The 56,668-nt window shown below is 41.2% G+C and carries 33 protein-coding genes and 1 other annotated feature (1 of these 34 cut by a window edge); of the genes, 29 read left to right on the top strand and 4 right to left on the bottom strand.

Features of this window, described 5'->3' with window-relative positions; translation table 11 throughout:
- The first annotated feature begins 369 nt into the window (after nt 1-369).
- The 3 genes from BMW94_RS16755 to tyrS all read left to right on the top strand — a co-directional run bounded on the left by BMW94_RS16755 (nt 370) and on the right by tyrS (nt 5,260).
- Nucleotides 370-1,686 (top strand): nucleobase:cation symporter-2 family protein, encoded by a 1,317-nt coding sequence (locus tag BMW94_RS16755; protein WP_091000157.1) that lies wholly within the window; start codon nt 370-372, stop codon nt 1,684-1,686.
- A 317-nt stretch (nt 1,687-2,003) separates the two neighbouring features.
- Nucleotides 2,004-3,473, top strand: a complete 1,470-nt coding sequence (locus BMW94_RS16750) for a protein adenylyltransferase SelO (protein ID WP_091000154.1) — start codon at nt 2,004-2,006, stop codon at nt 3,471-3,473.
- Between the two features lie 186 nt (nt 3,474-3,659).
- Nucleotides 3,660-3,881 (top strand) — a binding site (T-box leader).
- Between the two features lie 119 nt (nt 3,882-4,000).
- Nucleotides 4,001-5,260 (top strand): tyrosine--tRNA ligase, encoded by a 1,260-nt coding sequence (tyrS, locus tag BMW94_RS16745; RefSeq protein WP_063563092.1) that lies wholly within the window; start codon nt 4,001-4,003, stop codon nt 5,258-5,260.
- 171 nt (nt 5,261-5,431) lie between these two features.
- Here tyrS and BMW94_RS16740 read toward each other — a convergent pair whose 3' ends face one another.
- The 4 genes from BMW94_RS16740 to BMW94_RS16725 form a co-directional block, all read right to left on the bottom strand.
- The gene (locus BMW94_RS16740; RefSeq protein ID WP_024630486.1) at nt 5,432-5,710 is read right to left on the bottom strand and encodes a YxcD family protein; all 279 of its coding nucleotides are present in this window, start codon (nt 5,708-5,710) and stop codon (nt 5,432-5,434) included.
- Nucleotides 5,711-5,715: 5 nt separating this feature from the next.
- Entirely contained in the window at nt 5,716-6,219 is a 504-nt protein-coding gene (locus tag BMW94_RS16735) for a hypothetical protein (RefSeq protein ID WP_063563091.1), read from the bottom strand.
- A 99-nt stretch (nt 6,220-6,318) separates the two neighbouring features.
- Nucleotides 6,319-6,885, bottom strand: coding sequence for a PadR family transcriptional regulator (locus BMW94_RS16730; RefSeq protein WP_091000152.1), 567 nt, complete (start codon nt 6,883-6,885; stop codon nt 6,319-6,321).
- Between the two features lie 174 nt (nt 6,886-7,059).
- Entirely contained in the window at nt 7,060-7,635 is a 576-nt protein-coding gene (locus BMW94_RS16725; RefSeq protein WP_091000151.1) for a beta-class carbonic anhydrase, read from the bottom strand.
- A gap of 225 nt (nt 7,636-7,860) precedes the next feature.
- Between BMW94_RS16725 and BMW94_RS16720 the strand changes: the two genes are divergently transcribed.
- From BMW94_RS16720 to BMW94_RS16595, 26 genes are all read left to right on the top strand, one after another.
- Nucleotides 7,861-9,375, top strand: coding sequence for a carboxypeptidase M32 (locus tag BMW94_RS16720; protein WP_091000150.1), 1,515 nt, complete (start codon nt 7,861-7,863; stop codon nt 9,373-9,375).
- Between the two features lie 464 nt (nt 9,376-9,839).
- Complete coding sequence (locus BMW94_RS16715) at nt 9,840-17,039, top strand: condensation domain-containing protein (RefSeq protein ID WP_091000149.1); 7,200 nt, start codon at nt 9,840-9,842, stop codon at nt 17,037-17,039.
- Nucleotides 17,036-21,328 carry a condensation domain-containing protein gene (locus tag BMW94_RS16710; protein WP_091000146.1) on the top strand — a complete coding sequence of 1,431 codons (4,293 nt, stop codon included), beginning with the start codon at nt 17,036-17,038 and terminating at the stop codon, nt 21,326-21,328. The genes BMW94_RS16715 and BMW94_RS16710 overlap by 4 nt, the downstream gene beginning before the upstream one ends.
- Before the next feature lie 24 nt (nt 21,329-21,352).
- A complete protein-coding gene (gene dltA, locus BMW94_RS16705) occupies nt 21,353-31,363 on the top strand; it encodes a D-alanine--poly(phosphoribitol) ligase subunit DltA (protein ID WP_091000144.1) in 10,011 nt (3,336 codons plus the stop codon).
- Nucleotides 31,321-32,049: a thioesterase II family protein gene (locus BMW94_RS16700; protein ID WP_091000142.1), complete on the top strand. Its 729-nt coding sequence runs from the start codon at nt 31,321-31,323 to the stop codon at nt 32,047-32,049. Before dltA ends, BMW94_RS16700 begins: the two co-directional genes overlap by 43 nt.
- 73 nt (nt 32,050-32,122) lie before the next feature.
- A complete protein-coding gene (locus BMW94_RS16695) occupies nt 32,123-32,836 on the top strand; it encodes an ABC transporter ATP-binding protein (protein WP_091000140.1) in 714 nt (237 codons plus the stop codon).
- Nucleotides 32,829-34,364 (top strand): hypothetical protein, encoded by a 1,536-nt coding sequence (locus tag BMW94_RS16690; protein WP_091000138.1) that lies wholly within the window; start codon nt 32,829-32,831, stop codon nt 34,362-34,364. Before BMW94_RS16695 ends, BMW94_RS16690 begins: the two co-directional genes overlap by 8 nt.
- A 239-nt stretch (nt 34,365-34,603) precedes the next feature.
- Nucleotides 34,604-36,373, top strand: coding sequence for a non-ribosomal peptide synthetase (locus BMW94_RS16685; RefSeq protein ID WP_091000135.1), 1,770 nt, complete (start codon nt 34,604-34,606; stop codon nt 36,371-36,373).
- Nucleotides 36,374-36,460: 87 nt separating this feature from the next.
- Nucleotides 36,461-36,700, top strand: coding sequence for a PLD nuclease N-terminal domain-containing protein (locus BMW94_RS16680; protein WP_091000132.1), 240 nt, complete (start codon nt 36,461-36,463; stop codon nt 36,698-36,700).
- Entirely contained in the window at nt 36,681-37,622 is a 942-nt protein-coding gene (locus tag BMW94_RS16675; protein WP_091000130.1) for an ABC transporter ATP-binding protein, read from the top strand. Before BMW94_RS16680 ends, BMW94_RS16675 begins: the two co-directional genes overlap by 20 nt.
- Entirely contained in the window at nt 37,615-38,388 is a 774-nt protein-coding gene (locus BMW94_RS16670) for an ABC transporter permease (protein WP_175480736.1), read from the top strand. Before BMW94_RS16675 ends, BMW94_RS16670 begins: the two co-directional genes overlap by 8 nt.
- Nucleotides 38,389-38,672: 284 nt before the next feature.
- The gene (locus tag BMW94_RS16665) at nt 38,673-39,677 is read left to right on the top strand and encodes an ABC transporter substrate-binding protein (RefSeq protein WP_091000126.1); all 1,005 of its coding nucleotides are present in this window, start codon (nt 38,673-38,675) and stop codon (nt 39,675-39,677) included.
- 30 nt (nt 39,678-39,707) lie between these two features.
- The gene (locus tag BMW94_RS16660; protein WP_091000124.1) at nt 39,708-40,502 is read left to right on the top strand and encodes an ABC transporter ATP-binding protein; all 795 of its coding nucleotides are present in this window, start codon (nt 39,708-39,710) and stop codon (nt 40,500-40,502) included.
- A 23-nt stretch (nt 40,503-40,525) separates the two neighbouring features.
- Nucleotides 40,526-41,332 (top strand): ABC transporter permease, encoded by an 807-nt coding sequence (locus BMW94_RS16655; protein WP_063563212.1) that lies wholly within the window; start codon nt 40,526-40,528, stop codon nt 41,330-41,332.
- Nucleotides 41,333-41,785: 453 nt separating this feature from the next.
- Nucleotides 41,786-42,763: an aromatic acid exporter family protein gene (locus BMW94_RS16650; protein ID WP_091000122.1), complete on the top strand. Its 978-nt coding sequence runs from the start codon at nt 41,786-41,788 to the stop codon at nt 42,761-42,763.
- 75 nt (nt 42,764-42,838) lie between these two features.
- Nucleotides 42,839-43,399, top strand: a complete 561-nt coding sequence (locus BMW94_RS16645; RefSeq protein WP_053780858.1) for an outer spore coat protein CotE — start codon at nt 42,839-42,841, stop codon at nt 43,397-43,399.
- 112 nt (nt 43,400-43,511) lie between these two features.
- Nucleotides 43,512-44,762 (top strand): putative amidoligase domain-containing protein, encoded by a 1,251-nt coding sequence (locus BMW94_RS16640; RefSeq protein WP_254790260.1) that lies wholly within the window; start codon nt 43,512-43,514, stop codon nt 44,760-44,762.
- A gap of 199 nt (nt 44,763-44,961) precedes the next feature.
- Nucleotides 44,962-47,763, top strand: a complete 2,802-nt coding sequence (gene mutS, locus BMW94_RS16635) for a DNA mismatch repair protein MutS (RefSeq protein WP_091000120.1) — start codon at nt 44,962-44,964, stop codon at nt 47,761-47,763.
- Between the two features lie 21 nt (nt 47,764-47,784).
- Nucleotides 47,785-49,989: a DNA mismatch repair endonuclease MutL gene (gene mutL / locus BMW94_RS16630; protein ID WP_091000118.1), complete on the top strand. Its 2,205-nt coding sequence runs from the start codon at nt 47,785-47,787 to the stop codon at nt 49,987-49,989.
- A gap of 17 nt (nt 49,990-50,006) precedes the next feature.
- On the top strand, nt 50,007-50,792 hold the full coding sequence (locus tag BMW94_RS16625; RefSeq protein WP_091000115.1) for a class I SAM-dependent methyltransferase: 786 nt from the start codon (nt 50,007-50,009) through the stop codon (nt 50,790-50,792).
- Nucleotides 50,773-51,723 carry a tRNA (adenosine(37)-N6)-dimethylallyltransferase MiaA gene (gene miaA / locus BMW94_RS16620; protein WP_091000113.1) on the top strand — a complete coding sequence of 317 codons (951 nt, stop codon included), beginning with the start codon at nt 50,773-50,775 and terminating at the stop codon, nt 51,721-51,723. Before BMW94_RS16625 ends, miaA begins: the two co-directional genes overlap by 20 nt.
- Before the next feature lie 240 nt (nt 51,724-51,963).
- Nucleotides 51,964-52,185, top strand: a complete 222-nt coding sequence (locus BMW94_RS16615; protein ID WP_091000111.1) for a hypothetical protein — start codon at nt 51,964-51,966, stop codon at nt 52,183-52,185.
- A 234-nt stretch (nt 52,186-52,419) separates the two neighbouring features.
- Nucleotides 52,420-52,662 (top strand): RNA chaperone Hfq, encoded by a 243-nt coding sequence (gene hfq, locus BMW94_RS16610; protein ID WP_017687918.1) that lies wholly within the window; start codon nt 52,420-52,422, stop codon nt 52,660-52,662.
- 167 nt (nt 52,663-52,829) lie between these two features.
- Nucleotides 52,830-55,478, top strand: coding sequence for a penicillin-binding protein 1A (locus BMW94_RS16605; RefSeq protein WP_091000109.1), 2,649 nt, complete (start codon nt 52,830-52,832; stop codon nt 55,476-55,478).
- 284 nt (nt 55,479-55,762) lie between these two features.
- Nucleotides 55,763-56,326, top strand: coding sequence for a ribonuclease FAU-1 family protein (locus BMW94_RS16600; protein WP_024630470.1), 564 nt, complete (start codon nt 55,763-55,765; stop codon nt 56,324-56,326).
- Nucleotides 56,327-56,435: 109 nt separating this feature from the next.
- Nucleotides 56,436-56,668: the 5' portion of an AAA family ATPase gene (locus BMW94_RS16595; RefSeq protein ID WP_024630469.1), read on the top strand. Its footprint extends 739 nt past the window's final position; only the first 233 of its 972 coding nucleotides appear in the window; the start codon lies at nt 56,436-56,438; the stop codon falls past the right edge of the window.

Genomic DNA, 56,668 nt, shown 5'->3' with positions numbered 1-56,668 from the left:
ATGGAATTTGAAAAAGCTACCGCCTGCAAAATACAGACAGCAGCTTGAAGTTGCCTAACCTTTTTTAAATTGTCCTTTACAAGGGGTACATTTTATTTTCTGGCTGACCTTTTTTATGTTTTTCGATTGGGATGGAGTGAGGAGAAGTGAAGGTGTTCAGGTTTTTTTATGTGAGGTAATATAACGTTAAAAGAAGCTATGCTCATCCCTTTTTGTACAAAACGCCCAATATAATGAGTTCTATTTATAACCTGCAACAATTCTATGTTATGAATCATGGAACTTCCCTCAATTGTTTATATAATGTGAATCAACATAACATGATTTTGCAGCGGTAAAGGGATTCTTAATTACAGGGGGCAGGTAGGGATGAGAGAAACGAAGAGAATGAGGATTTTTTCACTGGGAATTCAGCACGTATTAGCGATGTATGCCGGGGCCATTTTGGTTCCGCTGCTTGTGGGAAGGGCGCTAAACCTGACTGCAGAACAATTGGCATACCTGGTATCGATTGACCTGTTAACCTGTGGTATCGCGACATGGCTTCAAGCACGAAAAGGGAAGTACTTGGGGATTGGCTTGCCAGCGGTTCTTGGAAGCTCATTTGTTGCTGTGACTCCCATGATTGCGATTGGATCACAATATGGAATTCCGGCCATTTACGGTTCCATCATAGCAGCAGGGATATTCATCGTAATATGTGCTGTCTTCTTTAGTAAAATCGTCAAACTGTTTCCTCCCGTGGTGATTGGAACAGTCGTAACCATTATTGGTCTGGCGTTAATTCCAACGGGCATCAAGAACATGGCAGGTGGAGCAAACAGTGAGAATTTCGGAAGTCTGGACAATCTGGCGCTCTCTTTCGGGGTACTGCTCTTCATTCTGGTGTTGAATCGATATGCTCGCGGCTTTGTCAAATCCCTCGCGGTTCTCCTCGGTATTATTGTCGGTACCCTCGTGGCTGCCCTCATGGGGAAAGTGAATTTCAGCTCTGTACAGGAAGCCTCTTGGTTTCATTTGCCCCAGCCCTTTTATTTTGGATGGCCTACCTTCGAAATCGGTCCGATCATTACCATGATTATTGTCGGCACGGTTGTCATTATCGAATCTACAGGTGTGTTTATGGCCCTGAGCAAAATCTGTGATCAACCGATTAACGAAAAGGATCTGGCACGAGGATACCGCGCAGAAGGTTTGGCATTTGTGCTTGGTGGTATCTTCAATGCTTTTCCGTATAACACATTTGCCCAGAATGTCGGTTTGGTTCAGCTCTCCAAAGTGAAAACAACCAATGTGGTTGTTGCAGCCGGGGGCATCCTGATTTTTCTTGGACTGATCCCCAAAGTTGCGGCATTTGCAACGATTATCCCCAGCGCAGTACTCGGCGGGGCAACGGTGGTTCTGTTCGGCATGGTGGTCTCATCCGGGATCAAAATGCTGCAACATGTGGACTTCAGCAAGCAATCCAATCTGTTGATCGTTGCTTGTTCGGTTTCACTCGGTCTTGGCGTCACGGCTGTGCCGGATCTGTTTGCCCAGCTGCCTCAAAGTATCCGCATTATTGTTGGTGATGGTATTATCACAGGCAGTCTGTGCGCCATTCTGCTCAATATCTTCTTTAACCTCGGATTTAAGAAAGAGAATCTGCCCGTACAGCCCGTACAGGCTCAAGAAGCACGTACGTAATGAATGACTTGTTAACAGACATGCGATCTGAATAAATGGAACAGACCCAAGACGGGTTTGATCGATGGGGGGGATTGGAACGACTCCCCTGGTCAATGAACCTCTTGGGTTTTTATTGAACTCTAAACGGTCTGCCTTGTATGGAAGTTACAGCAGGATGAATGCAAAAGGGATATAAATATGCTAAAGTTTCATCATGAACATCATACATGTTCTTTCAGTTGAATTTCCATGCGACTACATAAATGAGCATTGGTTCACAAGGGTAAAATAAACCAGGGATGTCCCCTGGTTAATGAAAAGGAGTTGTGATCACCATGCAACAAGAAACGCTGAAAAAAGGCTGGCACTTCGACAACAGTTATGGACGTTTGCCACAGACCTTTTTTACAAATCAGGGAGCGGTCCCTGTTCAATCACCCAAGTTGATCATCTTTAATACATTGCTTGCAGCCAGTCTGGGGCTAAACGCCGAGGCTCTGGACAGTGATGAAGGAGCAGAGGTGTTTGCAGGTAACCTGATTCCGGAAGGTGCCGAGCCTCTGGCTCAGGCCTATGCAGGTCATCAGTTCGGCAACTTTAATATGCTTGGTGATGGAAGAGCTTTGCTGCTGGGAGAACAGATCACACCACAAGGCGAGCGAGTGGATATCCAGCTGAAAGGTTCGGGAAGAACCCCGTACTCTCGCGGAGGTGATGGACGTGCTGCCGTTGGGCCAATGCTGCGTGAGTATATTATTAGTGAAGCGATGCATGCACTGGGTATTCCAACGACGCGAAGTCTGGCGGTTGTTTCTACTGGAGAAAACATTACACGTGAAACAGAGCGACCTGGTGCAATCCTGACGCGAGTGGCTTCAAGCCATTTGCGGGTAGCAACCTTCCAATACGCTGCCAGATGGGGATCAATTGACGATCTCAGAGCATTGGCTGACTACACATTGCAAAGGCATTTTCCTGATATTGCTGAAGCGGACAATCGCTATCTCCTGTTGCTTCAGGAAGTCATTCGGCGTCAGGCGTCACTTATCGCCAAGTGGCAACAGGTTGGTTTCATTCATGGCGTAATGAACACGGATAATATGGCCATCAGTGGTGAAACCATTGATTATGGGCCGTGTGCGTTTATGGATGCCTACAATCCAGCGACGGTATTTAGCTCCATTGACACGCAAGGTCGGTATGCGTATGGAAATCAACCGTATATTGGCGGCTGGAATCTGGCTCGGTTTGCCGAAACGCTTCTGCCACTGCTGCATGAGGATGAAGAACAGGCTGTACAGATCGCTCAGGATGCCATTGCACAATTCTCTGAATTGTATCATTACCACTGGCTCTCGGGCATGCGGAGCAAGCTGGGCTTGTATAATGAAGAGGCTGAGGACGAGGCGCTAATCAGGGATCTGCTTGAACTGATGGAGAAGCATAGTGCAGATTACACAAATACGTTTCTCGCACTGACCTTTGATACGCTCAACGGAGCTCCTTTATTCGATACTTCAGAGTTTGCGGAGTGGAATGAGCGTCGCCAGGCAAGATTAGGCAGACAGCAGGAAGGGAAAGAAGAATCGCAGCAATTGATGAGAACTAGCAACCCAGCTGTGATTCCTCGTAATCATCGGGTGGAAGAAGCACTGGACCGAGCGGAGAATCACGGAGATCTTAGTGTGATGGAGAAACTTCTTGCTGTTCTTTCAAACCCGTTTGCACATTCTACCGAACAGGCTGAGTACGCGGAACTGCCTACGCAGTGCGATACCTCCTACCGGACTTTCTGTGGAACCTGATTGAACACTTGTTATGAAGAGGCTGCCATTGGCAGCTTTTTCATTATCATCATGCCCACAGGAACTTGAACATGATGTCTTTATAAACTTTGGCGCAGGCACTCATCTGTTGCTCTATCTAAAGATTAAATACTTGGCCTTGCAATGATATTAACGTTCGGCTATACTGGCTATAAATTGAATACATGAATTACGTTGATAGAGCGCAGTAGCGGCTTTGTCCCTGTTACAGAAAGTCAGGGGTTGATGGAACCTGATACATACAAGGGCTGCGAATTACACTCTGGAGTACTTGGGTAATGCCAAGCGGAATGGCAAACGATATTTTGCTGAAAGCGGTATGGGCAGCGTGTGAGTTGTTGTCTGTGCAAGTTGGGTGGTACCACGGTTATGATAATCGTCCCTATGTCTATTGAAGACAAGGCGGCGATTTTTTTGTGTCCAAAAAAGCCTTACCCGGCTTAGCTCCTTGTGAATTAACGTAGATCATGGCCTAATACCAATGCATAGAGAAGGGGTTGCTTGTTATGAATATTATTGATGAACTGGAATGGCGCGACGCCATTAATCAACAGACAGATGCGGAGGGTCTGCGTGAGCTGACAGAGACCACGTCGGTTTCCTTGTACTGCGGAGTTGACCCTACAGGAGACAGCATGCACATCGGACATTTGATTCCGTTCATGATGCTGAAACGTTTCCAACTCGCTGGTCACCGTCCAGTCATTCTGATTGGTGGGGCAACAGGAACGATTGGTGACCCAAGTGGTCGTCAATCGGAACGTTCCCTGCAAACGTTGGAAGAGGTACAGGCCAATGTGGATGCTCTGACTGCACAAATGAAAAAGCTTTTCGTAACGGATGGCGACAATCAGGTACGTATGGTCAACAACTACGACTGGACACACAAAATCAATGTGATTGAATTTTTGCGTGACTACGGCAAGAACTTTAACCTCAACACGATGCTGGCTAAAGATGTAGTTGCGAGCAGACTGGAAGACGGAATTTCGTTTACCGAGTTCTCCTACCAGATTCTCCAATCGCTCGATTACCTGCATCTGTTCCAACATGAGGATGTACAGCTGCAAATTGGCGGTTCCGATCAATGGGGTAACATTACAAGTGGTCTGGACCTGATCCGTAAAAAAGAAGGACCAGAAGCAAAAGCTTACGGTCTGACGATTCCGCTTATGCTCAAATCCGACGGAACGAAATTCGGTAAATCCGCAGGGGGGTCCATCTGGCTGGATGCGAATAAGACAACTCCATTCGAATTCTACCAGTTCTGGGCGAACACGGATGACCGTGATGTAATCAAATACCTGAAATACTTCACATTCCTAAGCAAAGAAGAAATTGAAGCTTTGGCTGAAAAGGTAGAAACGGAGCCGCATAAGCGTGAAGCACAAAAAGCACTCGCTGAAGAAATGACGAAATTTGTTCACGGTGACGACATGCTGGAGCAGGCGAAACGCATTACCGCAGCACTCTTCAGTGGCGACATTCGTTCCCTTACAGCCGACGAAATCGAGCAGGGCTTTAAAGAAATGCCGACCTTCGAAACCGATGGTGAAGCAAAAAATATTGTAGATTGGCTCGTTGATCTTGGCCTGGAGCCATCTAAACGTCAGGCGCGTGAGGATGTCACCAAAGGGGCTATCTCCATGAATGGTGAGAAAGTTACTGAACTGGAATTCACGGTCTCTGCAGAGCACGCCATCGGCGGTAAATTCATCATTATCCGCAAAGGCAAGAAAAACTACAGTCTGGTGAAATTGAAGTAACCACAGGTTGCAGTATAAATCTTGGGAAGGTAATAGCAAAGCGAAGGCATTATCTTCCCAAGCAACAGAACACAAAAGGACCGTCTCCAATCATGTCAATGACATCATGGAGATGGTCCTTTTTGCATTCCATCCGCAAATGGATTATTCCTTATTGATTTATTAATTCATTTATTGATTCACAATCGCTGTGATCTCTTCATCCAGATCCAGTCTTACATTCTCACGGTAAGCCCGAATGTCGTATTCACTGTGCAGGTAGCGAAGGATCGCTTCAATCATGTTGGATTCGACCAGGTACTGACTGCGGCCTTGAATCCAGACTTCAGCGGAATATCCCGTATCTTCTTCCCAGCTCAGTTCCACATTGACATCGGTTGGGCGAACACCCTTGCGTTCAGCCATGTGAATACAGATCGCGTTGACAATTTCATCCATGCTCAGAACCATAGAGATTAGTACCGTCCGTTTCTGTTACGGTCATCATCATCACGATCATTTTTGCGGTCATAACGACCATCTGCTGCTGGTTTACGGCGATTCGTAATGGCTCTGAACAGGGCCATCGCGAGCATCACGATCAGCATAATTGCAGCTACGTTTACAAGCAATCCAAGAATGTTACCCAGAGCGCCCATGCCACCGAACAATCCGCCGAACATCATACCAGCAAGACCACCCAGCATCATGCCTTTCATAAATCCACCGCCACCGCCGAAGAATCCGCCACGGTTCGTTGTAGCTGCTCCATTGGAGTTATTATTCGTATTAGATTTGCTCACATTACTGTTGGAATCGGATTTCTTAGGTGTGTTGGTATAGCTTTTTGTTCCCGATTTGAAACCGCCACCACGTCTAGCATCAGCAGAATCTGGATTCGCAACTCCAACTGTTGCAAACAGTAATGTAAAGGCCATGAAAACCATCATGAGATGTTTAATTCCGAATTTTTTCTTCATTGTAAAGATCGTAACCCCCCGATTAATTTGTTTGATTACCCCAAAAATGGGCCTTACTCAAGTAATACGGTCAACTTGCAGGAACGTTTCAAATTTTGTTTATTTTTCTGAAATACTTGGACAAGGGTCCTGAATTGCCGTCTGACCATCGAGTAATTGGGTTACCCAGTTACACCATTCGATGCCCGTTTGTGCGTTCATTAACCCTTTTTGTACCAGAATGTAACTTCCGAATTCCCGACTGCCTACTCGCAGATTATCCTGAGGGATACGGGACTTCAAATCCTCGAAATAACGGATGCGTTCCATGAACCAGTTTTTGCGCTCATTCAGAATGCGTCTCATGCTTCCGTCTTCTGCAATGCCGACACATAAAATGCGCAGATTGAACTCGTCACGCGTAACCGGAGCGGTAACGGGAGTGATCATCCATCCCAGCAGTTTTTCAATACCTTTCTCCGTGACTGCATACATTTTCTTGTCTGGTTTGTCAGACTGTTGCACCCAGCGGGAGGCTAAAAGCTCATCGTTTTCCATTTTGGAGAGGAGGGGATAGATCTGACTGTGTTTGGCCTGCCAATGCGGCTGGATCTTCAGCATTAGATCATAACCTGATGACTCCTCGCGGGTAAGAAGCCCGAGCAATCCGTAGGAAAGTATGTTCATGCACATGTCTCCTTAATATTAGGGCTGGGCCAGCGAAAACAATGCAAATTGTTCTCATTGACCGCTTTCATAAAAGTGTACACTGAAACTGTATGGTTTGACAACCTGACAGAACAACTGCCTCAATTTAGACAAAAAAAGAGTGCGGACCCTGAGGTCCGCACCCAAAACCATTTAGAGAGATGTCTGTTGCCCATACCCATCTGCGACAAGATCAAGTTCACCAGTGTAGGAGTCGATGACCATGCCGTGGACGGGTACATTGGGCGGAAGCAATGGATGTTTCTTGATCACTTCCACAGTATGTTTTACCCCTTCTTCAACGCTGTCAAACCCGCGCAGCCACTTTTGTAAACGTATGCCCGAGTTCTCCAGTGTGCTCATAACTTCCTCGGATACACCTCGTTCAACCATATGTCCAATCATGGTCTCCGCGTGCAGGGAAGCCATACCACATTCCGTGTGTCCAACAACAAGTACTTCATCGGCACCAAGCTCATAGATGGCGACGAGAACACTACGCATAACAGACCCGAAAGGCTGAGAAATGATTGCACCAGCGTTTTTGATGATTTTCACATCGCCATTTTTCAGGTTCATGGCCTTGGGCAGCATTTCCACCAGACGGGTATCCATACAAGTGATGATGACCATCTTTTTGGTTGGAAACTTGCCAGCCGTATACTTTTCGTATTCTTTAGTCTCGACAAATGATTTGTTGTAAGCCAGAATCTCTTGAATGTTGTTCATGTCCATTGCCTCCTGTTATCCAATACGATGAGCACGGCCACTTGCATCAAATGCAGCTTGTCCTACGCCCTTTGGTTTTTTATTATACTAAGGTCAGCAAATTGCATTATTCCTCGGTTTGAAGGAATAATGCAATTTGCATCTGTCAAAAGTTGATTATACGCATTGCAAAAAGTATCATCAATAGGGAAACCAACATTTTTTTTGAAGAGGTGAATATTAACCATGGAACAACAAACACAGGAACAGCTGGAATCCTTCCTTAATCTGGCTCGCAAAATTAAGAGTTATCATGAAGCCATTGGTTTGCTTCACTGGGATCTGCGCACAGGTGCGCCCAAAAAAGGTGTCCCGACACGTTCGGAAACACTTGGTATACTGTCAACCGAAGCATTCAAACTGCAAACCTCGGCAGACATGAAATCCTACCTGGATACATTAACAAGTCCAGCAGTGCTGGAACAGCTGGAAGATATCGACCGCCGTCAGGTGGAAGATTGCCAGAAAGAATATAATCGCAGTCAGTCCGTACCACCGGAAAAAGTACAAGCGTATACCGTACTTACCGCCAAATCCGAAACAGCTTGGGAAGATGCGAAGCATAATAGCGATTTTGCAGGTTTCTCTCCCTACCTCACCGATATTGTGAAGCTCAAACAAGAGTTCATTGACTACTGGGGTGTGAAAGATACTCGTTATGATACCCTTCTGGACATGTATGAGCCTGAACTGACGGTGGAAAAGGTGGATGCGGTATTTGCCCGTCTCAAAGCCCGTTTGGTGCCCCTGCAAGAGAAGATCAACGCGTCGGCCAACAAGCCGGAGACAGAGTTCCTGAACCAGCTGTTTGACAAGGATCAACAGGAGAAATTCAGTCTGTTTATTCTGGGGCAAATGGGTTACGACTTTGAAGCCGGCAGACTCGATGAGAGTGTTCACCCGTTCGCAACGGGTCTGAATCCAGGCGATGTGCGGATCACGACAAACTATTTGCAGGATGATGTGACAAGTGCGGTCTTCAGTTCACTTCACGAAGGCGGACACGCCCTGTATGAGCAAAATATTGACGACAGTCTGGCTGGTACTCTTCTTGCTGAAGGAACGTCCATGGGTATCCATGAATCCCAGTCGCGTCTTTGGGAAAATATGATTGGCCGTAGTCTGCCATTCTGGACGCGTTATTATAAAGATCTGCAGCAGCACTTCCCTCAATTAAACGAGGTTGAGCTGGAAGACTTTTACCGGGCAATTAACCGGGTTGAAAGCTCTCTGATCCGGATTGAAGCCGATGAGCTGACGTACAATCTGCATATCATCATTCGTTATGAAATTGAGAAAATGCTGTTTAACGAAGGTCTGGAAGTCAAGGACCTGCCGGAGACCTGGAATGCAAAATACAAGGAATATCTTGGCGTTGTACCGCCGAATGATGGTATGGGTGTACTTCAGGATGTTCACTGGTCCGGTGGTGACTTTGGTTACTTCGCATCATACTCACTCGGCAATATGTATGCTGCACAAATTCTACATACACTGCGCAAAGAAATGCCGGAGTTCGATGCCCATATTGCCGAAGGTAACCTGATTCCTATCAAGGAATGGTTGACTGACAAGATTTATCGTTATGGCAAAAGCCGTACACCTTCCGAACTGATTGTGGCCGTAACGGGTGAAGAGTTGAACCCGGACTATTTGGCCGATTATCTGGAAGAAAAATATGCCGAGATTTACAAGCTGTAAATTGAATTGACAGGTGCTCAAATACCTGCTCCACCATATCTGAAAAAACTCCTAAGCCAAAATGACGAGCTGGCTTAGGAGTTTTTTTTTGAGTCTATTTGCTCAATCAGACTATTTATATCAAAATACTACGAGCGTAAACTGAGGGGGAATTGCCCCTTAAACATGTGGAATTGGGGAGAGAAAATTACTTGACAATGGGAAATTGGAAGGATACCATAAAAGTGATTCTACACCTTTATATGGAAATAAAACTTGTAAACTACAAATTATCCAAATGGGCTGGGTATCCTTTCATCTCATTGCCTATTCGATAAAAGATCTAATGATTTGACTTTTATTTTATGTGTTCGACACCATGTTTTTATGCAAGAGTCAAGCTGTATATGTAGATGTTTTATCAGTTTGATTATCATTATGAAGTATTCATTAAGAGGCTGGAGAATGAGGGGCGCTGAAAAATCATGAAAATGAATCTAGTAAAAGAAAATGTGATTTTAGCCACAAGCAGTGAAGCGCAATTGTATTTTTTATGGAACAAACTTGCTTTCAAAAAATTATATACAGAAACTTGGGCTTTCAAATTGGAAGAAACAATTGACCTATTTAGATTATCTGAGGCAATAAAATTAGTATTAAATTCAAATCCAGAATTGCAGACAAGTTTTTTTATGGACAACGGTATAGTAAAGAAAGTACTGAAATATAGACAGCCAGCAATTTTTATTGAAAGTAATAGAACAGAGTCAATTGAGCTGTTCATTGAAAAGCTCAAATCTTATTCTTTTCATTTAGAAAATGAGCCATTAATTCAATTTTATATTTGGTCAAATAAGGAAAATAAAAAATATCTACTAATCAATTCGCATCATATCCTCACAGATGCTTGGACGAAAAATCTACTCATAGATAGGGTAATGAGGCATTATTACAACAACAACGCAGAAGAACAGAAAAAGACTGAAAAAAATCCAAGTAAGCCCAAATTAATAAGTGATGAAAAAATTACAAAGTTTGAAGCTTATTGCAAAAAGCTTGAGCAGGTGCAAAATAGAATCAACTCATATCAGTCGAACCAGGAATTGCATACCGGGTTTGTTCAGACTTTTGAACTGGATCAAGCAAGTATTGGACAGATCACGCGATTTTGTACAGAAAATAGGATATCTGTTTTTTCTTTTTATTTAGGATGCTTTTATTCATTCATTTGTACATATAGTGGCGAGAAAAAAATCAGCATTGGTATCCCGTATGCTAATCGTCAGTCGGCTGAGGAACAGCAGTCTTTAGGGTATTTTGTTAACACATTACCTTTCGGTATGGAACAAGAAATCAATGAAATGGTGACAGACCAAGTCGAGTATTACAGGAAGATTCAACGTAATATATTTGAGGTTTCTGCTTTTCAAAGAATATCCTTATCCGAAGCTTTAAAAGGGACTAACAGAGATTCAACACTTTTTCATACAGTATTTAGCTATCAGGAATCTCAAGCATTTGAAGGTGTTCAAGAAGAGATAAATACCAGTCAGCTTGGAGCAAAATTTGAATTGACGGGAAATGTAAAAAAAAATGGAGAAAGAGTTTTTTGTGAATTAGAATTTTCTGATGAGGTATGGACGTTAGAAGAGAGTGATTATTTTACAGAAGCATTTAAGTTCTGGCTACAGAAAGCTATACATACAGATTTAGAGGAACTTGTTAAATCACCATTACCTTGTCGAAATGAAAAAATACTATTAGGTGCTGAGAATGAAGCTGATTCTTTTAACAATATTTTTGAAAGATTTTTAGATGTTAATCGAAAGAAAGGGGATAATGCTGCACTTATTCATAATAATGAAATATATACGTACAAAGAATTGCTAGCTAAAATAATGCTTTTCTCTAGTGCACTGGAGCAGTTAGAGGTCAATGAACATGATTTTATTTCGTTACAGCTCAAACGCAGCCCAGAAGCTATTGCGCTGATTTTAGCATTGGTGAAAAAAGGAATTTGCCATGTTCATTTAAGTCAGCATTATCCAGCGGATCGCATTGAATATATACTTTCAGACAGTCGAACAACACTTCTGATCACAGATGATAATACAAGCCTTTTTTCTGCTTGCATCAAGATTCCTGTTTATACCATAGAGAATCTCGTTGCAGCAGGAAAAAAAGAACTGACCTCTTATCAGAATATAGAATTTACTCCTTCCAAACAATTCGCAATCATTTATACGTCGGGTACAACTGGTAATCCAAAGGGTGTGAAAATCACCCATGAGAATATATTGAATTTCAGCTCGAATTTTAAGAACTTGGGTTTTACAGAATCGGATATTTTTTCGCAATCTAGTTCATTTACTTTTGATGCCTGGTATTTTGAAGTATGGCTCCCAATATTAAACGGCGCATGCATTTATATTATCCCAGATCCTATCACAGATAAGAATAACTGGGATTTTAATAGCGAAAAGTATAAACCAACGATATCTTTTTTAACAACATCATTATTCAATTCATTTGTAGAGAATGGTGTAATAAGGAATTTTACTAATGCAAATAAAATTTTTATCGGCGGCGAAGCGGCTTCTGTTAAGTATGTGAAGAGGGCACAAAAATTATTGGATAAAACGATGATATACAATTGTTATGGACCAACAGAAAACACTACGTTTACTACCGTATACCCAATAACACTGATTCCCAATGATACGATCGCTTTGGGTCTTCCGCTGAATAATGTGAGAATTGGGGTTTTAGGCTCTGGCGGGCAATTGTTACCAGTAAATTGTTTGGGGGAAGTTGTAATTTCCGGTAAGAGTCTGATGGACGGTTATTTTAGACAACCAGAATTAACTTCTGAAAAATTAGTTGTTTTGAATACAGATCGTGGACCCCAAATGTTTTATAAAACTGGAGATATTGGAAAGATTGGTTTGGATAATTATTTACACTATAAATCTAGGAAAGATCGACAAGTTAAAATCCGGGGATTCAGAGTGGAACTTTCTGAAATTGAAGCAAAAGTATTACAAATAGAGGGCGTTCATAAATGTGTTGTGTCTTTCACAAAAGATGGACTAAAGCGAAAGTTGACTCTTTATTATGAAGGTATCTGTGAAAGAGAATTGTTAAGGAAAGAAATAGATGACGTATTACCAGCGTATATGGTTCCAAATGAGATTGTTCAGGTAGCGCAAATACGTTTGACGGTTAATGGGAAGTTAGATAAAGAATCGATTGAGATATTAGGCAATCAAGTATCAACCGTTGTAGAAATAAAAGAGTGGTCACCTATTGAGACAATTATAGGGCGATCTATTGAAGAAATCATGGGTACTCAAAAATTAAGTAACACAGATAATTTTTATGAACTAGGAATTGATTCGATTGTTTCTATGCAAATATGTGCTAGTATACAGTCCGCAGGTTTGCAAGTTTCAGTGTCTGATCTTTTTAGTTATCAGACGATTCAAGCATTGGCTGACTATTTAACAAAACAACAAAAAGAAGAAGCCGAAGAGCCTGTTTTAACCATATGGAAGGAAAATAAACTTTCTCCGATACAAGAGTGGTTTTTTGATTCTCAACCTGAAGCTCCATCTCAATGGAATCAATCGGTTGTAATCAAATTATCAGCAGATATTTCAACAAAAACGATAATAAGCGCTTTGAAACAACTTATTGATGAGTATATCATTTTTCATTCTGTGTTTAGAGAAGTACAGGGTGAATGGCGGCAAATTATTCAACTCGAGCAACAAAATTACTTTATTGAGTGGTTTGAAGCAGAAGATAATGTCGCTGTCGAAGCAATTATTGCTGAACAACAAAAGAACCTAAGAATAGAAGAAAAGAATTATCAGTTTTCAATTATTCAGACAGGTTCGGAAATCTGTGTTCATTTGGTTGCTCATCATTTGATTATTGATGGTGTTTCATGGAGAAATATATTGAATAAACTCTCGTATAAGTTGAATGGACGTGAAGAAGCTATTGAGACTAGAACGTTTAATCAATGGATTAACTACCTCGACACTTATGAAGTATCTGAACATAGTAAACGCTATTGGAATGATTGTAATGTAAGCAGGAAAATTGATTTGTTTGGTGCTGTTGGGGATTTAAGAGAGGAAAGCTGTACATTTACAAAAGCGGAGACCCAAAAATTCAAAGAGATCATACATAACAAATTCTATAATGATGTTGAGGCCGCACTTCTTGGTATAACGGTTCATGCATTGACAGATGTTTATAAAGAGAAGAAAACATTTACCGTTCAGATGGAAGGGCACGGAAGACCTGTTGACCAGTCAGGTTTTTCTACAGCAATCGGATGGTTTACTAGTATTTATCCATTTAGCGTTTCTAAAGAAACAGAAGTGGATCATACGATTGCAAAGCTGCATACTCAACTACTGTCAATTCCTAATAAGGGATTGGATTATCCAATGTTGAAGCCTTTAAACTTCTTTTCTGACTGGACTTTTAATTATATGGGAGAATTTAATTCCAATAATTACAAAGACTTTGATATTATTTCACTTTTTAGAGCGGATGATTTTGGCGTTGATACTAATTCCATTTATCATTTATCGATTGTTCCAATAATTTCAGATGGTCAATTAGAAGTAAGGATCTCTTATGATTCTAAGAGCTATGGCTCTGAGACAATCACAAAGATGGTAACAACATTTAAAATGCTTATTAAAGAGTTTGTTGAGGAACAGCATCCAGTATTTTTACCGGCTTGTTCTTTGCAAAAAGGAATGCTGTTGCAAAACATCAAACATCCTGATTCAGGTGATTATGTGATTCAATGGCAAATTTCTGTAGATGAATTAGATATTAATCGATTGCAACAGGCTATATCTAAACTGGTAGCCTCCAGTGAGGCGTTAAGAAGTTCATTTATGATGATTGAGGGAGAAGCTGTTCAGATTATCCGAAGTATAACAGAGATACTTTCATGTAGTGCCATTCAAGTTTTGGATTGGTCCAACATTCCAGTAAGAGAAGGAAATGAACGTGTCGCTAAGTATCTGGAAAGCCAAAGATTCATCCCATTTAATAGTTTAAAGGGTCCATTATTTCGCTTTCATCTCATGAAGATGAATGATGGGTATGTACTGATTTTTGAGAACCATCATTTAATTTTGGATGGCTGGAGTATGAGTTATTTATTTAATCGATTATCGGAATTTTATGAAAATCCTTCTCTAACTATAAATTCAATAGAAAGATATAGTTTATTGAAAAAAAATATTGAGAATGAGAAAAAATATTTGAATTTAGAAAATTGGTGGCAGGTTCTGGCTGATTATTCTCCAGTTGAATTACTAGATATGAGAAATACGAGTGAAAAGAATAATACAGTTGTCAGGAAATCAATACATGGGTTAACAGGTGTTTATGATTATTTGAAGAAAAACAGATTGACCATGAACCAGTTCTTTCTGTTAGTTTGGTCTATTACGATCTCACAGCTTTTTGGAAAAGAGGATGTGTTGTTTGGAGTAACCAATTCAGGAAGAAATTCATTCAAAGAAAAGGATTTTGAAACTATAGGCATGTTTATATCAACTTTGCCATTTAGAATCAAGAAGCTTGATTGTGTGACTGATGTAGAGGAGCTGATTGATCAAGTTCGGGAGAATACGTTAAGGATTCAAGAATTTGACCGGATTTCATGGCTGGATTTGGCTGAATATTTTGCGGAGAGTCCCGAAATACAGATTGGTTATGTTTTTGAAAACTATCCGATTTATACAAATTCAGGGAAATTTTCTATGCAGAACTTTCAAGGTAGAGAGCAAATAGAATTTCCTCTAGCTTTATCTGTTACGGAAGCAGATGATCGGATTGATTATGAGCTGCATGCTAAAACGAATTATTTTAGTGAGGATATGCTTAAAAGTGCAACTTTATTAATAGAACAGATTGCTTACCTACTTCAAGGCCAAGGTGGGTATCCTGAAATTATTTCGAAGTTGCACGGGAATTTAGAAATTTATCCTCCAGTAAAAGCACAGAGTAGCTCCCAAAAAGAGTTTTCAAAAGAAATTGAAAGTCATCTTAAGCGGTATTCAAAACGAACCTATATTCGCAGTTCAAATCGGAACATGACTTATAGAGAAACTTTGACACTTGTTGTGCAGTTGATTCAGACAACAGGACTCTCAAACGATGATACTGTAGTTGTTCTTACTGAGGACCGGTTGAAAAAAACGATTTACGCGCTAGCTTGCTTTATTTCAGGGGCTGTATATGTCCCAGTATCAAAAGAATTTAATACAGAGCGTATCCAGTATATTATTGAAAATTCTTCTGCAACGTGCATGTTTACAGAAGAAGGGGCATTCACTAGATTATGTTCACCCCAGAGGAATAATAGTTTTGCTTATATTATCTACACTTCTGGGACTACTGGAAAGCCTAAAGGTGTAATTGCTACGAAAATAAATATCCAAAATGCATTAGAAGCAATGTTGGAGGTTAATTTAGTAAATAGTTCAGATGTTCTGTATCAGAATATTTCAATGACATTTGATCCTTCAATCATGGATATTTTACTACCGTTATATACAGGTGCTTCTATTTATATTCCAGATAAGCGACTTTATGGTGTGGAAATGGAAAAAGTGTTACGAGATGAGAATATTACAGCTATCACAATTACACCATCATTAATCAGAGTGCTGGAGTTAAACGATGTTCCGTCACTAAAAACGATTATGATCGGTGGAGAAAAACTTAGATACTCTGATATAAAACATATTCCAGAAAAAGTCTTAATCTATAATTTATATGGCCCGACAGAAACAACGATTGTTGCCAGTATGTTCAAGATAGATTCTACAATGAGAACACTTGATCAAGTCTACTCAATCGGACAGACGCTTAATCAGTTGAATGGCTACTGTATTTCAAAAAGTGGCATAGCTTTACCTTTAGGAATGCCTGGAGAGTTAGTTCTGGAAGGCTCAATGGTTTCTGCTGGTTATACAGATAGAGCATTGACCAATAAGGTATTTGATTTCAATGAAAATACTGTCGAAAAAAACCGGTACTATACAGGTGATATTTGTTATATTTCAAGAACTCAGTTAATCCATTATATCGGAAGAAAAGATCGACAAGTGAAGCTTAGAGGATACCGTGTAGAACTTAATGAGATAGAACAGTCCATTGCTAGGGTTCCTGGAATTAATAATTTCCAACTATTGATTAATGATGAAACAACGACGCTCTTATTAGCTTATATCGGTGAAAAGCCAGAAGAGCTTGTCACACATGAATTGAACAAATTGCTGCCAAGTTATATGGTTCCTTCGATCATCAGGAAGACTGCTCAATTCCCACTTCTTGCAAATGGAAAAATCGATCATCGGGCATTGCATGATCTGCTCAAAGTCAAAATTGAAGATCGAATAAAGGATACAGTAAATAAAAGCCAGCTTTTCTGCGATGTTATGGGGATTTGGCAAGAGGTATTAGCGCTTTCTTATATATCTGAAGAAGATAATTTCTTTGAATTGGGTGGTAATTCACTAACTGCGATTCAGGTAATTAGAAAAATTAATGAAAAAACAGAAAAAAGTGCAACGATTCAGCAGTTATTCAAAGCCAAAAGCTTTGGATCGTTTATCAAAGAGATTGAGGAGGAAAACAAATGATGGGTAAGGTAGTTGGATTAAGTCCTCTACAACTAGGTATTTGGAGTCGAATTCAACTTTACAAAGAAAATAGTGAATATGAAATTCCTCTATTGATTGAAATTAATTCTGAGATTTCAGGAAATGAGATAGAACAAGCCTTGAATTCTGTAATTGAATACAATGCTGCTTTGCGGGCAGAAATCATAGGCGATGTCCACCCCATGCAAAAAATCCATGGATTTCGGCCATCGCGGTTAGTGAAAGAAATCGTGACTGATACGAACATGCAGGATGCGTTAAGAAGCTTTTTGGACAAACCTCTATCCTTAGAAAAAACGTTAACAATGTATAAGTTGTTTATAGGGGGAAAATGTCAGATTTTGGCCTGTAAATTCCATCACATTATTTCGGATGGTCATTCTGTTGAATTATTTGAAAGAGAGTTTAGAGGCTTACTTGCTGGTCAACATCTAAAAAAAGATAAGGAACTTTATCAGCACTATTTAGAAGGTGATCGAAATACTCCAGAAGATGTTTCAGCTTATTGGGATACCTATTTAGATCAGCTTATGACCCCACTGGAGGCTCATAAAAGAGTCTCCGGTAAATCACGTAGCATCTTGCGAACTGATCTTCAGTTATCAGTCAGCCAGTTGGAAAGTTATGCTTCTCAAGTCGGCAATAGTGTATTTACTTCTGGTTTAGGAATTTATCGTATGTTTCTTAGTCGTTTTTTCGGCAAAGAAAATTATGCTATTGGTTTACCAATAACTACACGAAAAAATGAAGCAGAAGAAAATACATTTGCATTTATGGCAAATGTATTACCTTTATTGGTTCCGCTTGAATTTGAGCAGACAGGTAGTCATGTCCAACAATTGACGCAAACAACAGTGTTAGATCTAATCATGAATAGTAGCATTTCGGCTACAGAAATCCAAAAGAAACTGGATGGAAAATATAAACATGGGAAAGAAGCACTGTTAAAAACGATTTTTGATTTACAACAGGAATCAGAAGATAGTTGGGTTGCACTAGTCAGAGAAAGCTCTACAGAATCAGAATATCCGTGGCTATCCAATCTTATCTTAAAACAAGGAAAAGTTTATTTTGAAACCAATCATGAATGTTCATTTTATCCAAAATGGTTTTTAGAAGAGATCCACAAGTCATTTCAAGTATTTATTCATTCGGTTATTGAAATGCCCCATGCAAAAATCAACGAATACTCTTTATTGAGCAAATCGCAAAATACTGAAATTTTGTCGCTAGGACAGATTGCTTTATCTCAGAAATCTCATCAGGTGGAGTCAGAAGAACTGTTTACTAACTATAAATCGCAACATCAGACGATTTTATATAAGGATAAGCTTGTTACTTTTAATGTGTTAGAAAACTATTTAAAACAATTTAAGCAATTTTTACATAAGCATCGTATAAGAATTGGAGCAAAATTTGTTGTCTGCACAAAAAATAAATTGATTGGGAGTATTCTTTTCTACTGTATCCAAAAAAATCATGGGTGTTACATTCCGATTTCAAGTGAAATGCCGGTTAAAAGAATTAAACAGATAATTATTGAAGCTAACCCTATGATCGTGATCTCTGATTGGTTAGATTTGAGTCAGGATAACCACCTGAGATTGACCGATGATACGGAGCTGGCCTCATTGGCAATGAAAGAAGTAAAGGTTTCAGTAAATGATACTACCAAGTATTTAGACGGAATATCCTATGTGATTTTTACATCGGGATCTACAGGTAAACCTAAGGGTGTGCCAATCTCTTATAAAAACTTGAGTAGTTTAGTTGCACAGTATAAAAAATTTAATGTTATGAGTACGGATATTGTTGCTCAAGTTGCCAGTTTTTCGTTTGATGCTAGCTTATTTGAAATGACTTTGGCATTTCATAGTGGTGCTCAATTAGCTATTTTTGATTCCTCTATGGGCTATGAACATTTTCCACAATTTATTCAAAAGGCTGGTGTTACGCATTACTTACTAACGCCAGATTACTATTCTGTATTAGATTTTTCTGAATGTCACAGTTTAAAGTGCATCCTTGTTGGCGGTTCGGCTTATCGTAAAAATAAAACAATTCCTAACCATACAGTTGTCTATAATGCCTACGGTCCAAGCGAAGGTACCATTATTACGTCGGTTAAAAAAATGAATGGCAGTGCTGAGCCAACGAATATTGGGCGACCATTGGAGAATTCTGGAGTCGCTTTGCTGAATAACCGGGGAGAGCTAGTTCCTCATGGAGTAACAGGAGAAATTTGTATTACTGGTCAATCTATGTTTTCAAGCTATTTAGATTCTGATTTACCTATGTCGTTTCAAACTATTTGTATTGAAGATATAGACTATTTGTTTTATCGAACAGGAGATATTGGTTATTTAGATGAAAAATGGGATATTCATTTTGTGTCAAGAAAACAAAACCTTGTGAAAATTCGAGGGAATCGAGTTGATCCAGAAGAAGTCTCTCAGTTAGCAATGTCATTAGGTACTGTATTCAATGCCGTGACCATAGTTGAAAATAATGATCTAGCAACCTTTTATATTGGAACAGCAGCAACCCAAAGGTTAGAAAAGCTGTTTCAGGAGTATTTGCCCTCTTACATGATTCCAAGTTATATTCTGCAACTAGATGCGATTCCTGTAACTATTAACGGAAAAACAGATTTTGAACAATTATCAAAATTGATTACTACGAATGATTCTGACATATTTTCTAAAGTAGAGGAAGAAGTTAATCATGATCTGTTGGAAGTAACTATTTTAAAAGTTTTTCAAAAGATTTTGAAGAATGATACGTTTAGTTTGCAGTCGAATTTCTTTGCAGAAGGAGGCGACTCTATTCAAAGTATTCAAATAGCAAATGAACTTCAAAAAGAAAGTTTAAACATTTCTTCTCTGGATATTATAAAATGCCAAAACATTCAAGAGTTATGCGAAAAAGTTCGGACAAAGCAGCGGGATTTTAATCAAGAGCCAGTTGTAGGTGAAGTTGATTTACTCCCTATTCAGAAATGGTTCTTTAGCCATTCGTTCTCAAATATCAATCATTGGAATCAGTCTGAGAGATTTACCATTACAGGGGATTATACGAAAGAACAGCTGTTAACAGTGTATGAACAAATCAGATTAAAGCATGATAATCTGCGTAGTCAATTTCTATTAAAAGAACACCAGTATATAAATGTAATTAGAGAGAATCGAAAAGAAGATATCGATCAGGAGTTTTCATTTTATGAAGTTTCCAAGAACTTCTCAGAGAACGAACGTAATCAGTGGATTCGTTCTGTTCAGGCAGGTTTTCATGAAGAAATAGCTATCCAAGAAGGTAGTTTATCCCGAATTGGCTTCTTTCAAATTTCTAAAAACAGTTTTGTAGTAGTTTGGGTGTTGCACCATTTGATTTGTGATAATGTCAGTTGGTTGATTCTGAAAAATGACCTTTTGTACGGTTTGGAACTTATCGAACAAGAGCAGCCGCTTAAACTAACTGAGAAAACGACTAGTATCAAAGACTGGGCTGATTATTTAAGAAATATGAAGCTGTCAGAAGAAGTAATCCAAAATTGGCAGGAATATCTTCCAGAAGATAGTGATTTGACAAATGGTTTTATTACTGAACCAGGCAAAGAATTATTTGAAACGTTTATCGAAGAAATCGATGAAGAACTGACAGAAATCCTTAAAGATTTTGCGAAAGAGAAAAAAATAGGGCTCGATTTATTAATCTTTTTATTATTTGGGAAAGGTCTCTGTCAAGTGTTGGATCGACCTAGCATATGGCTAGCTAGAGAGTTGAATGGTCGTACCGTACATCCAGAAGATGTTCAATTAAATCAAACCGTTGGCTGGTTTACTTCAATACATCCTGTAAAAGTTGTTGACTTAGATAATCTACATGAATTTGTATCAATGAATCAGTTTGAAGTAGAGAAAATTTTTATGAAAGGGTTTGATTATCAATTTTTGAATGAAAGTTATGTAACGCCTAATATTTCCTATAACTATTTAGGTGATCTGCCTGAAGAAATTGATTTGTCATTGTTAAATGAAGTTCCTGATATCAATGGGTTGGATTTTTTTGATGAACTTGCTTTGAATGTTGGTAAACAGGGAGAAACGTTAACTTGTGTGTTTTTGACAAAAGAAAAAAACTGCAACTTGGTTAAACAGATCATGACTGCACTGGAAGAATCTATTCAACAACTGACTAAAGAGAATAAGAAAAATGTTTTTGGGATTTCGACCAATACTTTAATAGAGCTAAATAGTTTGTTTATATAGAAAGTTTAAGTGAGGTGAACCGTAATGAAAATTGTAGCTGCCTATCCAATGTCCGAAATGCAACGAGGTATCGCTTATGAATGTGAATTACATTCGGAAGATGAAGTATATGTAAGTCAGGCCATTGTCAAATTAAGTTATGATCATTTGGTTAACTATAAAAAAGCTTGGGAACATGTTGTTAATAAGTACGAAATATTCAAAACAAAATTTGTGTTCGGTGATTTAAAAGATGATGTACAAATCGTTTTAAATGAGGGAGAACTGATCTGGAAAAAACAAAGCTGGCTTCAAAAAGAATTAAAAGAAAGAGCAGAGCAGGAAAAGGAAATCGTTTTGACGGGTTATCCTTTGATGAAATTCACTCAAGTGACTACAGAAGAAGGAGCGTATCTGATTTGGACATTCCATCATATTTTACTAGACGGATGGAGCATGTCATTGACCTTACAAGAAGTGGACAGAGTGTATGACTGTCTACAGAGAGGTGAACAACTTTTTGATGAAAGTGACACATTATATAGTGAATATGTAGCATGGAAACTCACAAATGAGAAACCGGATAAGCAGGAATTTTGGACAAACTATCTTTTGAACTATGAAGGTTTTGCTTTCCCAAAGATAGCTAGAGCAAGCACTTCCAAGCCATACAGTGAAGTTTTGAAAGAAGCCACAGTTGAAAGAGCCGCAGTAATGGAGTACTGCAAAAAGCAACAGGTATCACCAGCTGTTTTTTTTCAAGCTTTATGGGCTTGTTTACTCAGTATCTATTCTGGTAAGGAAGAAATCATGTTTGAAGTTATTGATTCTGGGCGATCCAAAACTGCAGTGGTGGATTTAGAAAAAGTGGTTGGAATCATGATTGAGAATCATCCTAAGCGTGTTTCAATCTCATTTGAGCAAACATTTGAAGAACTACTGAAAAAAATAAAATCAGATGACATTGAAATCAAAGCCTATGACTCATTTGCGGCAAGCCAAGGAAGAAAAGTAATGGGGTTATCAACATCAGATTCTTATTCTAATTCCACTTTTGTTTTTGAAAACTACCCATCAACTGAAAAAAATCTTCGTTTTGAGATCATCAGGGGTTCGGAAATGTCTACAAGTGATTTGACTTTTTCAGCAGGCATTTTAGGTGATTTGGTAAGCATGAAGTTGATGTTTTCTACAGAAGTAATTGATCAGGAACAGGCAGAGACTATTTTGCAACGAATCAATCACTGGATGGAAATAATAGTGACCTCTCATGGTAATAACACAGTAAGCTCTATGTTTAGTCAAGTTCCATTAAGTATTGTTCACGGGAAAAAGACTTCTCTACCAGCAGAATTTACATTTTACGATCGTTTATCCAGTTTATCGAAATTTCATCCTAAAAAAACGGCTATTTATGATGGAGATAAAGAAATTAGTTATGAAGAATTGTGTCATACAACATCTATTCTAATTGACACATTACATTCATTACCCATCAAATCTGGGGAAAGTGCGGGGATTTATTTACCACGGTCTGGAAGATCAATTATGTTGATGGTCGCTCTTCAATATCTGGGGATTCCTTATATTTATCTGGATGATAAGAATAATCAGGATAGACTGGAATATATCGTTGAAGATGCAAATGTGGGTGTTGTTTTGAAAAATGGAGAGACAGCATCTTTAGATTTAACTGTTTTTCCATCCATTATACAGCTGGATACATCTGAATTGTTTAATTCAAAAGGTAACGACATTAAGTATTTAAAGCGTAGATTTTCTCAACCTGAATTTTGTCAGTTGATTTATACATCCGGCTCTTCTGGAAAGCCTAAAGGGATTGAAATGACTGCCCAAAATATCTTTTCATTTGCAGTTGATAACGGATTTTATGAAGTTCAATTAACAGAAAATTTTGCTCAAGCAGCTTCAATGGCATTTGATGCAAGTATTTTCGAAGTGTGGTTGCCGTTGTTAAATGGTGCTTCAGTGACAATTATCCCAGATCCAGTTTTTGATATTTCCAATTGGAACAAAAGTGTTTTAAAACGGAGAATTACTACTGCGTGGCTAACTTCAGGGTTATTCAATACGTTTACAGATCAGGATTTTTCACTACTAAGCAATTTAAAAAAGGTATATGTAGGGGGAGAAGTTGTTTCTCCAACCCATATTAAAAAGGCGATGTCTGTTGCACCAAAGACCAAGTTTTTTAACGGTTATGGTCCTACGGAGAATACAACGTTTACCACAACTTTTGAAATACCAGAAGACTTTGATCCAGCTAAGCCGCTTCCCATTGGACAACTCCTCGGAAATTCAACTGCCGTGGTAGTTAATGAAAATAATGTCCTCGTACCTTTAGGTGTTGCAGGAGAGCTAATTATTAGCGGTAGTGGACTAACAAATGGATACCATAATAATAAGGAATTAACGGGACAAGCATTTATTGAAATGCCAATGGATAAAAAAATGACAACTGCTTATCGTACAGGTGATATCGTTTATTACGATGGGGAAAACCTCCATTACGTAGGGCGAAAAGATGATCAAATTAAGCTTCGTGGTTTTCGTATTGAGTTGGGAGAAATCGAGTATACATTGGCGCAATTGGATGAGGTAGAGCAGGCAGCTGTTGTTTTGACTGGTTCTGGCGACCAAAATAAGGAAATTGAAGCTTTTTATGTAGGGACTATCGATGAAAAAAGCATTGTACGGCTTGTATTAGACAAGCTAGCATCGTATATGTTGCCAAAGCACTTTCATAAAGTGGAGACCATTCCGCTAACGATCAATGGAAAAGTAGATAAGCGTCGTTTGTTATCAGGAATTGCTGAAGCGAGGTCGGCTTCCAGAGATATTCAATTGAATTCGGATGTACTGAAACAGTTTGAAAAAGTGTTCTCAAAGTATGTTTCATTTGAAAAATTAACATTGAAAACGGAATTGTTTGAATATGGCATTGATTCATTAACTGCTGTCAGACTAAACCATGAGTTAAACAAAGTATTAAATAAAGAGGTTTCCTTACGTCAATTTATTGAATCTGAGAATGTTGAACAGTTAATGCAGCTCTACAATGAAGTGTTTGATGAGCAGCCGGTCGATCTGAACCAAAAGGTGAGTACAGAAAAAGATTCTGCTAAACGACTGGCTAAAGTAACGGGAATGCAAAAATCTATGTATTATTTTCAAACCGAAAACCCTGATTTATCAATGTATAATATTCCTTTTGTGAATGAATTCAAGAAAGAGTCAATTAATACAGAGCAAGTAAAACAGCGTTTTTCAGAGATTTTTATAAAGAATAAAGTGTTTCAAAGTTATGTGCAAGAGGATCATGATGGTATTTTGGGATGGTTTAATAAAGAGAAATTACAGACTCCAATCTATGAATATCACGTAACCACTGTTGCGGAACTTGAAAAAATGCTTAAGGAGGAGTTTAACTATTCTTTTGATTTGACAGATATTGATGAATCCTTAGTTCGGCTGACAATGATTTATTATCAAAACTCGGTTTGGCTGATACTACTTACGCATCATATCATTGCAGATGGATCTTCCATGGAAATTCTATTAAATGAATTGATGGGCCAAAACGAATTAACCTCAACTGAAGTTGATTATTTCGACTATTTGAACCAATATCATGAAGAAGATCATCATAAAAATTTTGACTTTTGGAAACAAGCTTTAAGTGATGCTCAACCCAATATTGACTTTCCTAAAGCAGTCGACTTTTATTTCGATCACCAGGGTAGTATGGTGAATATTCCATTGAGTATAAATGTTATAGATAAGCTGAATTTTATTTCTAAAGAAAAGAAAGTCTCCAAATATATATTGGCATTAACTTTTTATTCACAGTTTTTAATGGCTTATTACAATCAAAACAGTATCATTGTTGGGACACCGGTTTCTATAAGACCGAATGATTTTCAGAATGTATATGGAATGTATCTATCATTTTTACCATACGCAAGCAAAAGGACTAATAAGAAGAAATTCGAAGATATTTTGACTGGAAATAAATTTTCTCTCTTTGAAGTAATTGATCATGCTTCTGTTGAATATTATGATTTAGAAAAGCTAATGGGAACTAATAATTCTAGCGATGGTTTGTCTTTTATTCAGACTGTATTGAATTATCAGGAGGTTTTGGCAGGAAATAAAGATGCAATCAAAGATGTTTCAATCATTGCTGATGAGCATAAATCAGCACAATTCCCAATAACGGCAACTTTTTATGAAGCGCAGGAAAGTTCATTCCTTCAAGTAGAGTATAGTACAGGACTATTTACAGAAAAACAGATTAGGAATTTAATGGAAACTTTTATTCAATGGTTGGTTCGGGGATTAGATGCGCTGGATCGTTCTCCAGAAGAACTTCCAATTTATTTAGACAAGCAAAGCATTGATTTGGTTCATCAATTGAACCCAACCTTTACGATCCGAGAGCAATCTTTAGCAAGTTATCTAACAGCTATTTCACCAGACAACCATCGGTTGGCAATCATTGATGGAGAACAGTCAATTACTTATGCACAGTTATATGTACAAATTAATTCTCTTGCGGACAAACTTAGGATCTCAGGTTTGAGAAAAGGTGATAAATTAGTCTTTTTTGGTCAGCGATGTTGGCAACAAGTGTTATTGTTTTACACCTGTTTGCTGCATGAATTTGTCTATATTCCAATTGATACGAAACATTCACAGGCTCGGTTGGCACAAATTGTTGAAGAAGTTCAGCCCAATCTTGTTTTTTATGCTGATAAGACTCTTACAGGTAAGATACAGAATGGTTGTTTGGTGGACCAGATGTTCACTAAAGAACATTTCATTATATCTGAAATTAGAATAGAGAATAAGATTAAAGATCTCGTCTATATCCTGTTTACTTCAGGAACAACTGGAAAACCTAAAGGAGTGCAAATCTCTCATCGGAATTTAGCAAATTTTGCAGCAACGTTTGCTGAAGACTATAAGATAGAGCAAAACTGGAGAACGATATTCTTATCCTCAATTTCTTTTGATGCCAGCATTATGGATCTGATCGCTACAGTTGTATCAGGAAATACGTTATGTATTTTCAATGAGGAGCATCAATTTTTATCAGATTATATTAGAAAACATAATATCAATTTTATGATTATTACACCAACTCTTTTCAATGTTATAGATTTTACTTCCTGTGATTCGCTGCAACTAATTATAAGCGGAGGTGATAAGTTTAGAAACAATAAAACGCTATCTCATCATGTCCGTGTATTAAACGGTTACGGACCAACAGAAGCAACAATTTGTGTTTCCTTTACCGATAAAAATCAAGAGTTAAATGTTGGTAAACCAGTATCCAATTCTTGTGTAGTAATCACGGATAACTCAATGAATACTTTGGCACCAGGAAGCAAAGGAGAGATCAGTGTTATTGGTCCATCTGTTACAGAATCCTATCTGGCAGCTGCCGATAACCACAATCGACTTTTGCCTGCACCAAAATATTTACATGAATTTGGTGAAACGCTCTATCGGACAGGTGATCTCGGTTTTTTTGATGAATATGGAAATTTGCATTATATCGGAAGAAATGATAATCAGGTGAAAATCCGTGGTCATCGAGTAGAACTTTCAGAGATTAGTGAAAGAGCTTTGCAGTATGTATCCATAAAGGAAGCTTATACCAAACTTATCAGTGAGGGACAAACGGTTCAGAACAAAATTGTGCTTTATGTAACCATTGAAAAAGATGCCTTATATTCAGAAGAAGAGTTAAATGAGTTCTTAAATGAATTTTTACCGACTTACATGGTCCCTGATGCGATTGTTCAAATGGCAGAATTTAAATTGACGGTGAATGGAAAAATCAACACTGCTGAATTGCCGATTCCAGCTTTTAATAAAGTAGCCGGTCAGATTGTTTCTGCAACCAATGAGTTGGAAGAGTTGCTGCTAAGTGTTTGGAAGCAAGTTTTTCAAATGGATAAAATCAGTGTGTTGGCTAATTATTATGATCTTGGCGGCGACTCGATTAAGAGTATCCAGATTGTATCTAAATTGCGTGAGAAGAAGATTCAATTGTCAATTAAAGAAATAATGAAATATCAAAATATTCAAGGGATAGCAAAATATCTTGGACGACTTGAAGAGAACAACAGAATTGTTGGTACAGGAGCACAGTTAGCAGAATTCCCGATCACTCCTGTTCAGCAATGGTTCTATCACTTACAGCTGGAAAATGAAAATTACTGGAATCAATCTAATCTACTGACTATCAAATTGAATAATTCTACTATGGATGTTGCTGATGCTATTGAAAGCGTGTATGCCCAACATCCAATGTTACGAGGAAGGATCTCAAATAAAGCTGGAGAACCAACTGTTATAATTGTTCCTATAGAAGAGTTGGATTTTTCTGAAATTATCCAATTATGTGAGACCAAAGCAGCCTTTAATCTTTATTGTAAACAGTTACAAAAAGGACTGGATATTATTGATGGTCCAACCTCTAAACTTGCGTTTTATTGTGAAAACGGGGAAGCAAAGATTTACTGGGTGGTTCATCATCTGTTTATCGATGTTTACTCATGGGGAGTTATTCAAAAAGAATTAACAGAATATGTGGAAAGTAATGGTCAGCCACACTCTGGCATTGATTTATCAACTGATGAATATGTAATTCAGAGACAAAGAGAACAAGCATACTTATTTAATGTATTAAACAATGAAGAAAATAGACTGCATCAAGGAAATAATCAAACCGATGTTTTTATACTGGAAAAAGCTGATTTAAGTTATTCAAAAAACGTTAATCTATCGTTATTGTTCAGTAGCATATTCTTTGAAAATATCTTGAAGTCTACTGGTGAGCCTTTAGTCATTTATCAAGAGAAAAATGCTCGTTTCACGGATAGTCTTGAAATGTTTGAGCTTAGCCAATCTGTAGGATGGATGACAGAATTTAACCCTTATTTGATTGAACAAAAAGCTTCTCGTGAAGAGGTATATGCTTCTTTGACTGCTGGGTGGAGTAAATCTAACGTAAGCCAGTCTAATCAAGCTGTATTCCTGAATATGGTGACACTCAGTGATGATGTCATGGCTATGCAAAAAGAATATGGACTAGGTGATATCGCACCTGAAAATATGAAAACAATGCCGGCAATGCTCAATATTATTAGTGACCAGAAACGTTTGTCAATATCAATTGTTAATATCAATGGATCAACAGAACTGTATAAAAAAACAGTAGAGCAATTGAATTTGTTAACAATACACGATTCTTTACCGGAGTATTATCGGTATATTGAAACTATAGGTAAAGCAGTCGTCAGCTTAAAAGAATACAAAGAACTGATGGCAGACTCTGATGTAGAGACCGTTTATCCATTGTTCCCATTACAAGAAGAAATCATCTATTCTTCTAGCGACACCTCTGATAGTTATATGAATGACTTTGCATGGACAACTACTGTTCCAATTATGGAATTAGCAGCTCGTTTCAATCAAGTAGTAAGAAAGTATGAGGCATTGCGAACGGTGATTCATCGTACTTCGGACGATCAGTTTGTACAATTGATCTATAAAGAATTGAAGGCCTTCCCTTATCATTTGTATGATCTTAGGGATCAATCTTCCATCAAACAGAAAGATACAATAGAAAAACGAATTGAAAACGACAGCCGATTGTATCGAGGAGAAGGTAGTAAATATTTGCATGGCCTGTATCTATTCCAGCTTAACGAACAGGAAGTTAGAGTTGTGTGGTTATTTAATCACTTGATTGTCGACGGCTGGAGTGTTGGACTGATTATCAAGGAATTATGGGGAGAATCAGTTGAAGAGAATATTTCAACCAGTAATCTAGGCTATGTTAGATGGTTGTTGGATAAGAAGCATAACGTTGATCTATCAGAAATTGACTTAGGAAATTTCGGGAAACCGGGACGATTGTTTGCTGATAAAACGAAGTTTAATACATCAGATGTGAAAAATTTAGAAATGCAATTTGTCCTGACTAATGAACACAGTCAGATGATTGAGCAGTATACACGAAGAAAGCATATTACTACAGCTAATCTTATGAATGCGGTCTGGGGTTATGTCTTATGTCGATTGACTAATACTGAAACAGTAGTTTTTGGTATGGTTGATTCTGGAAGGAATTGTCCGGTTGAAAATATTGAGTCAAAAGTTGGTCTATTTATTCAAACCATTGCCAGTATTTTCACTATAAGTTCGGATCAACGAATTGAAGATTTCATTCAAGAAAAATCGCAGCAAATAACCAGTCAGCTTCATAAGGGAACTCAAGATGTAAGAGGATTGCGCCAACGATTGAAACTTGATCCCAAAGATGAATTGTATGAAACGTTATTGGTCGTTGAAAACTATCCTGAACCAAATGCTGGTGTTGAAGAGATTAAAGATATAGAAGCAAACGAACAATCAAATTATTTGTTAAGTTTAAGTGTTGGTTTAGCAGATAAATTGATCTATAAAATAGCTTATCATCCCGAAATTATGCAGGAAACTTCTGTGTCGATTATTGGTCAATGGATTGAAGCGATACTTATGATCATGATTGAGAACGATCATGCAATGGTTACAACATTACCTGACTGGTCTGATCGAGTAGAAACTTCCTCACCATTAGCAGTTGAAAAAGTGATGTTGTCTACATTACAAAATAAATCGGCAATACCAACTGATTTGAAACAATTAAAAGGTGTATGGGAGAATGTACTCGGACATACCGATTTTAGTGAAGAGGACGATTTCTTTGAAATTGGCGGCGATTCACTGAAATTATCAAAAATGATTTTCATATTAAGAGAAGATCACCATTATGAATTGAATGTACTTCAATTTTTTGAAAATCCTACACTTCAATTTTTGAAAGATTCAGAGAAATTATTGGTCTCGGAGCATACTAATAGTATTAAGGAAGAATTGTTTTCATTACCAGAAGTCCATATGGGTTCGGTGATTGATAATAATGTGGTTTTAGTTACCGGAGCAACGGGATTACTAGGAAGTGAAATTGTTTATCAAACGTTAAAACAAGGAAAAGAAGTATATTGTGTTGTTCGTGGACAGGATCAATGGATTGCGACAGAGCGACTTTTGGCTAAATTAAAAGAGATTACACCAGTTGGAGAGCTATTGGACTTGGAAAAATTATATGTATTTAACGGAGATCTTTCCAAACAAAAGTTTGGCTTGACTCCACCTGACTATCAAATGCTTTCGACTGAAGTATCAACAATTTATCATTGTGCTGGCAATGTAAACTTTATGGCCTCTATGAAGGAAGCTTGCGAAGTTAACGTAGAAGGGCTGGCCAATGTCATGGCATTTGCTCAAAAAGGTCGTATTAAAAAAGTAAATCATGTATCTACTTTGTCTGTGGTTGGTCATGACCACTATATCATTGAAGATGTTGATTTAGCACCAATCAGCTATGTGAAAAGCAAAGTACTTGCCGAGTATTATTTGCGGGATTATCGTGCGATCAGAGATGGTATTCATGTTTCCAGAGTTGGGCGGATTGCTGGGAATAGTCGGACGTTTTCAGTTCCAGATCAAGATTTGTTCTGGAGGTTGCTTGTTTCAATCGCCGAATTAGGTTGCTGTCCCAATGAATTCTTACCTTTTGAAACGGATTTGACACCTGTTGACTTTATTGTGAAAGAACTTATCAATCGTACAGAGGCAAGTAATGATAACCAAGTAGTGAATTATTTTTCTAACTGCATGATTTCGTTTGGAAGATGTATAAAAATACTGGAAAAAGTATTGGGACATAAGATTATGTTGGTTTCTTATGAAGAATGGTTAGAGAGAGCAGAATATGATTCAAATGAGAACCAAATTAAAGTACTGGTTCCATTGTTCAGGGAGAATGTTTTTTATGAACCTGAAGAGAATTCTGTTATTACTGAAAATTCTCCAGATAAATCAATTCAAGAAGAACTGTATATAAACGAAAAAATTACAGATGAGGTCGTAGAATGGTATCTGAAAAATATCTTGGGAAAAATGCTAGTCAGCTAGCTGGATCTGTTCAAGTGCTTGCTTTACCTTACGCTGCAGGTTCTTTACGTAGTTATGATTCCTTAAAGAAAGTTGAAGGAATTGAATTAGTAAAGTATGAAGCGCCCGGAAGAGGATTTCGTCACACACAACCATTTTCTGATATGTCATCTGTAATAGCAGAAGTAATAGAAGCGATTGATTTTGCTCGACCATATATACTATTTGGTCATAGCATGGGCGCATATATCACCTATGAACTTTGTGCTTATATAGAACAAGAAAAGTTACAACGTCCCCAAAAAGTGATTTTAAGTGCACAGCTTCCGCCAAGCATTAAAAGAAAAAGTGATTTGTGGAAAAGTTTAACTAGAAAAGAAGCGACTCAGTATTTTAAAAATCTTGGTGGAACACTGGAAGAAGTTTTGGCTAATCAAGAATTAATGGATTTGTATACAGAGGTATTAAATCAGGATTTCACCTTTTTAAGGACATATTTCAAGAACGGCTGGACAGAAAAAGTTAAATCAGACCTCGAAATTTGGTATGGAGAAGATGATGGATTTGTAAACAAAGAAACGATTACGATCTGGGACAATCATACATTGGGGAAATGTAAGTTTGTTTGCTTTAAAGGAAATCATTTTTTTATTCATCAGCTTTTAGCACAACCAGATTTAATGAAGAAACTGCTTTTAGATCATTAAAAATGCTTTGTAGAACGAGTGAAGGAACTAGTGTTTTTTCACTCGTTGCTACAAATAAACCTGGAGGACATGTATGCTGACTATAAAAAACTTAAGAAAGATTTATAAGGGATCAACAAAAGGTATTCAAGATCTGTCTTTAACAATAGAACCAGGAGATATTTGTGCATTTATCGGATCAAACGGAGCTGGGAAAACAACAACATTAAAATCCATTGTGGGTATTCATCCTTATGATAAGGGTGAGATTATTCTTAATGATGTTGATTTACAAAAAAATCCCAAGAAATTCAAAATGATGATTGGTTACTCACCAGATAATCCAGATGTTTATGAAAATTTACGCGGATATGAGTATCTTAATTTTATTGGATCAATGTACGGTGTACCTCAGAAGACCTTTGAAAAAGAAGTTGATTATTTATCTGAGCAGTTAGATTTAAAAGAAGGTTTGCGTCAATTAATTTCAAACTATTCTCATGGAATGAAGCAGCGCCTGGTGTTGATTTCAATCTTTCTTCACAGTCCTGATCTCATTGTTTTGGATGAGCCTTTCGTTGGTTTAGATCCCAATGCTTCTTACTTTTTAACAAAAGAGTTGCAAAATAGGGCAGCTGAAGGAGCAAAAATCATATACTCTACTCATGTTTTAGAGGTCGCTGAGAAAATATGTAATCGAGTAGTGTTGATTGATAAAGGTGAGGTGAAAGTCAACGGTCTGATGAAAGAACTGGTATCTCAAGAATCATTGGGCGAACTGTTCAGGAGGGTCACTGCCCATGAATAATCATACGTTGGAATTAATCCGAGTACGCTTAAGAAATCAATTTGAATGGTCAAAACTATGGGATAAGAATGTGGCCACGAAGACTCATGCGATGATTACAAATATTGGTTACCTAACCGCGTTTATCCTGGTTTTAGGCTATGTTGCAACTCTACCTTATCAAATGAGTATGGATCATCAGTTAGAGATGGTCAATCCGTACATATCTTCCTTATTGTTTTGGGTTTTAGGGATTTGGACTGTATTATCAGGTGTTAAAAATGTACTGGTTGGATCAGATCATGATCAAATTTTTGTCTTGCCTATTGAAGAGTGGCAGGCAAAGCTTCTGAATATATTTTCTCAAGTGCTTGTACAAGTTGTTATTTGTGGCAGTGTTTTATTGGTTGCTCAAGTTCCTCTGTATCTACTTCAACCATTCCCATTAATTAATTTATTGGTGGTAGCGATTTATGTTGTGGCTACACCCTTGCTTGCAATCGGGAGCAGTATTGTTGTTTCATTATTGGTTAAATGGTTTGTTGCCTTGTTGAAAGTGAAGAATACACTAATAGAAGCTGTTTTGACTTTGCTCCTTTTTATCGCTCCGTTACTGTATGCTTATATAACTCATTCACCTTTCAATTCAAAATCAGGGGTAATTAACACTTCATTTTTGAATGTTTCTTTACTCGAAGGATTGAATGGAAGCCAGTGGTTAAAAATAGTTATTTTCTTTATCGCAGTGCTCGGATTATTCAGCTTAATATGTTTGGTGATTGTTAAAAAATATAATCAGATTGTTCTGCTTATGGGAGCGAGAACGACTGCGGCTAAACGTTATTCCTTAGAGATTAGCCCTGTATTAACCGCTCTTTTCAAAAAAGAAATCAACCGATATTTTTCGTCATTTACTTATGTTATTAATACCATTCTGGCTCCTTGTGCATTGTTGATTGTAGCATTAGGCTTAGGATTTGGGCTTCTCCCGAATTTCACACCTTTTACTATTGCAGCTCTTGATTTAACGATTACAAGTTCATTTATTTACTATGTTATTTTTATAGTTTGTGTGACGTTGACGACAACGACATCATGTAGTTTTTCATTCGAAGGAAAAAATGTATGGATTATTCAAAGTTTGCCTATCTCAGTTGCTGAATTGAGCATAGCTAAAGGTTTACTGAATATCTTGTTGTTTATACCTGGTCTGATCGCTTCAACAATATCTTGTTGGAGTGCACTTGGATTGAGAGGGATGGATTTTCTGGTTCATACGATGTTGTTGTTTATAAGTGTGGTATGTATCACGACTGTAGGTCTGTTTATCAATTTGAAGTTCCCTAACTTTAACTGGTCAAATGAGATGGTCGTAGTAAAACAAGGAATGCCGACGATTATTACTGCAGTAATAAGCATGGGACTGATTGCTTTGTCAGCTGCGCTGCTACTGTTTTTGGGAACAACAAGTATCTTAGCTTTGTTCGTAGTAGAAGTTCTGGTCGTCATTTTCCTTACGATGAAGATCAGGAAAATCAGTTATCTATAGGAGCGAGAATCGGCCTCCACCCCTAGGCAGGTAGAACGAAGGAATGTAAGGGCAACGACCCAGCGTGACATGGGAGGGTAAACCCCAAGGGAAGATGTGGAGATCCACTGTGCGATCATACGTATTATCCAGAGTTTGGAAAATCGAGTCCAAGCCCTGTTCCCGTCACCGGCCTTTTCAGAAAAATATGGTTCTAAACCAATCTAGGCGAAAACATTACTTTTTAGTGGGAGGTTCTTATGGGAATCCAGGCTTATGATCTAGTTGCTGCATACAATGACACATCGAAAATATTTAAAAATTTCAAATTGGATCAATTATTGAAGAATTCAAGTGAGCGTTTTGGGGATAAGATTGCGATTATGGATAGAGATCAGGAAATCACATATCAAGAGCTTTATTATCGCGTATCAAAATTGGCAGCAGAAATTACTTGTGAAAATCAGCCAGTAGGAATTATTGCAAGAAGGTCAATTCAAACAGTGATCCAAATATTTGCCGTATTGCAATCAGGAAACTATTATATTCCCCTTGACCCAAATTATCCGCAGGAAAGAACTGATTATATTGTAGCTAAAACAAATGCTCGTCTACTTTTAGATGGCAATCAACTTACTTGGCTACATCAAGAAGAAGTTGATGTACCCTTTCTTTCAAAAATTCAATCGGATGATCAAATCGCATACATCATCTTTACATCAGGTAGTACAGGTTTACCCAAAGGTGTTGTTGAGACGCATTACCAGGTGATGAATACGTTACGGGACTTAAAAGAACGTTTGTCATTAAATGAGAATGATCGCTTTCTTTGTCTTGCTTCTTTCAATTTCGACTTATCCGTTTTTGATATTTTTGGAGCCGCGTTGGTTGGAGGAGCTTTGTATATTACAGAAGATCAACGTGATTTTGTAGCAATTAAAAATATCATCGAAGAACAAAATATTACAATTTGGAATTCTGTACCAAGTGTGCTCGATTATTTTCTGAAAGAAATAGAACTATCCGATCCCGCTCGAAACAATCTCAGGGTTTGCTTGATGAGTGGGGATTATGTCTCAATTGAACTTTCAAAAAAAGTATTAAGTACTTTTCCGAATAGTAAAACATATAGTTTAGGTGGAGCAACAGAATGTTCCATTTGGTCAATTTTACATTTAATCACCCAAGAAAATCTGGGTACTTATCCGTATATTCCTTATGGGAATCCAATGAATAATCAGCGTATTTATATACTTAATGAAGAGTTAGGTCTAGCTAAACCAGATATGGTTGGCCAGATTGGAATTGCAGGCGCGGGGGTTGCTTTAGGATATATCGGAGATGAATCAAAAACAAATGAAACATTTATTGAACATGAACAATTAGGTTATCTTTACTTAACAGGGGATTTAGGCCGATTTGATAAAGATGGGCACATCAAGTTTACAGGAAGAATGGATTCTAGAGTAAAGATTAACGGATACAGAGTGAGTTTAAGTGAAATATCTTCCGTTTTCCATCAGCATTTTGGCTTGGAAAATAGAATGTTTCTTTTGGGGGAACAAGAAGGAACACAAAAACTGGTACTGGCCTATCAAAGTAATATTGCTTTAGACAGTTCAAAAATTAGAAAAGAACTATTACAGCATCTTGCAATTTATGAGATACCTCACATGCAGATTTGCTTTTCGGAGTTCCCATTAACAACGAACGGAAAGATTGATATGAAAGCGTTAAAAAAATCTGTCGAAGATAGAATATCTGAACAAAATCAGAACAGACAAACAGAGGAGAGTAACACGGACGTCAGTCCTTTTAGACAAATGTTAGCAGAGGTTTTAAAAATTAAGAACCTGTCTTCTGAAGATTCATTGTTTGCTTTAGGTGCTGATTCTCTTCAACTTGTTAAAATAAAAACCTGGATTGAAGAAAATATGGATGTGGAAATAGAATTATTAGACATTTATGATTGTGATCAGGTGACAATTTTAGAAGCTTTCATAGAGACATCGCAAAAATCTAATGAGTGAAAAGGTAAAGTTTATTGTGTTGAAACGAACTAGAATCAGAGAATCAATTCAAATAAAAAATAAGTAGAAACAGAGAGGTGTGTATCTATGACTGAGGAATTAGCAAACCTATTTGGAATCTCACTGGAATTATTAAAATTAATCTTGCCATTGTTAATCATTCATTGTTTACTTGCACTGATTGCCTTGATTGATTTAATAAAAAATTGGAAGGCTAGAACTGTTCCTATTTTATGGGTAATTGTAGTTTTAGCATTTAGTTTTCTTGGGCCAGTTCTATACTTTATGATCGGGAGGAAGCAGAAACATGCAAACAACCACCGATAGTTATGAATTGGAAGTAAAGTTAAACCATCTTACTAAAAAGTTCAAGGAATATCTGGCTGTTGATAACTTTTCGTTAACGATCAATAAAGGAGATTGTATTGGACTCATTGGGCCCAATGGTGCTGGAAAAACGACCCTCCTTAGAATGGTCTCCGGGATTCTAAAAGAAAACAGTGGTGAGGTTCTCTTAAATGGTGAGTCAATTGAAAAGCAACGACATTTAATTGGTTATTTGCCTCAATACCCTAATTTTTATGACTGGATGACAGCTGAAGAGGTGTTGGTATTCAACTCTCAATTGTTTGGAATGAGCAATAAAGAGATCAATCGACGGATTCCAGAAGTTTTGGAACTTGTAGGACTTGTTGGTAGTGAAAAAAGGAAAGTCACTGGTTTTTCTGGAGGAATGAGACAACGTTTGGGGATTGCTCAAGCTGTTATTCACAAACCGCGTTTTGTAATTTTGGATGAACCGGTTTCCGCACTTGATCCAATTGGTCGAAGAGAAGTATTAGATTTGATTGAAGTGATCAAAGAAGACACAACTGTCGTCTTTTCAACACATATCTTAAGTGACGCCCAGGAAAGCTGTAATCGCTTTTGTATATTGAAAGATGGGAAAAAAATAGACGATTTTTATTATGCTGATTTACAGAAGAAACATACTAAAAATTCACTATCTATAGAACTAAAAAAACCTAATCCAAATTGGGTCAGTTATTTGAAAGGGCTTGAAGTCATTGATCAGGTAATCGATATGAATCATTCGGTTTATTTAGAATCGTTGAGTGAAGATCAAAGCTGGAATCATTTAGTTTTAGAGAGTATGAATAAGTATAAGGTGGAATTCTTCAAAGTTGAAGTGGGTACATTCTCATTGGAAGATTATTTTATGGCGTTAGTAGGTGGGACAGTTGCGTAATTTATTGGTCTTATTAAAAAAAGAATGGACAGAATGTATCAGAGATTACAAACTTGTATGGCTACCAGTCGTTTTTATCGGAGTTGGAATCATGCAACCTTTAACCATGAAACTATTACCAGAAATGATTGGGAATAGTAATGGATTGATGATCGACCCCAATTTTCAAATCGCAACAGGAAATGAAATTTATGCTGGTGTTTTTGGTCAGTTAAACCAATTTGGATTATTAATTGCAGCTATTTTACTGATGGGATGTATTGTCAAAGAAGAACAAAGCGGTATTTTGGACATTTTGTTCTCTAAACCAATAAATACAGGTAACTATTTAATCAGCAAGTTTTTATCAAATAGTGTGCTCATGATCGTAAGTGTTGTTATTGGGTCTTATGCTGGTGTTTATTACACAAATATTTACTATAGTCCAGTGGATATGGAGCTATACATCAAAGCTTTACTAATATACGTATTATGGTTCCTTTTCGTTGTCAGTCTGGGTGTGGCTGCTAGTGCAGTAGCTAAAACACAAATTCAAGCGGCTGCAATTACCGTAATTATTCCTACCTTCCTCATGATTATTGGTAACTATTCCAATCCTGTGTTGAATGTGATTCTCCCTAGTAGTCTGAGTAATAAAGCTGTTTCAATCATGTCTGGACAACCATTAGCTAGTGGTTGGGAGTTGAACATTCTGGTTACGATTCTACTTGTTATGGGGCTGTATGGCATTGCTTATTCGAGAATGAGATACAAACGAAGAGGGTAATAATTAGTTTATCGGAGAAAGCAAACTAAACTGAACACTCAGTCACGGACATTTTTGAATAAGATATATACTGCTTGAAGAAGGTGATCTCTGTTCCTACAGGGGTCACCTTTCTATGTTCCATTGGTACTTGTAGCAGTTGTAGTAGGTCATATACGTCCAAATCGGACTGTTATAACTGGATGCTGTTACATACGCCTGAAATAATGTTCTTAACCTTTTGCTGGGCATCAGCATATCCATAGTAGAGAGAACAGCTGAAACCAGTGAAGGAGGGAAATATCATGAAATATACGCCCTGGTTCATCCGGGCCATCGTCATTTTGCTCATTATCATAGTAGCTCTCACCAGCTGCAATAAAGATAAGGATGAAACCAAAATTACGATTGGTGAGGTCACACGTTCTGTGTTTTACGCACCTGAGTATGTGGCCGTGGCCCAAGGTTTTTTTAAGGAACAGGGGCTTGAAGTGGACATTCAGACGACGGCTGGCGGAGACAAAACGATGGCTGCATTGCTTGCAGGCTCAGTAGATATCGCATTGGTCGGAGCAGAGACGTCTATTTATGTCTATCAACAAGGCGCAGAAGATCCGGTCATTAACTTTGCCCAGCTTACACAGACGGATGGAACGTTTCTGTTTGCCCGCAATCCCGAAGGCAACTTCAATTGGGTTCAACTGAAACAGAGTACATTTCTGGGACAAAGAAAAGGCGGCATGCCTCAAATGGCAGGCGAATTTACGCTGAAAAAACATGGCATTGATCCGCAGAATGATCTGGAATTGATCCAAAATGTGGATTTTGCCAACATCGCTTCTGCATTTGCTTCAGGTACGGGGGATTACGTGCAGCTGTTTGAACCTCAGGCGTCCATTTTTGAGAAAGAGGGTCGCGGCAAGGTTGTAGCCTCGTTCGGAACGGAAAGTGGTCATCTGCCTTATACGGTCTTCATGACCAAACAAAGCTATATCAATGACAACAAAGACATCGTACAGAAGTTCACTAACGGCTTGCACAAAGCACAAGCATGGGTGGATTCCCACACCGCTGAAGAGATCGCTGAAGTCATCAAGCCTTATTTCAAAGATATTGATCCAGCCATTCTGGTAAGCAGTGTGAACCGTTACAAGGAACAGGGCACATATGCCACCGATCCAATCATTGATGAGGACGAATGGAATAACTTGCTGGACGTCATGAGTGCTGCGGGAGAACTGAAACAGCGTGTGGATTCTCAAACGATTGTCGATAATTCCTATGCACAACAAGCAGCATCAGCGAAGTAACCAGGTATTCAGGAAAGGACGTGAGCATGTATGCCTGAATCCGAAACGGTGATTAGACTGGAAGGGATTTCGCAAGTCTATGTCAGCGAGCGCGAAGCATCACTGGTTATCGAAAATTTGAATCTTCAGATCGAGCAAGGAGAGTTCGTTAGTCTTGTCGGCCCAAGTGGATGTGGTAAAACGACATTGCTGTCGATCATCGCCGGGCTGCTCACACCGACCGCAGGCGAGGTCAAAGTTAAAGGAAAACGCATCGAAGGTCCGTCTGCCCAGATAGGCTATATGCTGCAACAGGATTATCTGTTTCCATGGCGTACCATTTTGGATAATGCCCTGATCGGACTTGAACTGACAGGTGCGCTCAATGAACAGAGTCGTGCGCGTACGCGTGAGCTGCTGGCAGGTATGGGTCTAGCTGGCACCGAAAGTCAGTATCCTTCCGAGTTATCCGGGGGCATGAGGCAACGGGTGGCTTTGGTACGTACACTAGCTACGGATCCGGGAATACTGTTGCTGGATGAACCCTTTTCCGCACTCGATTATCAAACCAAGCTGCAGCTGGAGGATCTGGTCTCGGAAACATTGAAGAAATCCGGCAAAACCTCGGTGCTTGTTACCCATGATTTGTCGGAAGCTATTGCCGTCAGTGACCGCGTCATCGTGCTTGATCGTAATCCGGGTCGCATTCGGAAGCAGTTTATCATTCCTGAAGATCTGCGGAACGCACAGCCTTTTCACGCGAGGGAGCAGCCAGGGTTCAATGAGCTGTTTCAGGCGTTATGGAGTGAACTGGATCAGTCCGGAGGAGGTGAGAAGAACGGGTGAATCAGACGAACCAGAAGCAGGAAATGCGTGATGATTGGATGAGACAGCTGCACCAAAGTCATATTCAGCAGGTTGCCAGATGGCGACATAAAGTGCTGGCGGTGCAGCTGTCCATGTTGGTGTTTATGTTTTTGCTGTGGGAACTGGCGGGAAGGCTGCGCTGGATTGATGTGCTTTTGTTCAGTTATCCCAGCAAAATTTTCAATCAGATCTGGAAGGACATCGTCAGTGGAGAACTATGGGCGCATGTTGGGGTAACCGTAGGGGAAACGGCAGTCGGCTTTTTGCTGGGGACACTCGTCGGAACACTGCTTGCGGTTCTGATCTGGTGGTCTCCTTTTTTGTCCAAAGTGCTTGATCCTTATATGGTTGTGTTCAACAGCATGCCCAAAGTAGCGCTGGGTCCAATCTTTATCGTCATGTTTGGTGCAGGATTTACGGCCATTGTCATGACGACTTTGTCTATCACAGTCATTATTACTACACTTGTCGTGTATAACAGCTTTAATGAAGTAGATCAGAACTATATTAAGGTTATCCGTACGTTTGGTGGTGATCGCTCCGAGATTTTCAGCAAAGTCGTATTGCCCGCTTCCTTTCCTGCCATTGTCTCTACCTTAAAAGTAAACGTGGGCATGGCCTGGGTCGGTGTAATTGTGGGTGAATTTTTGGTCGCCAAGCAGGGATTGGGCTATCTAATCATCTACGGATTTCAAGTGTTCAACTTTACCCTTGTTTTATCGAGCCTGTTGATTATTGCGGCAGTAGCCACAGCGATGTACCAGCTCGTTGTATATGTAGAACGCAAGTTGCTGGCAGGGCGCAGATGATTTTGCAAAGCATGCGTGTAAAAGAGAATGTTTCATGATATGTATACAATTTCACAAGAGGTGTCACGTTGCCCAAACCCGCAAAATCAAGTACCATACTAATACGAATATTCCGTGCAGTCCGGAATGAATGCGACGATTGGAGAAGAGGGCCTAGAGGCTTCTGTCGCATCAATCAAATTGCCAGCGTCCCTCATCCGGTGCGCGTTATTGTGACCGACATGTATATGCATGTCGGTTGATCCCGTTTATGAGTGTAGCAGCGAAATGCGAGATGCAGTTCTTCCAGAATAATTCTTTTGATTAGAGAAGAAATGGTTTTTGGCAGGATGTGTAATACTAGGAATATGATATAAGACAGTACACGCTGTCAGGCATTGGACAAACGTTCACCTGGTTAGGCATGGCTCGCTAGCTTTTACATTTTGCAGCTTAGAGGAGAGGGAATGTTAGATGGGTTTTAGGGTAATTAAAACCGCAATAGCCGCGCTGATGGCCGTGCTGATTGCGGACTGGTGCGGCTTGCCCGGACCAACATCAGCGGGTTTGTTAGCCATTCTTGGCGTTGATGTGACACGAAAAAGAAGTATTCGCACCATATCTGCGAGATTTTTCGCTTCCGTAGTGGGGCTTTTATTTGCAAGTGTACTTTTTCACTTTCTTGGCTTCCATTATTGGGTACTGGCGGTCTACATACTGATTGCATTTCCGGTTATCGTTCGAGCCGGGTTCAAGGAAGGCATTGTGACGGGTTCTGTCGTGGTGTTCCGGGTATTTAGCGGCGGTGAAATGGACGTACAGGTGGTTTTGATCCAAATTGGACTACTGTTGATTGGTCTCGGTTCAGCGATGGTTGTCAATCTGGCCTATATGCCGGCTGCGGACCCGCAGATGCTGCGTATTCGCAAAAGAATTGATGAGTTATTCTCGGTTATCTTCAAGGAGTTTGCAGCCACGCTGCGCAATCCGAATGAAGTATGGGCAGGGAAAGAGCTCATCGAAGCCGACAAGGCTGTACTGGGCGGCATTGAAGCGGCCAAACGTTCATTGGAGAATCAGGTCATCCACCCGAATGAGGGATGGAGTGTTTACTTTTATATGCGCAAAACGCAATTGGATTCCATCCAGCATATGATGCATTTGGTATCCCAGATCTATCATAAGATGCCGCATGCGGAAATGGTATCAGAGCTGTTCGACCAGCTCAGTCAGGATGTACTCACTGAATCTTATACCGGACGTACAGAAAAACTTCTCGCAGATGTGCAAGAAGAATTCAAGCGAATGGAGTTGCCGGATACAAGGGAAGAATTCGAGATTCGTTCCGCTATTCTCCAGCTGTGCCGGGAACTCGCGCTGTATCTGAAAATAGCCAAGAAGGACAAAGCTCCGTCTCCGGTATCGGACCGGTCCCAATCTACAAATGAATAATAGAAAATAGTTGTCACCCTAGACGGATGCCCTGCATACACTTGTAAAGAATGATTGTATGGAGGAGGTTTAAAGATGTCATTGAGTCATAAACATCAATGTAGAGAGATCATCACGAAGGCGATCTGCGGGAAAGGTCGTAAGTTCTCTACCGTAACACATACCGTGACTCCGCCACATGGTCCGACCAGTATTTTGGGGGCTTGGATTATCAACCACCAATATGAAGCCGTATCAGCGGGGGACGGAATTGAAGTTATTGGTACTTACGATATCAACATTTGGTATTCCTATGACAAAAATTCACAGACGGATGTAGCCAAAGAAACGGTGTCGTATGTAGAACATGTGCCTTTGTCCTATCTGGACCCGAAACACCGGGCCGCCACTGTAGAGGTATCTGCGGATGCAACGCAGGAACCGAGCTGTGTGGAAGCCACGGTGTCGGCAGGTGGAGGCAGCGTAATTATCCGGGTAGAACGGGAATTCGCTGTTGAACTGGTCGCCGAGACCAAAGTTTGTGTGAAAGTGTGCACGGATGGCTGTGGAGATTACGAAGACAAGGATTATGACTTCGGTAGTGGTGATGGAGATTATGACGATCTCGATCCCGACCTGCTTGACGATGAGCTGTAGGCTCAGCGATCTGGATTCATAAACTTAAGGTATCATATGCGCCGCAAGCGGCAGTGAAGAGGGCGTAAGCCCTCTTTTTTCATTTTGGGCGAGAATTGGGAGGAGGGACAGGATGAATGTGATAGATGAGGCCGAGGAGGCGGTGCGCCGATATGAACGCATGCTCCCTCGTGAACGGGCAGATCGCCTGAAACGATCCGGGATTGAAGTGCTGGCATCGCAGGGCAGGCGTGACCGGGAGTTGGGACTGCGAGTACGTTACGATGTGGAGATATGCTGTCTGCAAGCGATTCGCATCAAACGTAGGGACACCAGTGGCATGGGTGGAGCGCAAGAAAGTGTGCTGGATCGTGAAGCGGCATCAACGTTATTCAAACGTATTGAACGGCTTGCCACCAAAACATTGTATACGGTTGGACTGGATCACGGCGCTGTAAGACTGGAAGCGTCAGGAAAGAGCGGTTGTTCTGTCATCTCCATTGACCCAAGGCCATGGAAGGGCATGACGGATCTCTCTGCCATGTACCGTGCAGGCTGGAAACAGCTTCAGTCCGAACTGGATGAAGAGCGGCTTCGTAATGCAGCCCCCATCCTTGGAATGGACCCCGAATTCCTACTTGTGCAGATGCCAGAATCCAAAATCGTGCCCGCCTCCAGATTCCTCGAACGAACAGGCGTAGCCGGCTGTGATTCCGTGACGATCGGTGGACGACGGATATATCCGGTAGCCGAACTGCGACCCGCCCCCAGCTCTGAGCCGCGCGAACTGCTGGCTCATCTGATGAGAGCTTTTGCGGCCGCATCTCGTAGTATTAGTGATCACTCGCTGATCTGGCAGGCAGGGGGAATGCCCCAGCGCGGCTTGCCACTCGGCGGACATGTTCATTTCAGTGGCGTTACACTAAACGGGGAGCTGCTGCGTGCACTTGACAATTATCTGGCGCTGCCGCTTGCCGTTCTTCAGGATCCACGAGGATCAGGCAGGCGTCCACGTTATGGAGCATTGGGTGATTTTCGACTGAAATCTTACGGAGGATTCGAATACCGCACGTTACCCAGTTTTCTGGTATCTCCTCTGGTTGCCAAAGGTGTTGTTGCTCTAGCTGGTCTTATCGCGAGAGGTTATCATCAGCTGCGTCAACGTCCTTTGGGAGAGGCGGCAATTCATACTGCCTTTTATGAAGGAAACCGTGAGGTCATGCAGGCGCATATTCCGGCATTACTGGATGATCTGACCCAAATGGATGGTTATGAGCGTTATGAACGCTACGCCGCTCCATTAATTAACCAGCTAAGACAGGGCAGGACATGGGACGAGAGTCGGGATATACGCAAACTCTGGAATATTCGCGCAGGTTCATGAAGATTGGGCACTTTTTTGGTATAATGAGAAATAAGTCGATTTTGATCATCGTTATGGAAGAAATGGAACAGCAACCTTTGAGGGAAGCGGCGGATGCCGAAACATGAGGCGGTGGCACGAATAAGGTGCCTGACCGCCTTATTGCTCCTTTCGGGACAGCTTCTCTTCCTGACAACATTGGAACGGATGGAGGATACTCATGGCTCAGTATACGCCAATGATTCAACAATATTTGCAAGTGAAGGCCGAAGCGCAGGACGCTTTTCTTTTTTTTAGATTAGGTGATTTCTATGAATTGTTCTTTGAGGATGCAGTTAATGCTTCTCGTGAGCTTGAAATTACATTAACAGCACGCGCAGGTGGGGGAGAAGATAAAATCCCGATGTGCGGTGTGCCTTATCATTCGGCTGACAATTACATACAGCGCTTGATTGAAAAAGGATACAAAGTAGCCATCTGCGAGCAGATGGAAGATCCGACGGTAACCAAAGGCATGGTACGGCGAGAAATTGTACGAGTTATAACACCCGGAACGGTAATGGAAGGCAAGACCTTGGGGGACAAGTCCAATAACTATATGGTTTGCCTGACAGGGAACCAGAACACACTTGCACTGGCTGCCTGTGACTTGTCCACAGGGGAGCTTTACGTGACCTCTGTTCCATACTCCCAAGAGTGGCTCAAGGATGAGATCGGGATCTATGAACCTTCGGAACTGGTGGGGGATGCTGCGTTGCTGGATACGGTGGCTACCCAGGCATCTCCAATCGGTCGGCCTGTGGTGTATACACCATGGACGAAGAGCAAGGAAGATTTGGTGCGTCAGCAATTCGGCGAAGCGGTATGGGCACGTCTGGAGCCTGAACGTCAAGCCTGTATAGCGCGCCTGTTCTCCTATTTAAGTGAGACACAGAAACGTTCACTTGGACAATTGACACAGGTTTCAACGTATGAGCCAGATCACTTTATGATTCTGGACCCCTTTACTCGGCGCAACCTGGAACTGGTGGAAACGGTACGTGAGCGTTCGAAAAAAGGTTCACTGCTCTGGCTGCTGGACCGCACTGAGACGTCGATGGGTGCCCGGATGCTGCGTCGTTGGGTGGATAAACCCTTGCTGCAAAAAGGAAAAATCAATGAACGTCTGGAAGCGGTAGATACGCTGTATAACCAGTTTATATTGCGGGAAGATCTGCGTGCAGAACTCAAAGACATCTACGATCTTGAACGCCTGGTGGGTCGGATTGCCTTCGGTAACGCCAACGGTCGGGATCTGAATGCACTGAAGCTGTCACTGGACAAAATTCCGGGTCTACGTCAGTATTGTGCAGATTCGCCTTCCACGACGCTACAGCACATTGCTAGCATTATGGATGATTGCAGTGATCTGCGCGATGCTATTGGTCAGGCTATCGTTGATGAACCACCCGTGTCGGTGCGGGATGGCGGCTTAATTCGTGAAGGATACCACGAGCGGTTGGATGAGCTTCGGGAGGCCTCGGTGAATGGCAAGCAGTGGATTGCTGAACTGGAAGCGAGAGAGCGTGAAGCGACTGGTATTCGCTCGCTAAAAATTGGTTACAACAAAGTATTTGGGTACTATATTGAAATTACCAAGTCGAACCTGGCTTCTCTGCCAGAAGGCCGTTACGAACGGAAACAAACGCTTGCGAATGCTGAGCGTTATATTACACCGGAGCTGAAAGAAAAAGAGACGCTGATTCTGGAAGCTCAGGACAAGATGGTCGATATTGAGTACGGCTTGTTCGCTGAACTGCGGGAACGGCTTAATCAGGAGATCGCCAGGCTGCAGAAGCTGGCTGAGCTGGTCGCAGAGATTGATGTGTATCAATCCTTTGCCGTCATCAGTGCAGAGCGCAATTTCGTACGGCCTACATTGACCGATGGTTACGATTTGGTTGTGGAACAGGGGCGCCATCCTGTAGTTGAAGCGGTGATGCGAGATGGTGCTTTTATCGCCAACAATACTGCGATGCAGAAGGAAGAGGCGCGCATTCTGCTGATTACCGGTCCAAATATGGCAGGGAAAAGTACGTATATGCGGCAGGTGGCGCTGATTTCGATTCTGGCTCAGATCGGCTGTTTTGTGCCGGCAGGACAAGCTGAAGTACCGATTATGGATCGTATATTCACACGGATTGGTGCGGCAGACGATCTCATCGGCGGACAAAGTACGTTTATGGTGGAGATGGCCGACATTCAGGTCATGACGGATAAAGCAACACCACGTAGCCTGATTATTATTGATGAATTGGGCCGGGGAACGTCTACCAGTGAGGGAATGGCGATTGCGCAGTCCGTCATTGAATATGTGCATGATATCATTGGGTGCAAAGCGCTGGTATCAACTCATTTCCATGAGCTTGCTCATCTGGAAGAGAGTTTGGACAAGTTGGCGAATTACTCCATGGCCGTTCAGGAGAGCGGGGACAAGGTTAATTTCCTGCGTAAATTGATCGCCGGGGCTGCCAGCAGCAGCTACGGGATCTATTGTGCACGGCTTGCCGGACTGCCAGACAGCATCATTGAGCGGGCGAATGGCTTGCTGCACGGTTTTGAGCATGCGGCGGCTCAGGTTGCGGTTGGAAGTGAATTTGCCGGGAGGGATAAGCAGCAACGTGATGACGATGTTCAGCGCGTGGAGTTCCAGCCGACAGATCATTCCTCATTAATCCGTGAAGGTGAGTCTGCGGAAACTGTTGAATTGGCTGTTGCACCTGAAGCTCCAGAACGCAAACAACAGGACAAAAAACAAAATGGCAAGCAGCAGTCAGTCTCCAAACATGCTGATGTGGTCCAACTGTCTATCTTTGGGGATGAAGAGCCAAGTGTAACTCCGAAAACGGAGGTTGTTGCCCTTGACAAGCCTGCCCGGGAGTTTATTCGTAATATGAAAGATATTGATGTAATGAACATGACGCCACTTCAGGCGATGCAAATACTAAATGATCTCAAATTGAAGGCACAGCAATTATCCTGAGTATAGGGGAGGGGAAAACCTGTGGCGAAAATTCATGTGCTTGATGAACATATTGCCAACCAGATTGCAGCAGGTGAGGTGGTCGAACGGCCTGCTTCAGTTGTCAAGGAGCTGCTCGAAAACTCGGTGGATGCAGGCGCCTCCAAGATTGATGTTACGGTGGAAGAGGGCGGACTGCTCCGTATTCGGGTCAAAGACAATGGTGCTGGTATCGAGCCAGAGGATATGGAAACAGCCTTCTATCGTCATGCAACCAGTAAAATAGCTCATGGCCGCGATTTGTTCCAGATCACAAGTCTTGGATTCCGGGGAGAGGCCTTGGCGAGTATTGCCGCTGTCTCCAAGGTGGAAGTGTTATCGGCCAGCGGGAATGATGGGCGAGGACGCCGAATCGTGATTGAGGGCGGCAAACTTCTCTCACATGAGGATGAAACCTCACCCCAAGGCACGGACTTTGAGGTAAAAGAACTATTTTTCAATACGCCGGCTAGACTTAAATATATGAAAACGATCCAGACTGAGCTGGGACATATCTCGGATGTTCTCTATCGCATGGCGATGTCTCATCCGAATATCTCGTTCACACTGCGACATAATGAAAATACGCTGCTTCAGACGCTGGGCAATGGGGATCTGCTGCAAGTGGTTGCAGCAATCTATGGTACAAGCGCCGCCAAAGCGATGCTTCCCATTCAGGGAGAGAGTCTGGACTATCGTGTGAGTGGGCTGATCAGTTTGCCGGAATGGACTCGTGCCAATCGTGGCGGCATGTCGACCATTGTGAATGGACGATTTATTCGAAATTATGGGCTCAACCAGGCTATTCTGAAGGCGTATCATACGCTGCTGCCTATTAATCGGTTCCCGCTTGTCGTGGTGCAATTGGAAATGCATCCATCCCTGGTTGATGTGAACGTGCATCCGGCGAAGCTGGAGGTTCGTTTCAGCAAGGAAGCGGAACTGTACGAGTTTGTGGAAACGACACTGCGTGGCATATTACGTAAGGAAGTGCTTATTCCACAGGTAACCAAGCAGCAAATCAGACGTGGAGATAACAGTTCCTTTATTCAGGAACAATTTCTGTTCCCGAGAGGTCCTCTAAAGGACGAATCGGAATCTCCAGGGTATGGGCAACAGGGTCCATTAGGGAAAAATGCTGGCCTTACTAAAATGACTTCGGAGGACGATGATTTGGATGCTCCGGCTGATGTGCAATCAGGTTCTGATGGAAACGGGGAGGGTCAGACGCTGCCTTTGCCTGAAGCTCCACCCGAGATACCACTAGCCTATGATCCATTTGGGATGTTGAGCGGGGACTCTGGAGTTAATGTTCTGAAGCATAATTATAGTGATGACGAAAGTTCCCGTAGCGATTCAGCTTCTGCTGTGAGTGGAAGTTCCGGTGCTGCTACAGATCGTGCTGCGAAAGATGCCTTACCTTCAACTGAGGATAAGGAACTATCGACTTCACAGGCTCCGACTTCTGCGTATCGTTCCAATTCGGTGAATTCTCCGGTTAGAGAAGGACGTTCATCATATAATCCATCTGCGGCAGGTGCAAAAGGAGAGCGAAGCTGGAAGGCTCCAAGTTTACCGGACCCGGCAAGGCTGGCATCTGCCGTTAAATCGGATGTTTCCATGCCTGCGTTTCCTGAATTAAGCCTGATTGGGCAGCATCACGGGACGTACTTGATTGCACAAAATCAAGATGGTCTATATCTGATTGATCAGCATGCGGCCCATGAACGGGTGAATTACGAGTATTACTACGAGCAGTTTGGCAATCCGGCTCAGGCTTCGCAGGAGCTGCTGCTGCCCATTACACTGGAGTTCACACCATCCGAGACCGAAAAGCTCAAAACAAGACTGGCTTGGTTCGAGCAGGCAGGCGTCTATTTGGAACATTTCGGCGGGCAAACCTTCCGGGTGCGTTCCCACCCGTTCTGGTTCCCCAAAGGGGACGAGAAAGACATTATTGAAGAGATGTCAGAATGGGTGCTGAGTGAACGTAGTATTGATGTTGCCAAGATGCGAGAAGCGGCGTCTATTATGTGCTCTTGCAAGGCGTCCATCAAAGCCAATCAGAAATTGACGGATCAGGAGGCGGAAGTGTTGATTCAGCGTCTTGGTGCTTGCCGTCAACCGTATACTTGTCCACACGGGAGACCGATTGTGGTGTCATTTTCAACCTATGATCTGGAGAAATTGTTCAAACGGGTCATGTAGCTATTTAGGAGGAAGTTATGTATATTACAACCGGTGAAAAGGAAGCAGGCCACCTTGTGGAACGTGCACGAAACCTGGCGGAAACAACGGGAGGAACCTATGTACCGCGCAAAAAAATGTCTTTACCAGCACTGATTGCACATTATGGAATAGATGAAATTGTAGTTGTGCTTCAGGGTAAAGTTCGTTTGTTTCGTCCCGATTCACCGCTGCTTGAGTTTCACCCCAGTATGGGATTTGTTCGGGCCAAACGTGTGTTGAATGGAGAAGCTGATCCGATGCTGGACGCGGGGGCAATCCTTGAAGGGGATACCGTTATCGATTGTACAGCAGGATTGGGTACCGATGCACTGGTATTCTCGGTTGCTGTAGGCAAAAGTGGTCGGGTCATCGCCTGTGAAAGCTCACTCCCACTGTACACCTTATTGGTAGAAGGCATGTCTCAATACGAGAGCATTAAGCCTGCGGTTAACGAAGCTTTCCGGCGTATTGAACTGCGGCATGCGAATCATCTTGATTTGCTGCGTTCCTTGCCAGACCGAAGCTGTGACACGGTATATTTCGATCCGATGTTTCGTGAACCGATGCTTGATTCAAGCGCCATACAGCCTTTGCGAGATTATGCAAATCCAAATGCATTGGATGAACAGAGTATTATTGAAGCGAAACGAGTTGCCCGCAAGCGGGTAGTTATGAAAGAGAAGCGCGGCAGCGCGGAGTTTACGAGACTCGGTTTTGAAGTACACGACCGGGGCAATGCAAAAACACTGTACGGAGTGATTAATGTTGAAAGCGGAAGTTAAACCGAAGGTGCTTGTGCTGGTTGGACCAACAGCAGTAGGCAAAACAAGAATGAGTATTGAGCTTGCGCAGGCGTTCAATTGCGAGATTATTTCGGGGGATTCCATGCAGGTATATCGCGAAATGGATATCGGGACGGCCAAAATTACTCGCGATGAAATGAAGGGTGTGCCCCATCACCTCATCGACATCCATGAACCGGAATACCCCTATTCCGTGGCGGAATTTCAGGAGAGCTGCACACGTCTGATCGGGGAAATCCATGAGCGCGGCAAATTGCCTTTTATTGTTGGTGGTACGGGTCTGTATGTGGAATCGGTATGTTATGGCTTTCAATTCTCGGACAGCGGCTCGGATGAAGCGTTTCGGGATGAACAGTTCCGTTATGCAGAGCAACATGGCCCGCAGGCGTTACATGATAAGCTGAGGGTCATTGATCCGGTTAGTGCAGAGCGACTGCATCCGAATGACCAGCGCCGAATTGTTCGTGCACTGGAGATCTATCACCTTACAGGTGAGAAGTTGTCCGAGCAGCTGGCTTCCCAGAAAAAAGAGTCTCCATATGACCTGCTTATTGTGGGTTTGACCATGGATCGTCAGAAGTTGTATGCCCGAGTGGAAGAGCGAATTGATCTTATGATCGAGCAGGGCCTGGTAGATGAGGTCAAGTCATTACTGGAGCGCGGCGTAGCGAGAGGACATATCTCCATGCAGGGGCTCGGTTATAAGGAAATTGCGGCTTATCTTCAGGGTGAAGTAAGCTGGGATGCTGCGGTGGAGTGGCTGAAAAGGGATACGCGTCGTTTTGCCAAGCGGCAATTGTCCTGGTTCCGGCATATGAAGGACATCGAATGGGTGGATATGACGGATACCGAAGATTTTGCAGGGAATTATGCCCATGTATGTGAGATGATCAAACACAAGTTTGACTGAATATAGAGGGTGGGATTTTCCACCTCTTTAGGACTTTAGAACCTCTATCTTTTAGCAATAAAAGGTGGAGGTTTTTACTTTTTATATAAAATGATGGCACTATAAGAGGGAATAATCGGAGTTGTATACAAATTTAAGCAAATAATTCATTGTAAAAAAATAACATAAATATTAAAATGAATTCAACTGACTGGCTAATTGATTTTGATTCTAAGGCAAAGTGGGAAGGAGGAAGATTTTATGAGTGCAGAACCGAGCGGAGTGGCAAGTTTATATCTCTTTTTCTCAGGGTTATTTGGAATTGGTTTTGCCGTAGGAGGTCTTATCGCCTTAATTTGGTTAATTATCGTTCTAATCAATACCAATACATACCTGAAACTCTTAATCCATGATAGAAAAAATCGGCAAAATATTATGTTAGTCAGAGAAGAAGAGAAACTGTATACTGATCCAGAAAAGTAGAAGAGAAACGTGGGAAAAGGTAGAATTTGTCCCTCTTTTGCAATTCTGACAAGCGGTGTATAATGGATAAGTCTTCTAGTTGCAAGCGAGGCTCAGGCATAGGTGCAAAATAGCAGGCAAGGGGTTTTTGTGGATTATATGAATCCGTTCATGATATAATAGCACGAAAGCTACTCAGCGATATTGAATATTACTTATAACACGAATTCAAATGAACCAATGGGGGTACGGCTAATGAACAAGTCCATCAACATCCAAGATACGTTCTTGAACCAACTGCGGAAAGAAAACATTCCTGCTACGGTCTATCTGACCAATGGCTTTCAAATCCGCGGAACGATCAAGGCATTTGACAATTTTACGATCGTCATTGACAGCGACGGACGCCAGCAAATGGTCTACAAGCACGCCATCTCCACGTTCACGCCGCAACGCAGCGTATCGCTGATGCAGCAAGATAATAGCGGCGAAGCTTAAAAAATTACGAAACCTTTTTATCAACCATTTCGTCTACAAGTATAGGAATTGAAACAGAGCAACCTGAATAAGGGTTGTTCTTTTCATTCCGGGCAAAATAAGCTCAATGGAGCTTGAGCCAGCAGACGAATAGAAATTATGCAATTGAAAGGGAGTCAGGAGGTAACATGCCAAACGATCCGTTGTCGAGGTCTAACAATCGCAACAGCAATAACAAGTCAACCAAAAAAGCGAAGCCAAAGACCTCTAAAAAGAAAAAAATTACGGGTAAACGCGTTGGATGGACACTGTTTTTCACCATGGCCATCGCCATATTCTGTGCACTGGGTGGATATTTATTTATTATGGTGAGTGGCGAAAATCTGCTCAAAGCGAACATGGACAAAACAACAATTAATGAAACTTCAAAAGTATATGACCGCAACGGCCAGTTAATGGGCGAGTTGTCCATTCAGAAGCTGGAGCCGGTCAAAGAAGAAGATATTCCGGATTTAGTAAAGGAAGCTTTTGTTGCTACGGAGGATAAACGATTCTACGAGCATCAGGGCGTGGATATCTGGTCCATCGGACGTGCGGCGGTAAAAGACGTCATGGCCCGCTCCATGGTGGAAGGTGGCAGTACGCTGACACAGCAGCTTGCGAAAAATATGTTCTTGTCCCGTGATAAGACCTTCTTCCGCAAAGCGACAGAGGTTTCCATTGCAATGGCATTGGAGCGAAAGTACACAAAAGATGAAATTCTGACGATGTATCTGAACCGGATTTTCTTTGGTCATCAGCGTTATGGAATTAAGGCAGCGTCTGAATTTTATTTTGGGGTGTCTGACCTTAATGAGCTGAAGATCTGGCAAATTGCCACATTGGCAGCGATGCCTAAAGGGCCTTCCGCCTATAACCCGCTGAGCAATCCAAACGATTCCAAGGCACGTCGTGCTGTGGTATTGCAGCTGATGTATGAGCAAGGTTACATCACGAAGGCGGAAATGGATGAAGCCAAAGAAGTAGATTATGATTATACACCGCCTGAGAAAGATCAGAAATATCAAGCCTTTATCGACTATGTTCTTCGTGAAGCAGAGAAAGTGACTGGTAAAACGGAGGATGATCTGAATATCGGCGGGTATAAAATTTACACGACGATGGATGCTCAGGCTCAAACAGCCATGGAGAGTGCGTTCTCGGATGATAGTTTGTTTGAGTCAAGCAAAGATGATCAGCAGGTCCAAGGCTCCATGGTAATTATGAACCATGAAAACGGCAGTCTCGTCGCCTTGCTGGGCGGACGGGATTATCAAACGAAGGGTTATAGCCGGGTAACACAGAGTCGCAGACAGCCTGGATCGGCATTTAAACCGATTGTGACTTATGCACCGGCTCTTGAATCAGGTGATTACAATGCAAACTCACCTCTCAGTAATGAAAAGCAATGCTTCGGCAATTACTGTCCGGGTAACTTGCATGGGTATTCTTCAACCATTAGCATGACGGATGCCATTACAAAATCGGAGAATATCCCGGCAGTATGGCTCTTAAACAAAATTGGTGTGAATACAGGTGTTCAGTTTGCAAAAAGCGTAGGTATCCAGCTTACGGATGAAGACAAAAACCTAGCGATTGCGCTGGGGGGGCTTAGCAAAGGAACGAATACGCTGGAAATGGCGCAAGCCTATAGCGCATTCGCCAATCTGGGTGAGTACCAGCAGGCGTATTCCATTAAGGAAATTAAGGATAGCGCAGGGAAAACGACCTATAAGCACGATAAATCGGAAACAACACGTGTCATGAGTGAGCAAAATGCTTATTCTCTGACTAAGATGCTGCAAAATGTAGTCAATGACGGTACAGGTCGTTCGGCGCGTCTGGATCGACCGGTTGCAGGTAAGACGGGAACCGTTCAGAGTGGTATTTCCGGCAACAGTGCCAACCGTGATGTTTGGTTCGTCGGGTACACGCCAGAATGGACTGCGGCAGTATGGATGGGTTACGACAATCCTGATGCAACCCATATGCTCAAGAATAGCAGTAAGCTGTCAGCGGCGTTCTTTGCCAAAGTTATGGGAGATGCGTTGAAAGGCGTTCCTGTGAAGGACTTCAAAGCTCCCGCAGGAGCCCAGACACCTCCGCCGGAAAAAGAACCAGAGCAGCCAACGCTTTCAGTGAGTGGTTTGAATGGTGGGTATGATCCATCTACGCAAACTGTATCGTTGAACTGGACTTCAACGGGGGATTCCTCGACACAGTATCGGATTTACAGAAAAGAAACATCTGAGGGACAGTTCACCCATCTTTTAGATGCGGTGGGTTCGACCAGTGCGCAGGATCTAAGTGCGCTCCCTGGTCTTACTTATGAGTATTATGTGACAGCTTATGATCTGACTTCAGGACAGGAGACGGATCCATCCAACATTATATCGCTGATGATTGAAGCGGAGGAATTGGAACCGGAACAGCCAGATACGGGCACGGAGCCAGGAACGGAACCGGGTACAGAGCAGCCAGGAACAGAAAATCCAGACAACGGTTCGCCGGGGAATGGAGGTTCTGAGGGTAACAATGGCAACGGAAATGAAAATGGCAACAATGGTAACGGGAATAATGGAAACAACGGCGGGACAGGTCAAGGGAACGGACAGACCGGAGAAGGAAACACCTCACCTGGACAGGGAACAACAGAACCTGGAGGTACGGGTGAAGGTTCAAATGATGGGTCTGTAACGACACCGGGCGAAGTAGTCACGCCACCAGATGGTGGAAACAACGTCAACAATGGAGAAACGAATGCACCGACAGATTCTCAAGCTGGAACTGGCGGTTAACAAGAATAAGCCGCCTTAAATAATTACAACCTAAAACCTGCTCCCCTCATATTGGGGAAGCAGGTTTTTTGGTGTTAGTAACGTTTGAAGTGGAACCAGAGCTCTCTAACAGATGAGGAAAAGCTTGATTTTGAGTGTATAACTTAAATATGGTAAGCTGTAACTATTCGTAATACGTTGTGCAAAGCGGATTCCGGGACTTGTGGAATCGGTAATGCGGACGTTATTCGCTGTTCACCAATATCAGCAGGTCACGGACCTGTGGTCGGCAAAGAGGGGTTCGTATGAAACGGAAATTCGGGGACCGCGCGAACTGGCGCCGGATTACGAACCGACAATTTACATGCCGGTTCGTTCAATCCAAAATTTTTACGGGTTACATTACGTTGTATACGATCCAAGATTTGAAAGAGCCTTTGTGGAAAACCTATGGAGGAAGCACCTTCTGCATTGCGGATAAAGGTTATTCCTGGTTGCAGTATTATCCGAAAGGCGAGCATTTTGTTGTGACGGCTATGTTTGACGATCAGGAGCGGATTGTTGAATGGTACATTGATACATGCCGCAGCCAGGGCATAACCGATCAAGGTGTTCCGTGGTTTGATGATCTGTATCTGGATGTCGTTGTCCTGAAGGATGGAGAAATATTTTTGCTGGACGAAGATGAACTTGAAGATGCTCTTTCACGTAAGCACATTACGACGGGGGATTATGATCTGGCGAACCGGACAGCAAAGGATTTGTTGCATGCCATTGATGCACATGTGTTTCCGTATTTCCAACTGTCCTTGAAGCATAGACAAACCTTGTTTGAGAATGGGGAGTTCAGAAAAAATATTCAGATTTGAGTCATGGAAAAGTCGCAGAATTCTTCGCCATCCTTCTAATATTAGAGCACCTGATAGAATACATTAATAATCAGGAGAGTTCAGCCCGATAAAATAGAGGTGATGGCGAATGAACGGACGGGTCATGGCTGCAGGAGGGCAACCGGGAGGCAGACCATCCAGACAAATTAATGTTGTTTTGCGTAACCAGGAACCTCAGATGCTGGTCAAAGAAGAAGAGACAGCAATACAGGCGGCAAAAGGTTTAGCCAAACATGCGCATTTTCAGGAGATTCAAGGTGAATTGGAGCAGCTTGTTGGACTGGAAAATATCAAGGATTTAGTCTTTGAAATCTATGCTTT

The sequence above is a fragment of the Paenibacillus sp. OK003 genome (assembly GCF_900109515.1).
In the GTDB taxonomy this organism is placed as follows: Bacteria; Bacillota; Bacilli; order Paenibacillales; family Paenibacillaceae; genus Paenibacillus; species Paenibacillus marchantiae.
Note: the sequence above shows the minus strand (reverse complement) of the source record. Positions and strands in the feature narration are given on the sequence as shown.

Bases quoted from the DNA above. Each gene is read 5' to 3' on its own strand.
- BMW94_RS16755 (WP_091000157.1), top strand. From the start codon at position 370: ATGAGAGAAACGAAGAGAATGAGGATTTTTTCACTGGGAATTCAGCAC.
- BMW94_RS16750 (WP_091000154.1), top strand. From the start codon at position 2,004: ATGCAACAAGAAACGCTGAAAAAAGGCTGGCACTTCGACAACAGTTAT.
- tyrS (WP_063563092.1), top strand. From the start codon at position 4,001: ATGAATATTATTGATGAACTGGAATGGCGCGACGCCATTAATCAACAG.
- BMW94_RS16740 (WP_024630486.1), bottom strand. From the start codon at position 5,710: ATGGTTCTGAGCATGGATGAAATTGTCAACGCGATCTGTATTCACATG.
- BMW94_RS16735 (WP_063563091.1), bottom strand. From the start codon at position 6,219: ATGAAGAAAAAATTCGGAATTAAACATCTCATGATGGTTTTCATGGCC.
- BMW94_RS16730 (WP_091000152.1), bottom strand. From the start codon at position 6,885: ATGAACATACTTTCCTACGGATTGCTCGGGCTTCTTACCCGCGAGGAG.
- BMW94_RS16725 (WP_091000151.1), bottom strand. From the start codon at position 7,635: ATGAACAACATTCAAGAGATTCTGGCTTACAACAAATCATTTGTCGAG.
- BMW94_RS16720 (WP_091000150.1), top strand. From the start codon at position 7,861: ATGGAACAACAAACACAGGAACAGCTGGAATCCTTCCTTAATCTGGCT.
- BMW94_RS16715 (WP_091000149.1), top strand. From the start codon at position 9,840: ATGAAAATGAATCTAGTAAAAGAAAATGTGATTTTAGCCACAAGCAGT.
- BMW94_RS16710 (WP_091000146.1), top strand. From the start codon at position 17,036: ATGATGGGTAAGGTAGTTGGATTAAGTCCTCTACAACTAGGTATTTGG.
- dltA (WP_091000144.1), top strand. From the start codon at position 21,353: ATGAAAATTGTAGCTGCCTATCCAATGTCCGAAATGCAACGAGGTATC.
- BMW94_RS16700 (WP_091000142.1), top strand. From the start codon at position 31,321: ATGGTATCTGAAAAATATCTTGGGAAAAATGCTAGTCAGCTAGCTGGA.
- BMW94_RS16695 (WP_091000140.1), top strand. From the start codon at position 32,123: ATGCTGACTATAAAAAACTTAAGAAAGATTTATAAGGGATCAACAAAA.
- BMW94_RS16690 (WP_091000138.1), top strand. From the start codon at position 32,829: ATGAATAATCATACGTTGGAATTAATCCGAGTACGCTTAAGAAATCAA.
- BMW94_RS16685 (WP_091000135.1), top strand. From the start codon at position 34,604: ATGGGAATCCAGGCTTATGATCTAGTTGCTGCATACAATGACACATCG.
- BMW94_RS16680 (WP_091000132.1), top strand. From the start codon at position 36,461: ATGACTGAGGAATTAGCAAACCTATTTGGAATCTCACTGGAATTATTA.
- BMW94_RS16675 (WP_091000130.1), top strand. From the start codon at position 36,681: ATGCAAACAACCACCGATAGTTATGAATTGGAAGTAAAGTTAAACCAT.
- BMW94_RS16665 (WP_091000126.1), top strand. From the start codon at position 38,673: ATGAAATATACGCCCTGGTTCATCCGGGCCATCGTCATTTTGCTCATT.
- BMW94_RS16660 (WP_091000124.1), top strand. From the start codon at position 39,708: ATGCCTGAATCCGAAACGGTGATTAGACTGGAAGGGATTTCGCAAGTC.
- BMW94_RS16655 (WP_063563212.1), top strand. From the start codon at position 40,526: ATGCGTGATGATTGGATGAGACAGCTGCACCAAAGTCATATTCAGCAG.
- BMW94_RS16650 (WP_091000122.1), top strand. From the start codon at position 41,786: ATGGGTTTTAGGGTAATTAAAACCGCAATAGCCGCGCTGATGGCCGTG.
- BMW94_RS16645 (WP_053780858.1), top strand. From the start codon at position 42,839: ATGTCATTGAGTCATAAACATCAATGTAGAGAGATCATCACGAAGGCG.
- BMW94_RS16640 (WP_254790260.1), top strand. From the start codon at position 43,512: ATGAATGTGATAGATGAGGCCGAGGAGGCGGTGCGCCGATATGAACGC.
- mutS (WP_091000120.1), top strand. From the start codon at position 44,962: ATGGCTCAGTATACGCCAATGATTCAACAATATTTGCAAGTGAAGGCC.
- BMW94_RS16625 (WP_091000115.1), top strand. From the start codon at position 50,007: ATGTATATTACAACCGGTGAAAAGGAAGCAGGCCACCTTGTGGAACGT.
- miaA (WP_091000113.1), top strand. From the start codon at position 50,773: ATGTTGAAAGCGGAAGTTAAACCGAAGGTGCTTGTGCTGGTTGGACCA.
- BMW94_RS16615 (WP_091000111.1), top strand. From the start codon at position 51,964: ATGAGTGCAGAACCGAGCGGAGTGGCAAGTTTATATCTCTTTTTCTCA.
- hfq (WP_017687918.1), top strand. From the start codon at position 52,420: ATGAACAAGTCCATCAACATCCAAGATACGTTCTTGAACCAACTGCGG.
- BMW94_RS16605 (WP_091000109.1), top strand. From the start codon at position 52,830: ATGCCAAACGATCCGTTGTCGAGGTCTAACAATCGCAACAGCAATAAC.
- BMW94_RS16600 (WP_024630470.1), top strand. From the start codon at position 55,763: ATGAAACGGAAATTCGGGGACCGCGCGAACTGGCGCCGGATTACGAAC.